This is a genomic window from uncultured Cellulomonas sp., assembly GCF_947494015.1.
In the GTDB taxonomy this organism is placed as follows: domain Bacteria; phylum Actinomycetota; class Actinomycetes; order Actinomycetales; family Cellulomonadaceae; genus Pengzhenrongella.
This window is the reverse complement of record NZ_CANLTL010000002.1, coordinates 285,293-342,963: the sequence shown is the minus strand read 5'-3', so window position 1 is coordinate 342,963 and position 57,671 is coordinate 285,293. Positions and strand designations below refer to the sequence as shown.

50 protein-coding genes (1 of these 50 cut by a window edge) are annotated in these 57,671 nt (G+C 74.5%); 32 read left to right on the top strand and 18 right to left on the bottom strand.

What is annotated here, in order from left to right; all coding sequences use genetic code 11:
• Window positions 1-21: 21 nt before the first annotated feature.
• Window positions 22-780 carry an alpha/beta fold hydrolase gene (locus Q0840_RS03335; RefSeq protein WP_298456299.1) on the top strand — a complete coding sequence of 253 codons (759 nt, stop codon included), beginning with the start codon at window positions 22-24 and terminating at the stop codon, window positions 778-780.
• A 28-nt stretch (window positions 781-808) separates the two neighbouring features.
• Here Q0840_RS03335 and Q0840_RS03330 read toward each other — a convergent pair whose 3' ends face one another.
• Complete coding sequence (locus tag Q0840_RS03330) at window positions 809-1,579, bottom strand: ROK family protein (protein ID WP_298456296.1); 771 nt, start codon at window positions 1,577-1,579, stop codon at window positions 809-811.
• Window positions 1,580-1,619: 40 nt separating this feature from the next.
• Here Q0840_RS03330 and truA point away from each other — a divergent pair, with 40 nt between their 5' ends.
• Complete coding sequence (gene truA, locus Q0840_RS03325) at window positions 1,620-2,477, top strand: tRNA pseudouridine(38-40) synthase TruA (protein ID WP_298456293.1); 858 nt, start codon at window positions 1,620-1,622, stop codon at window positions 2,475-2,477.
• 88 nt (window positions 2,478-2,565) lie between these two features.
• On the opposite strand, the gene Q0840_RS03320 is transcribed toward truA, so the two are convergent.
• The gene (locus Q0840_RS03320; RefSeq protein WP_367183062.1) at window positions 2,566-2,979 is read right to left on the bottom strand and encodes a DUF5709 domain-containing protein; all 414 of its coding nucleotides are present in this window, start codon (window positions 2,977-2,979) and stop codon (window positions 2,566-2,568) included.
• Between the two features lie 109 nt (window positions 2,980-3,088).
• Here Q0840_RS03320 and Q0840_RS03315 point away from each other — a divergent pair, with 109 nt between their 5' ends.
• From Q0840_RS03315 to Q0840_RS03290, 6 genes are all read left to right on the top strand, one after another.
• Window positions 3,089-4,771 carry an ATP-binding cassette domain-containing protein gene (locus tag Q0840_RS03315; protein ID WP_298456290.1) on the top strand — a complete coding sequence of 561 codons (1,683 nt, stop codon included), beginning with the start codon at window positions 3,089-3,091 and terminating at the stop codon, window positions 4,769-4,771.
• A 304-nt stretch (window positions 4,772-5,075) separates the two neighbouring features.
• The gene (gene rplM / locus Q0840_RS03310; protein ID WP_298456288.1) at window positions 5,076-5,525 is read left to right on the top strand and encodes a 50S ribosomal protein L13; all 450 of its coding nucleotides are present in this window, start codon (window positions 5,076-5,078) and stop codon (window positions 5,523-5,525) included.
• A gap of 43 nt (window positions 5,526-5,568) precedes the next feature.
• On the top strand, window positions 5,569-6,057 hold the full coding sequence (gene rpsI / locus Q0840_RS03305) for a 30S ribosomal protein S9 (protein WP_298456285.1): 489 nt from the start codon (window positions 5,569-5,571) through the stop codon (window positions 6,055-6,057).
• Between the two features lie 148 nt (window positions 6,058-6,205).
• Entirely contained in the window at window positions 6,206-7,555 is a 1,350-nt protein-coding gene (gene glmM / locus Q0840_RS03300; protein ID WP_298456283.1) for a phosphoglucosamine mutase, read from the top strand.
• A 46-nt stretch (window positions 7,556-7,601) separates the two neighbouring features.
• Window positions 7,602-8,210: a peptide deformylase gene (locus Q0840_RS03295; RefSeq protein WP_298456585.1), complete on the top strand. Its 609-nt coding sequence runs from the start codon at window positions 7,602-7,604 to the stop codon at window positions 8,208-8,210.
• A gap of 251 nt (window positions 8,211-8,461) precedes the next feature.
• Window positions 8,462-9,217: a DedA family protein gene (locus Q0840_RS03290; protein ID WP_298456280.1), complete on the top strand. Its 756-nt coding sequence runs from the start codon at window positions 8,462-8,464 to the stop codon at window positions 9,215-9,217.
• A gap of 35 nt (window positions 9,218-9,252) precedes the next feature.
• Here the strand turns inward: Q0840_RS03290 and coaA are convergent, their stop codons facing one another.
• The gene (coaA, locus tag Q0840_RS03285; protein WP_298456277.1) at window positions 9,253-10,209 is read right to left on the bottom strand and encodes a type I pantothenate kinase; all 957 of its coding nucleotides are present in this window, start codon (window positions 10,207-10,209) and stop codon (window positions 9,253-9,255) included.
• Window positions 10,210-10,291: 82 nt separating this feature from the next.
• Between coaA and glmS the strand changes: the two genes are divergently transcribed.
• From glmS to Q0840_RS03270, 3 genes are all read left to right on the top strand, one after another.
• Window positions 10,292-12,151 carry a glutamine--fructose-6-phosphate transaminase (isomerizing) gene (glmS, locus tag Q0840_RS03280; protein WP_298456274.1) on the top strand — a complete coding sequence of 620 codons (1,860 nt, stop codon included), beginning with the start codon at window positions 10,292-10,294 and terminating at the stop codon, window positions 12,149-12,151.
• A gap of 25 nt (window positions 12,152-12,176) precedes the next feature.
• Window positions 12,177-12,536, top strand: coding sequence for a holo-ACP synthase (locus tag Q0840_RS03275; protein WP_298456271.1), 360 nt, complete (start codon window positions 12,177-12,179; stop codon window positions 12,534-12,536).
• 212 nt (window positions 12,537-12,748) lie between these two features.
• Window positions 12,749-14,284: an alpha/beta hydrolase domain-containing protein gene (locus Q0840_RS03270; protein WP_298456268.1), complete on the top strand. Its 1,536-nt coding sequence runs from the start codon at window positions 12,749-12,751 to the stop codon at window positions 14,282-14,284.
• A 285-nt stretch (window positions 14,285-14,569) separates the two neighbouring features.
• On the opposite strand, the gene Q0840_RS03265 is transcribed toward Q0840_RS03270, so the two are convergent.
• Window positions 14,570-15,562 carry an LLM class F420-dependent oxidoreductase gene (locus tag Q0840_RS03265; RefSeq protein WP_298456265.1) on the bottom strand — a complete coding sequence of 331 codons (993 nt, stop codon included), beginning with the start codon at window positions 15,560-15,562 and terminating at the stop codon, window positions 14,570-14,572.
• Between the two features lie 59 nt (window positions 15,563-15,621).
• Between Q0840_RS03265 and Q0840_RS03260 the strand changes: the two genes are divergently transcribed.
• The 6 genes from Q0840_RS03260 (at window position 15,622) to Q0840_RS03235 (ending at window position 21,318) form a co-directional block, all read left to right on the top strand.
• Window positions 15,622-17,247, top strand: a complete 1,626-nt coding sequence (locus tag Q0840_RS03260) for a bifunctional ADP-dependent NAD(P)H-hydrate dehydratase/NAD(P)H-hydrate epimerase (RefSeq protein ID WP_298456262.1) — start codon at window positions 15,622-15,624, stop codon at window positions 17,245-17,247.
• 5 nt (window positions 17,248-17,252) lie between these two features.
• Window positions 17,253-18,542, top strand: coding sequence for an alanine racemase (gene alr / locus Q0840_RS03255; RefSeq protein WP_298456259.1), 1,290 nt, complete (start codon window positions 17,253-17,255; stop codon window positions 18,540-18,542).
• Window positions 18,539-19,096 (top strand): tRNA (adenosine(37)-N6)-threonylcarbamoyltransferase complex ATPase subunit type 1 TsaE, encoded by a 558-nt coding sequence (tsaE, locus tag Q0840_RS03250; RefSeq protein WP_298456255.1) that lies wholly within the window; start codon window positions 18,539-18,541, stop codon window positions 19,094-19,096. Before alr ends, tsaE begins: the two co-directional genes overlap by 4 nt.
• Before the next feature lie 5 nt (window positions 19,097-19,101).
• On the top strand, window positions 19,102-19,830 hold the full coding sequence (gene tsaB / locus Q0840_RS03245) for a tRNA (adenosine(37)-N6)-threonylcarbamoyltransferase complex dimerization subunit type 1 TsaB (RefSeq protein WP_298456252.1): 729 nt from the start codon (window positions 19,102-19,104) through the stop codon (window positions 19,828-19,830).
• 16 nt (window positions 19,831-19,846) lie between these two features.
• On the top strand, window positions 19,847-20,374 hold the full coding sequence (gene rimI, locus Q0840_RS03240) for a ribosomal protein S18-alanine N-acetyltransferase (RefSeq protein ID WP_298456249.1): 528 nt from the start codon (window positions 19,847-19,849) through the stop codon (window positions 20,372-20,374).
• A gap of 86 nt (window positions 20,375-20,460) precedes the next feature.
• Window positions 20,461-21,318, top strand: coding sequence for a sulfurtransferase (locus Q0840_RS03235; RefSeq protein WP_298456584.1), 858 nt, complete (start codon window positions 20,461-20,463; stop codon window positions 21,316-21,318).
• Window positions 21,319-21,345: 27 nt separating this feature from the next.
• Here Q0840_RS03235 and Q0840_RS03230 read toward each other — a convergent pair whose 3' ends face one another.
• Both Q0840_RS03230 and Q0840_RS03225 read right to left on the bottom strand, forming a co-directional pair.
• Complete coding sequence (locus tag Q0840_RS03230; RefSeq protein WP_298456247.1) at window positions 21,346-22,452, bottom strand: sugar-transfer associated ATP-grasp domain-containing protein; 1,107 nt, start codon at window positions 22,450-22,452, stop codon at window positions 21,346-21,348.
• Between the two features lie 171 nt (window positions 22,453-22,623).
• Window positions 22,624-23,262 (bottom strand): malonic semialdehyde reductase, encoded by a 639-nt coding sequence (locus Q0840_RS03225; RefSeq protein WP_298456244.1) that lies wholly within the window; start codon window positions 23,260-23,262, stop codon window positions 22,624-22,626.
• 99 nt (window positions 23,263-23,361) lie between these two features.
• Between Q0840_RS03225 and tsaD the strand changes: the two genes are divergently transcribed.
• Window positions 23,362-24,405 (top strand): tRNA (adenosine(37)-N6)-threonylcarbamoyltransferase complex transferase subunit TsaD, encoded by a 1,044-nt coding sequence (gene tsaD, locus Q0840_RS03220; RefSeq protein ID WP_298456241.1) that lies wholly within the window; start codon window positions 23,362-23,364, stop codon window positions 24,403-24,405.
• Between the two features lie 48 nt (window positions 24,406-24,453).
• Here tsaD and Q0840_RS03215 read toward each other — a convergent pair whose 3' ends face one another.
• Window positions 24,454-25,590 (bottom strand): glutamate--cysteine ligase, encoded by a 1,137-nt coding sequence (locus tag Q0840_RS03215; protein WP_298456239.1) that lies wholly within the window; start codon window positions 25,588-25,590, stop codon window positions 24,454-24,456.
• 9 nt (window positions 25,591-25,599) lie between these two features.
• Window positions 25,600-26,784, bottom strand: a complete 1,185-nt coding sequence (locus Q0840_RS03210) for a THUMP-like domain-containing protein (protein ID WP_298456236.1) — start codon at window positions 26,782-26,784, stop codon at window positions 25,600-25,602.
• A 247-nt stretch (window positions 26,785-27,031) separates the two neighbouring features.
• On the opposite strand from Q0840_RS03210, the gene groES reads away from it, so the two are divergent.
• Window positions 27,032-27,328, top strand: coding sequence for a co-chaperone GroES (gene groES, locus Q0840_RS03205; protein WP_298456233.1), 297 nt, complete (start codon window positions 27,032-27,034; stop codon window positions 27,326-27,328).
• A 249-nt stretch (window positions 27,329-27,577) separates the two neighbouring features.
• Here the strand turns inward: groES and Q0840_RS03200 are convergent, their stop codons facing one another.
• The gene (locus Q0840_RS03200; protein WP_298456229.1) at window positions 27,578-27,874 is read right to left on the bottom strand and encodes a WhiB family transcriptional regulator; all 297 of its coding nucleotides are present in this window, start codon (window positions 27,872-27,874) and stop codon (window positions 27,578-27,580) included.
• A 267-nt stretch (window positions 27,875-28,141) separates the two neighbouring features.
• Between Q0840_RS03200 and Q0840_RS03195 the strand changes: the two genes are divergently transcribed.
• The 6 genes from Q0840_RS03195 to Q0840_RS03170 all read left to right on the top strand — a co-directional run bounded on the left by Q0840_RS03195 (window position 28,142) and on the right by Q0840_RS03170 (window position 35,896).
• Window positions 28,142-29,119, top strand: coding sequence for a MerR family transcriptional regulator (locus tag Q0840_RS03195; protein ID WP_298456227.1), 978 nt, complete (start codon window positions 28,142-28,144; stop codon window positions 29,117-29,119).
• Window positions 29,120-29,274: 155 nt separating this feature from the next.
• On the top strand, window positions 29,275-29,985 hold the full coding sequence (locus Q0840_RS03190; protein ID WP_298456224.1) for a response regulator transcription factor: 711 nt from the start codon (window positions 29,275-29,277) through the stop codon (window positions 29,983-29,985).
• A gap of 43 nt (window positions 29,986-30,028) precedes the next feature.
• Window positions 30,029-31,561, top strand: a complete 1,533-nt coding sequence (guaB, locus tag Q0840_RS03185) for an IMP dehydrogenase (RefSeq protein ID WP_298456221.1) — start codon at window positions 30,029-30,031, stop codon at window positions 31,559-31,561.
• Window positions 31,562-31,714: 153 nt separating this feature from the next.
• Window positions 31,715-32,266, top strand: coding sequence for a type 1 glutamine amidotransferase domain-containing protein (locus Q0840_RS03180; protein WP_298456218.1), 552 nt, complete (start codon window positions 31,715-31,717; stop codon window positions 32,264-32,266).
• Window positions 32,267-32,346: 80 nt separating this feature from the next.
• Window positions 32,347-33,471 carry a GuaB3 family IMP dehydrogenase-related protein gene (locus Q0840_RS03175; RefSeq protein ID WP_298456213.1) on the top strand — a complete coding sequence of 375 codons (1,125 nt, stop codon included), beginning with the start codon at window positions 32,347-32,349 and terminating at the stop codon, window positions 33,469-33,471.
• Window positions 33,472-33,619: 148 nt separating this feature from the next.
• Window positions 33,620-35,896, top strand: coding sequence for a bifunctional diguanylate cyclase/phosphodiesterase (locus Q0840_RS03170; protein ID WP_298456210.1), 2,277 nt, complete (start codon window positions 33,620-33,622; stop codon window positions 35,894-35,896).
• A 13-nt stretch (window positions 35,897-35,909) separates the two neighbouring features.
• Here the strand turns inward: Q0840_RS03170 and Q0840_RS03165 are convergent, their stop codons facing one another.
• The 3 genes from Q0840_RS03165 to Q0840_RS03155 are packed head-to-tail and all read right to left on the bottom strand — an operon-like array spanning window position 35,910 to window position 41,871.
• Entirely contained in the window at window positions 35,910-37,214 is a 1,305-nt protein-coding gene (locus Q0840_RS03165) for an acetate kinase (RefSeq protein WP_298456207.1), read from the bottom strand.
• Complete coding sequence (gene pta / locus Q0840_RS03160) at window positions 37,211-39,367, bottom strand: phosphate acetyltransferase (RefSeq protein WP_298456204.1); 2,157 nt, start codon at window positions 39,365-39,367, stop codon at window positions 37,211-37,213. The genes Q0840_RS03165 and pta overlap by 4 nt, the downstream gene beginning before the upstream one ends.
• Window positions 39,364-41,871, bottom strand: coding sequence for a phosphoketolase (locus Q0840_RS03155; RefSeq protein ID WP_298456201.1), 2,508 nt, complete (start codon window positions 41,869-41,871; stop codon window positions 39,364-39,366). The genes pta and Q0840_RS03155 overlap by 4 nt, the downstream gene beginning before the upstream one ends.
• Before the next feature lie 214 nt (window positions 41,872-42,085).
• Between Q0840_RS03155 and Q0840_RS03150 the strand changes: the two genes are divergently transcribed.
• On the top strand, window positions 42,086-43,006 hold the full coding sequence (locus Q0840_RS03150; protein ID WP_298456196.1) for an SURF1 family protein: 921 nt from the start codon (window positions 42,086-42,088) through the stop codon (window positions 43,004-43,006).
• Here Q0840_RS03150 and arfB read toward each other — a convergent pair.
• Entirely contained in the window at window positions 42,972-43,403 is a 432-nt protein-coding gene (gene arfB, locus Q0840_RS03145) for an alternative ribosome rescue aminoacyl-tRNA hydrolase ArfB (RefSeq protein ID WP_298456194.1), read from the bottom strand. The two genes, Q0840_RS03150 and arfB, sit on opposite strands and share 35 nt — an antisense overlap.
• A 123-nt stretch (window positions 43,404-43,526) precedes the next feature.
• On the opposite strand from arfB, the gene Q0840_RS03140 reads away from it, so the two are divergent.
• Complete coding sequence (locus Q0840_RS03140; RefSeq protein WP_298456191.1) at window positions 43,527-44,573, top strand: NAD-dependent epimerase/dehydratase family protein; 1,047 nt, start codon at window positions 43,527-43,529, stop codon at window positions 44,571-44,573.
• A 37-nt stretch (window positions 44,574-44,610) separates the two neighbouring features.
• Here the strand turns inward: Q0840_RS03140 and Q0840_RS03135 are convergent, their stop codons facing one another.
• Entirely contained in the window at window positions 44,611-46,344 is a 1,734-nt protein-coding gene (locus tag Q0840_RS03135; RefSeq protein ID WP_298456189.1) for an ABC transporter ATP-binding protein, read from the bottom strand.
• Window positions 46,325-48,097, bottom strand: coding sequence for an ABC transporter ATP-binding protein (locus tag Q0840_RS03130; RefSeq protein ID WP_298456186.1), 1,773 nt, complete (start codon window positions 48,095-48,097; stop codon window positions 46,325-46,327). The genes Q0840_RS03135 and Q0840_RS03130 overlap by 20 nt, the downstream gene beginning before the upstream one ends.
• Before the next feature lie 130 nt (window positions 48,098-48,227).
• Between Q0840_RS03130 and Q0840_RS03125 the strand changes: the two genes are divergently transcribed.
• The gene (locus Q0840_RS03125; protein WP_298456183.1) at window positions 48,228-48,614 is read left to right on the top strand and encodes a DUF3817 domain-containing protein; all 387 of its coding nucleotides are present in this window, start codon (window positions 48,228-48,230) and stop codon (window positions 48,612-48,614) included.
• A gap of 10 nt (window positions 48,615-48,624) precedes the next feature.
• Complete coding sequence (gene guaA / locus Q0840_RS03120) at window positions 48,625-50,226, top strand: glutamine-hydrolyzing GMP synthase (protein ID WP_298456180.1); 1,602 nt, start codon at window positions 48,625-48,627, stop codon at window positions 50,224-50,226.
• Window positions 50,227-50,438: 212 nt separating this feature from the next.
• Here guaA and Q0840_RS03115 read toward each other — a convergent pair whose 3' ends face one another.
• From Q0840_RS03115 to Q0840_RS03105, 3 genes are all read right to left on the bottom strand, one after another.
• On the bottom strand, window positions 50,439-52,526 hold the full coding sequence (locus Q0840_RS03115) for an alpha-glucuronidase (protein WP_298456176.1): 2,088 nt from the start codon (window positions 52,524-52,526) through the stop codon (window positions 50,439-50,441).
• 134 nt (window positions 52,527-52,660) lie between these two features.
• Window positions 52,661-53,674: an acetylxylan esterase gene (locus Q0840_RS03110; protein WP_298456174.1), complete on the bottom strand. Its 1,014-nt coding sequence runs from the start codon at window positions 53,672-53,674 to the stop codon at window positions 52,661-52,663.
• Between the two features lie 16 nt (window positions 53,675-53,690).
• Entirely contained in the window at window positions 53,691-54,722 is a 1,032-nt protein-coding gene (locus tag Q0840_RS03105) for a LacI family DNA-binding transcriptional regulator (RefSeq protein WP_298456172.1), read from the bottom strand.
• 378 nt (window positions 54,723-55,100) lie between these two features.
• On the opposite strand from Q0840_RS03105, the gene Q0840_RS03100 reads away from it, so the two are divergent.
• The 3 genes from Q0840_RS03100 to Q0840_RS03090 all read left to right on the top strand — a co-directional run.
• Window positions 55,101-56,042: a sugar ABC transporter permease gene (locus tag Q0840_RS03100; protein WP_298456582.1), complete on the top strand. Its 942-nt coding sequence runs from the start codon at window positions 55,101-55,103 to the stop codon at window positions 56,040-56,042.
• Between the two features lie 20 nt (window positions 56,043-56,062).
• Complete coding sequence (locus tag Q0840_RS03095; protein ID WP_298456580.1) at window positions 56,063-56,974, top strand: carbohydrate ABC transporter permease; 912 nt, start codon at window positions 56,063-56,065, stop codon at window positions 56,972-56,974.
• 64 nt (window positions 56,975-57,038) lie between these two features.
• Window positions 57,039-57,671: the start of an extracellular solute-binding protein gene (locus tag Q0840_RS03090; protein ID WP_298456169.1), read on the top strand. Its footprint extends 1,038 nt past the window's final position; 633 of the gene's 1,671 nt are visible here — the first part of the coding sequence; it begins with the start codon at window positions 57,039-57,041; the stop codon falls past the right edge of the window.

The following is a 57,671-nucleotide window of genomic DNA, read 5'->3' as shown; positions in this document are numbered from 1 at the left end:
CGGCGTCGTAGGGTCACCGCCATGGGCGCTCCGCCGGTCGTGCTGCTGCACGGCGTCCGCACCTCCGCGACCATGTGGCGGGCCCAGCTGGAGACCCTGCGGCGCGCGGGCCACCGCGCCGTCGCGGTCGACCTGCCCGGGCACGGCACCGACCGCGGGCAGCGGTTCACGCTCGACGGGGCGGTCGACCGGGTCGCCGAGGCCGTCGACGGGCTCGGCGGCCGTGCGCTGGTGGTGGGGCTCTCCCTCGGGGGGTACGTCGCGATCACCCACGCGGCCCGTCACCCGGAGCAGGTGGCCGGCCTGGTCGCCGCGGACTGCTCGACCCGGCCGCTGGGCGCGGTGGTGCGGGGCTGGGCGCTGCTCGCCCGCGGGATCGGCCTGCTGCCCGACGCCGGCGCAAGGCTCAACCAGGTCATGGTCGACCTCACCCTCGCGGCCGACGCCGCCGTCGACGTGGGCGCGGGAGGCTACGCGCTGGACGTCATGGACGACGTGCTGCAGGAGATCGGCCGGTCGCGCCCGGTGACGGACCTCGCCCGGGTGAGCGCGCCGGTGTGGATCGTCAACGGCCGGTGGGACCACTTCCGGTCCGAGGAGCGCCGGTACCTGCGAGCGTGCCGTGACGGGCGCCTGGTCGTGCTGCGCGGCGCGCGGCACCTGTCCAGCCTCGACCGGCCGGTCGCCTTCTCCCGGGTGCTGCTGGAGGCGCTGGACGAGCTGGCCGTCACCGAACCCGGGGACCGGTCCGTGTCCGGCCGGTCCGCGGTGCGCGCCTGAGCCGGGCACCACAGCCGGCGGCCGCTCGTCAGACCCGCAGGCTCCACGCGCGGACCCCACCCACGATGCCCGCCGTGTTGGGGACGACCACGACGTCGTCGCCCAGGCGCGCCAGCACCTGCGGTGTCAGGCGGCGGGAGTTGCCGCCGCCCAGGTAGAGCCGGTCCCAGAGGAAGACGGGTCGCAGGCCGTCCACCACCCGGCGCACACGGCGCGACCACAGCGCGTCGCCGAGGCGGGCGCGCTCGACCTCACCGATGTAGGTGTCGTAGCTCGTGCCCCACCGCACCGGTGCGTGCGACAGCTCCAGGTGCGGGGCGAGCCGGCCTCCGTCGAACAGCGCCGAGCCGAGCCCGGTGCCGACCGTGAGTACCAGCTCGAGCCCGCTGCCGGCCACGACGCCGGCTCCGTGCACCTCGGCGTCGTTGAGCACCAGGGCCGGTACGCCGAGGGTGCGGGCCACGGCGGCTTCCATGTCGAAGTCCGTCCAGGCGTCGACCAGCTCGGGCAGGACCCGGGTGTGCGGGCCGGACCGGGTCACGTAGTGCGGCGTGGCCACCACGACGCCGTGCCGGATCATCCCGGGCATCCCGACGGTCGCCCGGTCGGCCGGGGGCAGGTCGGCGGCGATGCCGGCGATGGTCGACAGCAGCCGTTCGGGGGGCAGCGGGTAGGGGGTGGGCACCCGCACCGCGGGGGCGCGCAGGGTGCCGGCCGCGTCCAGCACGGAGGCCTTGATGCCCCCGCCTCCGCAGTCGACGGCGAGCGTGTGCGCGGCGGGGGAGGGGGGCGTGGGCACCCGCTGACGCTACCGTCGGCGGCTGGCCTAGGTTGTGGCCGTGCCCCGCATCCGCCTGGACCTGTCCTACGACGGCACCGACTTCGCCGGCTGGGCGCGGCAGCCCGGGCTGCGCACCGTCCAGGGGCTGCTCGAGGGGGCGCTGGCGACCGTGCTGCGCACCGGGGCCCCGCTCCGGGTGACCGTCGCCGGCCGCACGGACGCCGGTGTGCACGCACGGGGCCAGGTCGCCCACGTGGATCTCGACGAGGCCGCCTGGGCGGCGGTCCCGGGCCGGTCGGCCCGGGAGCCCGGTGTGGCCCTGGTGGCGCGGCTGACCGGCGTGCTGCCGCGGGACGTCGTCGTGCACCGAGCGCAGGTGGCGCCGGGCGGGTTCGACGCGCGCTTCTCCGCGCTGCGGCGGCACTACGCCTACCGGATCGCCGACGACGCCGCGCGGCGCGACCCGCTGCGCCGCCGGCACGTGCTGTGGCACCCGCGGCCGCTGGACGTCGCCGCGATGCAGGCCGCGACCCGGGCGCTGGTCGGGCACCACGACTTCGCCGCGTTCTGCAAGCCGCGCGAGGGCGCGACCACCATCCGCACGCTGGAGGTGCTCGACTGGGCACGCCCGGGCGACGGACCGGACGCCGGCCTGGTGGTCGCGACGGTCCAGGCGGACGCGTTCTGCCACAGCATGGTCCGGGCCCTGGTGGGCGCGTCCGTCGCGGTGGGTGAGGGACGCCGCCCGGTGGGGTGGCCCGCCGCGGTGCTGGCCGACCGCCGCCGCGATCCCGGTGGCGGCGTCGTGCCGGCGCTCGGGCTCACGCTCGAGGAGGTCGCCTACCCCGGCGACGACGAGCTCGACGCCCGGGCGACCCAGACCCGCGCCGTGCGGGCCGCGCTCCCGCCGCGCTGAACGGACCGAGCGCACCCGGCGACGCCCGGACCGGACCCGCCCGCGGGCGGTCAGGGTCCGGGCGTCGGGGCCGGTCGGTCCGTCCGCGTCAGACGTCGGGGTCGTCCACGATCCGCACGGCCGCCTCCTCGGCGCTCGCGGCGCCGCCGTCGATGCCCTCGTCGACGGCGAACATGTCGGTCCCGCCGGCCTCCACCGCGCCGTCGTCCGCGGCGAGGCGGCCGGCCCGGTCGGGCTGCGTGGCACCCTTCTCGGGGGCCTCCCAGATCTCCGGCTCCTCCTGCGCGACGCGCTGGTCGAGCGTCTCGCCGCGCGACTCCTCCCACGCGGTCTCGCCGAAGTGGACGCTGGTGTCGCGCTCGGGCGGGGAGGTGCCGAGGTCGAGCAGCTCGTCGGAGCTGCCTCCGGACATCGAGTCCTCACCCTGGATCTGGTTGCTGTCGCCCTCCGTCCCCAGGGCCGCGTCGGTGCTGGTGGCTGGTGTGTCGTCCATGGTGCTCATGCCTCCACGGTGGCATCGGCGTCCGCCGCCCGCCACGGGAAGGTGCGCCGCTGCGCTGCGGGCGAAAATGGCGTCGTCCGGGGGTGCGCGCGTCCCGCACACTGGGGCCGTGGGACACGTCGACATCAGCTCCGTCAGCTACTACCTGCCGGACGGTCGTCCCCTGCTCGACGAGGTCGACCTGCGGGTCGGCGACGGCGCCAAGGTCGCGCTGGTCGGCCCCAACGGCGCCGGCAAGACGACCCTGCTGCGCATCGTGGCCGGGGACCTCGACCCGCACGGCGGCACGGTCGCGCGCAGCGGCGGCCTGGCGGTCATGCGGCAGTTCGTCGGCCGGATCGACGACGACCGTTCCATCCGTGACCTGCTGGCGTCCCTCGCGCCGGCGGCCGTGCGCGACGCCGCTCTCGAGCTGGCCGCGGCCGAGCTCGCCATCATGGAGGTCGACGACGAGCCCGCCCAGATGCGGTACGCGACCGCGCTGGTCGACTGGGCCGACGTCGGCGGCTACGAGGCCGAGGCGGGCTGGGACCAGGTCACCGACACGGTGCTGTCCGTCCCGTTCGACCGGGCCCAGTTCCGCGAGGTGCGCACGCTGTCGGGCGGGGAGCAGAAGCGGCTCGTGCTCGAGGCGCTGCTGCGCGGCCCCGAGGAGGTGCTGCTGCTCGACGAGCCGGACAACTACCTGGACGTGCCGACCAAGCGCTGGCTCGAGCGTGAGCTCGCGGCGACCGCCAAGACGGTGCTGTACGTGAGCCACGACCGCGAGCTGCTGTCCCGCACCGCGACCCAGGTCGCCAGCGTGGAGCCGACGCCCGCCGGCTCCACGGTGTGGGTGCACGGCGCGGGGTTCGCGACCTACCACGCCGCCCGGGAGGACCGGCGCAGCCGGCTCGAGGAGCTGCTGCGCCGCTGGGAGGAGGAGCACGCCAAGCTCAAGGAGCTCGTGCTCACGCTGAAGAACAAGGCGGCGTTCAACGACGGGCTCGCGTCTCGGTACTCGGCCGCGCAGACCCGGTTGCGCAAGTTCGAGGAGGCCGGGCCGCCGCAGGTCGTCGCGCGCGAGCAGAACGTGCGGGTGCGGCTGACCGGCGGCCGGACCGCCAAGCGCGCCGTGGTCGCGACCGGTCTGGAGCTGACCGGTCTGATGCGGCCGTTCGACCTGGAGGTGTGGTTCGGCGAGCGGGTCGCGGTGCTGGGGTCCAACGGCTCCGGCAAGTCCCACTTCCTGCGCCTGCTCGCCGCCGGCGGGACCGACCCGGACCGCGAGCACGAGCCGGTGGACGACGTCGTCGTCGCGCCGGTCGCGCACACCGGGCGCGTGGTGCTCGGGTCCCGGGTGCGCCCGGGCTGGTTCGCGCAGAACCACACGCACCCCGAGCTCGCCGGGCGCACGCTGCTGGAGGTCCTGCACCGCGGCGACGCGCGCCGGTCGGGCATCGGCCGGGAGGCGGCGAGCAAGGCGCTGGACCGTTACGAGCTCGTCGCGGCGGCCGAGCAGGCGTACGACACGCTCTCCGGCGGCCAGCAGGCCCGGTTCCAGATCCTGCTGCTCGAGCTGGGCGGCGCGACCCTGCTGCTGTTGGACGAGCCGACCGACAACCTGGACCTGCACTCCGCCGAGGCGCTGGAGGCGGGGCTGGCCGCGTTCGAGGGCACGGTGCTGGCCGTCACCCACGACCGGTGGTTCGCGCGCGGCTTCGACCGGTTCCTGGTCTTCGGGGCGGACGGCGACGTGGTGGAGACCCCGGAGCCCGTGTGGGACGCCGGTCGGGTGCGGCGCGCCCGCTGACGGCGGCGTGCCCGGACCACGACGCCGCGCCGTGCTGCACGACGGTGCGCGACGGTGCCCGGCCGGTGCACGACGATGCCCGGCCGGTGCACGACGATGCTCGGCCGGTGTGACGCAGAGCGTTTTGACCCCCCGCCGGGCGTCCGGCTACTCTGGTGTGTCGTTGTGCGTCCCGTCGTGGGGCCGGTGTGCTCCCACTCGCCGGCTCCCTGCCCCGGGATGCGCAGACAAGACTCATCGGTCGCCCGCCCATGCGGGCGCGCCGGAGACCTCATTCAGCTACACGAAACGAAGGCTTACGACCGTGCGCACGTACACCCCGAAGCCCGGCGACGTCGAGCGGACCTGGCACGTCATCGACGCGACCGACGTCGTCCTGGGCCGTCTCGCCTCGCAGGTGGCCACCCTGCTGCGCGGCAAGCACAAGGCCACCTTTGCCCCGCACGTCGACAACGGTGACTTCGTCATCGTCATCAACGCGGACAAGGTCGCGCTGACCGGCAACAAGCGCGAGACCAAGCTCGCCTACCGGCACTCGGGCTACCCCGGCGGCCTGCGCGCGGTGGCGTACTCCGAGCTGCTGGACAAGCGCCCCGACCGCGCCGTGGAGAAGGCCGTCCGCGGCATGCTCCCGAAGAACTCCCTCGCCGCGCAGCAGCTGAGCAAGCTCAAGGTGTACGCCGGCGCCGAGCACCCGCACGCGGCGCAGCAGCCGCAGCCCTTCGAGATCACCCAGGTCGCTCAGCAGGCCTGAGCCTGCCGAGCACCGCACCAGACAGGACGCGAGGACACCACCAGTGGCCGAGACCACGGTCGACATCGACCTTGAGGGCGACGACACGCCCACCAGCTACACCTCCGAGAGCGCCGCGCCGACCGGCCGCGGCCAGAGCATCACGGCCCCGGGCAACGCGCTCGGCCGCCGCAAGGAGGCCGTCGCCCGCGTCCGCCTGGTGCCCGGCACCGGCACGTGGAAGATCAACGGCCGCACCCTGGAGGACTACTTCCCGAACAAGGTGCACCAGCAGCTGGTCAACTCCCCGCTGAAGCTGGTCGACGTCGAGGGTCGGTTCGACGTCATCGCCCGCATCACCGGTGGCGGCGTGTCCGGCCAGGCCGGTGCGCTGCGCCTGGGGGTGGCCCGTGCCCTCAACCTCATCGACGAGGAGCACAACCGCCCGGCGCTGAAGAAGGCCGGCTTCCTCACCCGCGACCCGCGCGTGGTCGAGCGCAAGAAGGCCGGGCTCAAGAAGGCCCGCAAGGCCCCGCAGTACTCCAAGCGCTGATCCGTCCGCGCTGACCGACGGCCCCGATGGCACACCATCGGGGCCGTCGGTGTTCCCCGACGGCGCGCGGACCCGGCCCCGGGGGATCCACGCGGAGCAGGACCCGGCACCGACCGGTCGGGTCGGTACACGACAGGAGCACACACCCATGGGACGTCTCTTCGGGACGGACGGCGTTCGTGGCGTCGCCAACCGCGACCTCACCGCCGAGCTGGCGCTCGACCTGTCGGTCGCGGCCGCGCACGTGCTGGCCACGCTCGGCGCCTTCGAGGACCACCGGCCCCGGGCCGTGATCGGTCGCGACCCGCGCGCGTCGGGGGAGTTCCTGTCCGCGGCCACCATCGCCGGCCTGGCCAGCGCCGGGGTCGACGTGATCAACGTCGGCGTGCTACCCACGCCCGCGGTCGCCTACCTGACCGGCAAGCTCGACGCCGACCTGGGCGTCGTCCTGTCGGCGTCGCACAACGCGATGCCGGACAACGGCATCAAGTTCTTCACGCGCGGCGGGGTCAAGCTCGACGACGCCGTCGAGGACGCGATCGAGGCGCGGCTGCGCGAGCCGTGGGACCGGCCCACCGGGGCGGCGGTCGGCCGGGTCAAGATGGACACCGGTCGGGCCGGGGACGAGTACGTCGAGCACCTCGTGGCGTCGATCTCCACGCCGCTGGACGGGCTGCGGATCGCGGTCGACTGCGCCAACGGCGCCGCCAGCGAGGTCGGCCCGCAGGCGCTGCGGGAGGCCGGGGCCGACGTCGTCGTCATCAACGGCTCGCCGGACGGCCGCAACATCAACGAGCAGTGCGGCTCCACCCACCCCGAGCAGCTGCAGGCCGTCACCGTCGCGTCCGGCGCCGACCTCGGGGTCGCCTTCGACGGCGACGCGGACCGCTGCCTGGCGGTCGACCACACCGGCGCACTGGTCGACGGCGACCAGATCATGGGCGTGCTGGCGGTCGCGATGCGCGACGCCGGCACCCTCGCGCAGGACACCCTGGTCGCCACGGTGATGAGCAACCTCGGCCTGAAGCTCGCGATGACCGCGCACGGGATCCGGATGCTCGAGACGGGCGTGGGGGACCGCTACGTGCTCGAGGCGATGCGCGCCGGTGGCTACGGCCTGGGCGGGGAGCAGTCCGGCCACGTCATCATGGCCGCGCACGCGACCACGGGCGACGGCGTCCTGACCGCCCTCCAGCTGGCCTCGCGGGTCGCGGCGACGGGGCAGAAGCTGTCCGAGCTCGCCGGCATCGTGCAGAGGCTGCCCCAGGTGCTCGTCAACGTCCCCGGCGTCGACAAGTCGCGGTCGGCGTCCGACGACGCGCTGCTCGCGGCCGTCGCGGACGCGGAGGCCGCCCTGGGCAGCACCGGACGCGTGCTGCTGCGTCCGTCCGGGACCGAGCCGCTCGTGCGGGTCATGGTCGAGGCGGCGAGCGAGGACGACGCGCAGCGGATCGCCGGCGAGCTCGCCGGCGTCGTGCGTGACCGCCTCGCCCTCTGACGGGGCGTCGCCGACCGTGCCCGACGTCCCGACCGTCACCGAGCTCGTGGACCGGCTGCTGGCCGGTCCCGACCCCGCCGACATCGTGCAGGCCGGTCACCCGGTGCTGCGCCGGCCCGCGCTGCGCTACGACGGGCAGCTCGACGACGCGGTGCTCGCCGACCTGCTCGCGCTGATGCGCCGCACGATGCACGCCGCCCCCGGCGTGGGCCTGGCCGCACCGCAGATCGGGATCCCGCTGGCGATCGCCGTCCTGGAGGACCCGGGTGCGCGTGACAGCGAGGTGGCCGACCTGCGGGAGCGTCCCGCGCTGCCCTACCGGGTGCTGGTCAACCCGCGCTACGCGCCGGTCGACGACGAGCGCGCCACCTTCTACGAGGGCTGCCTGTCCGTGCGCGGCTGGCAGGCCGTCGTGGCCCGGCACCGCCGGGTGCACCTGACCGGCCAGGACGAGACGGGACGCGAGCTCGACGAGGTGGTCAGCGGCTGGCCCGCCCGCATCGTCCAGCACGAGACCGACCACCTCCTGGGCACCCTCTACGTGGACCGCGCCGAGATGCGGTCACTGGTCACCGACGACGGCATCGGGGCCGCCCTCGCCTCCGAGCCGACGCCCGCCACGGCGGCGCGCGTGCTGGGCTTCGACGCCGGCTGAGGCCGGTCCGCATCCCCCTGGGGGGTCACGCAGGATCCACCCGACGACGGATGCCCACCGTCCGGCCCCGCGACGATGATGGTCACGCCCGGGCAGCCCGCCGCCCGGGGTGAACATCGGCCCAACCGGGGACCAACCAGGGGAAACCCTGATGACTCCGCGGGACCGGCCTCCCTAGGGTGGGTCCGCGTGCAGGGTCCCTGCGCACCCGGCACACCGCCGGACGCCACATCGGTAGGAGCTGGTGCCCCGTGCTGGAGGAGTGGTCTCTCGCGCTCGCGGCATCGCCCCTGGTCTACCTGGTGACGTACCTGGCGACCACGATCGACGGGTTCTTCCCGCCGATCCCCAGCGAGTCGGTCGTCATCGCGCTCGCCGCGCTGGCGACCACGACGGGCGCACCGAGCCTCGGCCTGCTGATGGCGGTCGCCGCCGCCGGTGCCTTCACCGGGGACCAGCTGGCGTACTGGCTGGGCGGCCGGGTCCAGGTGCGCAGCGCGCGCCTGCTGCGGGGCAAGCGCGCGCAGCGGACGCTGGACCGGGCCGAGTACGCCCTGGCGACCCGGGGGGCGTCGTTCATCATCGGCGCGAGGTACATCCCGGTCGGCCGCGTCGCGGTCAACATGACCGCCGGTGCGGTCCGGTACCCGCGGGCCCGGTTCGTCGGCCTGAGCGCGTTCGCCGCCGTCTCCTGGGCGCTGTACTCCACCGCCATCGGCGTCGGGGCCGGCGCATGGCTGGACGACCAGCCCCTGGTCGCGGTCGTGGTCGGGGTCGTGGGCGGCGCCGTCATCGGCCTCGTGGTCGACGCCGTGCTGAGCCGGGTCCAGAGCCGGTGGCGGCTGCGGGCGGTCCGGCAGGCTGCCGCGACGGTCGCGGAGGCCGCCGCGCCGGGGGAAGGCTCGGCCGTCCGCTGGGACGGCGCGGGCGCCGGCGGGGGATCGCCGCGCCCGAGCGGCGCACGCCGTGAGCCGGCGGCGATGGTCCTGCCCCGCGCCGACCGCTGACACCGGCACGTCGGGGGCCGGCCCGCCTCGGCCCGTCAGACCTTGCGCAGCCGGGCCCGCTGCACCGAGTGGTCGGCGCCCTTGGTCAGCACCAGGGTCGCCCGGCTGCGGGTCGGCAGGACGTTCAGCAGCAGGTTCGGGGCGTTGATCGAGTCCCAGATGCTCTCCGCCTTGGCCACCGCCTCGTCGTCGGTCAGGTCGGCGTAGCGACGGAAGTAGGACTCCGGCCGCGCGAACGCCGTCCGCCGCAGCGACAGGAAGCGGTCCACGTACCACTGCCGCACGTCGGAGGTGCGTGCGTCGACGTAGATGGAGAAGTCGAAGAAGTCGCTGACCGTCAGGGTGGACGCGCCGTCGACGGTGGGTCGCGACGGCTGGAGCACGTTCAGGCCCTCCACGATGAGCACGTCCGGACGCCGCACCACCACCTCCCCGCCGGGCACGATGTCGTAGCGCAGGTGGTCGTAGACGGGCGCGGCCACCTCGGGACGGCCCGCCTTGACCTTGGCCAGGAACCGCACGAGCGCCCGCCGGTCGTACGACTCGGGGAACCCCTTGCGGCCCATCAGGCCGCGCCGCTCCAGCTCGGCGTTCGGGTACAGGAAGCCGTCGGTGGTGACCAGCTCGACCCGGGGGGTCTGCGGCCAGCGGGTCATGAGCTCGCGCAGCAGCCGGGCGGTGGTCGACTTGCCGACCGCCACGGACCCGGCGATCCCGATCACGAACGGGGTGCCGCCGGAGTCCTCGCCGAGGAAGGTGCTGGACGCCTGGTGCAGGTGCCGGGTCGCCTCGACGTACAGGGTCAGCAGCCGGGACAGCGGCCGGTACACCGCGTCGACCTCCGCGAGGTCGATGGGGTCACCCAGGCCCCGCAGGTGCGCGACGTCGGCGTCGGTCAGCGGCAGCGGCGTCGAGCCGGACAACCGGGTCCACGCCTCCCGGTCGAGCTCCACGTAGGGCGTGGACGGGGTCAGGTCGACGGGGACGGGCACGGGGCAATCCTGCCCGATCGGTCCCGGTGGTGCGCTCGGCGGCCCCGTCGTGGCCGACCGTCGCGACGGTAGGCTGCGGCCCATGTGTGGAATCGTCGGGTACGTCGGTACCCAGCAGGCCAGCACGCGTCCGCTCGAGGTCGTGCTGGAGGGGCTGCGTCGGCTGGAGTACCGCGGGTACGACTCGGCCGGGGTCGCGCTCGTGGCCCCCGACGGTGGGGGACTGAGCACCGCCAAGAAGGCGGGCAAGCTCGCCAACCTGGTCGGTGAGCTCCAGGCGCACCCGCTGCCCGTGGCCAGCGCGGCCATCGGCCACACCCGCTGGGCGACCCACGGCGCCCCGAACGACGTCAACGCCCACCCGCACGTGGCCGGTCCGATCGCCCTCATCCACAACGGCATCGTGGAGAACTTCGCGGTCCTCAAGGCCGAGCTGCTCGCCGACGGCGTCCAGTTCCGGTCCGAGACGGACACCGAGGTCGCCGCGCACCTGCTGGCGCGCGCCTACGCCGAGACCGGTGACCTGTCGGCGGCCATGTGCGGCGTCGCCCGTCGTCTGGAGGGCACCTTCACGCTGCTCGCCGTGCACGCCGACCTGCCGGACGTCGTCGTCGGGGCCCGGCACGACTCCCCGCTGGTCGTCGGGCTCGGCGAGGGCGAGAACTTCCTCGGCAGCGACGTGGCCGCGTTCATCGCGCACACGCGCGACGCTCTCGAGCTCGGTCAGGACCAGGTCGTGACCCTCAGCCCGGACGGCGTCGAGGTCACCGACTTCTTCGGCGTCCCCGCGCAGGGCCGGCGGTACCGGGTCGACTGGGACGCGGCCGCCGCGGAGAAGGGCGGGTTCGCGTCCTTCATGGACAAGGAGATCCACGACCAGCCGCAGGCCGTGGGGGACACGCTGCTCGGGCGCACCGACCTGGCCGGCAACCTCGTGCTGGACGACCTGCGCATCGACGAGTCGGTGCTGCGGTCGATCGACAAGATCGTCGTGATCGCGTGCGGCACCGCCGCGTACGCCGGGCACGTCGCGAAGTACGCCATCGAGCACTGGTGCCGCATCCCGGTGGAGGTCGAGCTCGCGCACGAGTTCCGGTACCGCGACCCCGTCGTCGGTCCGCGCACCCTCGTCGTGGCGATCTCCCAGTCGGGGGAGACGATGGACACCCTGATGGCGGTCCGGCACGCCCGCGAGCAGGGCGCCAAGGTGCTGGCCATCTGCAACACCCACGGCTCGACCATCCCGCGCGAGTCCGACGCGGTGCTCTACACCCACGCCGGGCCGGAGATCGCGGTCGCGTCGACCAAGGCGTTCCTGTCCCAGATCACCGCGGCGTACCTGCTCGGGCTGTACCTGGCCCAGCTGCGCGGCAACAAGTTCCCGGACGAGATCGCCGAGACCTTCGACCAGCTGCGCGCGATGCCCGAGCGGATCCAGACGGTGCTCGACCGCGCCGATGCCGTGCGCAAGGCGGCCCGTGAGCTCGCCGACGTGCCGTCGGTGCTGTTCCTGGGCCGTCACGTCGGGTTCCCCGTCGCGCTCGAGGGCGCCCTGAAGCTCAAGGAGCTCGCCTACATCCACGCCGAGGGGTTCGCGGCCGGCGAGCTCAAGCACGGGCCGATCGCCCTGATCGACGAGGGGCAGCCGGTGTTCGTCGTCGTGCCGTCGCCCCGGGGCCGGGACTCCCTGCACTCCAAGGTGATCTCCAACATCCAGGAGATCCGCGCCCGCGGCGCCCGCACCCTGGTCATCGCGGAGGACGGGGACGACGCCGTCGAGGCCTACGCCGACGACGTGTTCTACGTCCCGCAGTGCCCGACGCTGCTGTCCCCGCTGCTGGCGACCGTGCCCCTGCAGGTGTTCGCGTGCGAGCTCGCGACCGCCCGCGGGCTCGACGTCGACCAGCCGCGCAACCTCGCGAAGTCGGTCACGGTCGAGTGACCGCGGCCGGCGGCCCGGGCGCGGCGTGATCATCGGCGTCGGGATCGACGTCGTCGACGTCGCGCGGTTCATGGCGACCATCGAGCGGGTGCCCGCGCTGCGGGCCCGGTTGTTCACACCCGCTGAGCGGGACCTGCCCCCGGCCTCGCTCGCGGCCCGGTTCGCCGCGAAGGAGGCGATCGCCAAGGCGCTGGGAGCGCCGGCCGGTATGAGCTGGCAGGACGCGACCGTCCGCCGCACGGTCGGCGCGCAGCCGGTGGTCGAGGTCACCGGCACGGTCGCCGCCCGGGCGGACGAGCTCGGCGTAGCCCGGTTCCACCTGTCCATCTCGCACGACGCGGGCATCGCGTCCGCGGTCGCCATCGCCGAGGCCGACCCGGCGTAGGGCCGGCTGCACATCGGTGCAGCAGCCTTGCGGACCTCCGGCGCGCGGGGAGAGCATCGCCGGTGGCGAGCGCGACGGCAGAGCAGCCGCACGCGCGCTCGACCCGCCCCGACCCGGGGCCGGTCGACCACCGGGGGACGCAGCGACGACGAGGTCGGGGCGGGTCGATCCGCCCCGGCGGCGTCGCGGGCGGCGTCGATCGAGGAGGACCCATGAGAACAGCCGCACGCCCGTGGGGTGCACTGGCCGCGATGTCGTTCGCACTGGCCGGGCTGGTCCCGGCCGCGCTACCCGCCGCGGCAGCCGCCGACGGCGGGACACCGGTGCCGCAGGTGTCCGGTCCGTTGCCGGTCACCGCGCAGTCGTACCCGTTCGGGGCGGCCGAGCACCAGCTGGTGCCCCAGGACCTGTCCCGTGAGCACTACGTCGAGGAGGAGTTCGTCGTCAGCGGCACGTCCAACGTGTACACCTGGCCGGCCGAGGGCCCGGCGCAGGTCGTCACGCCGGACGCGCCGTACACGACCCGCGTCCTGGTCCGCCGGCCGGAGAAGGGCGCCCGGTTCAGCGGCAACGTCGTGGTGGAGATGCTCAACCCGTCGAACCTGTTCGACCTGAACATCGGCTGGGCGGTCGCGCACCGCCAGATCATCGAGAACGGCGACGCCTGGGTGGGGATCACCGCCAAGCCGGTGGCGGTCGACGCGCTGCAGAGCTTCGACCCGGAGCGCTACGGGGCGCTGTCGTTCGCCAACCCGCTCGGGCTGGACGACCCGGCGAACTGCACCGTCAACGCCCCGGACACCCGGGACACCGAGCGCGGCCTGGTCTGGGACATCTACAGCCAGGTCGGCAAGTGGCTCAAGAGCGACGACCCGACGAACCCGCTGCGGTACCGGTCCACCGAGAGCCAGGTCGAGCACGCGTACGGGTTCGGGTACTCCCAGACCGGCGGCTACCTCGTCAACTACATCAACGCGGTGCACCCGCTCGTCGTGGAGTCCGACGGCGAGCCGGTCTACGACGCGTACCTCGTCGCGGTCGCGGGCGGGGCGTTCGCGGGCGCGTACCCCATGAACCAGTGCGAGCCCGCTCCGCCGGCGGGTGACCCGCGCCGGCAGATCTCCGACGTCGGGGTCCCGGTGATGCGGATGATGTCGCAGTCCGACTACCTGCCGGGCATCGGCTCCCGACGGCCTGACAGCGACGTCCCCGGTGACCTGTACCGCCACTACGAGATGGCCGGCGCCGGGCACGCCACCCCGGACGAGCTGTACTTCTCCGCGAAGCCGGAGGACATCCTGCAGGCCGAGCGGTCCGTCCCGCCGATGAGCTGCAACGAGGGCCCGCGCAGCAGGTTCCCGAGCGCGATCTTCTTCGACGCGGCGCTGCGCAACCTGGACCTGTGGGTCCGTGAGGGCATCGCGCCGCCGCGCGCGGAGCCGATCCTGGTGCAGGACGGCGCACCGGTGCTCGACCGGTTCGGCAACGTCCAGGGGGGTCTGCGCTCGCCGTACCTGGACGTGCCGACCAGCACCTGGTTCGGCACCGCGACCGGCGCGTCGTTCTGCTTCATCGCCGGGTACGAACGGCCGTTCGACGCGGCCACGCTCGCCGACCTCTACGGCAACGAGGGCGTCTACATCCGCGCCGTCCGGGCCAGCATCAACGAGCTCGTCGACCAGCGGTGGCTGACGAAGGACGACGCCCGGTGGCTGTTCCGCGAGGCGACGCGGGTCGAGATCCGCTGACCCCGCACCGGCCGGTCGGCCGAGCCCGTGCCCGCCCCCCGTCACCGACGGGCGGCGGGCACGGGCACGTCCCGGCACGTCGGGTCACGTCGAGGGCGGGGCGACCGGCCACCCGTCGTCGGGTGCGTCCGCGGGGCCTAGCGGCGTCGGGCACCCTCGATCCCGCAGCGGGCGCACCGGAAGGTGTAGCCGCCCTCGTCCTCACGGGGGACCTTGGTGGGGCGGTGGCCCAGCACCCGGCACAGCAGTCGGCTCCACATCGGCGGCGGCCCGTCGTCGGCGCGGTCAGCCGCGCAGCGCCGGGACGACCTGCGACTCGAACAGCTCGATCCCGGACCGGTCGTACGCCGCCTCGGCCCAGTACGTGATCGCGTACGTCATGCCCAGGCCCTGCAGCTCGGTGAGCGTCTCCACGATCTGCTCGGGGGTGCCGACCAGCGGTCCGGACCGCCACTGCTGCATGGCCTCGTCGACCTTGGCCGGGGAGAGGGTCCGGCGCAGGTGGTCGTTGATCCAGGCCAGCCGGTCGTCCACCTCGGCCTGGTTCTCGCCGATGACCACGTTGTAGTTGGCCGACCGGACGATCTCGCCGAAGTCGCGGCCCAGGGCCTCGCAGTGGCCTCGCAGGACCTCGGACTTGTGCGTGAACCCCTCGGGGGTGCCGTCGAAGTTGGTGTACGCGGCCCGCTCGGCAGCGATCCGCAGCGTCTTCTTCTCCCCGCCACCGGCGATCCACAGCGGCGGGCCGCCGGCCTGCAGCGGCAGCGGCGACAGCTGGGCGCCGTCGACCTGGTAGTGGCGGCCGTCCAGGGTCGCCGTCCCGGTGGTCCAGAGCTGCTGGAAGATCTGCACGCCCTCGTCCAGCGCCGCGATCCGCTCACCCGCGGTCGGGAAGCCGTAGCCGTACGCGCGCCACTCGTGCTCGTACCAGCCCGCGCCGATGCCCATCTCCACCCGGCCGCCGCTGATCACGTCGGCGGTCGCGGCGACCTTGGCCAGGTAGGCCGGGTTGCGGTAGCTCATGCAGGTGCACATCTGCCCCAGGCGGACCCGACGGGTGCTGGCGGCGTAGGCGGAGATGAGGCTCCACGCCTCGTGGGTCGCCTCGCCGTTCGGCTCCGGGACGGCGTGGAAGTGGTCGTAGACCCAGATCGACTCCCACGCGTCGCCGTCGTCGGCGTGCTGGGCGAGCCCGTTCATCACCGCCCAGTGCTCGCTCGCGTCGATGCCGGTGAGGTCCTGCCGCCAGCCCTGCGGGATGAACAGTCCGAATCGCATGTCGCCGAACCTACCGGTGGGCGGTGGCCGGTGCTCGCGGGGGCGCCCATGATGAGGGCGTGATCGTGGGACACACCGCCGACCAGGTCAGGGACGCCGAGAGGCCGCTGCTCGCGGCGGGGCCGCCGGGGGCGCTGATGGCCCAGGCGTCGTTCGCGCTCGCGGTCCGGGTCTGCGGTCTGCTGCGCGAGCGCCGGGGTGCGGTGCGGGGGGCGTCGGTGGTCGCGCTGGTCGGTCCGGGATCCAACGGCGGGGACGCTCTGCACGCCGGGGCGGAGCTGGCGCGCCGCGGCGTCGCGGTGCTCGCGGTGGCCACGTCGCCGGCCGTGCACGGCCCCGGGCTCGCGGCCCTGCGCGACGCCGGCGGGCAGGTGGTGACCGTGGTCGACGACGGTCCGGGGCGCCGGGTGTGGACCGGGGACGCGCTCGCCGACGCCGTGGCGGCGGACGTCGTCCTCGACGGGCTGCTCGGCATCGGTGCCCGCGGCGCGCTGCGGGGCGCGGCCGCCGAGCTCGTCACCCTGCTCACCGAGCTGCTGGCCGACGACGCCGCCCCCGGCGCCCCCGACGTGGTCGCCGTCGACCTGCCCAGCGGCATCGGCGTGGACGACGGCGCCCGCCCCGGCCCGGTGCTGCCGGCCGACCTCACAGTCACCTTCGGCGCGGTGAAGGCCGGACTGCTGCTGCCCCCGGCGTCCGGCGTGGCCGGCGACGTCGAGCTCGTCGACCTCGGCCTGGACCTGGTCGGTGCGGCGCCGGCGGCGGCGCGGCTCGAGGCCGGCGACGTCCCCGACCTGTGGCCGGTGCCGGGCCGGGGAGCGCACAAGTACACCCGCGGCGTGGTCGGGGTGGTCGCGGGGACGTCGGCGTACCCCGGTGCGGCCGTGCTCTCGGTCACCGCGACGGTGCTCGCCGGGACCGGGATGGTGCGGTACCTGGGACCGTCCCGGGTGACCGACGCGGTGCTCGCGGCGCGCCCCGAGGTCGTCGCCGGCCAGGGCCGCGTGCAGGCGTGGGTGCTGGGGCCGGGGGTCGACCCGGCGGACACCGAGCAGGCGGTCCGGGTCCAGGACGCGCTCGGCGCGGCGTTGCACGACGGCCTGCCCGCGGTGGTCGACGCCGGCGCGCTCCAGCTGCTGCCGGACCACCTGCGGCCCTGGATCGTGCTGACACCGCACGCCGGCGAGCTGGCGACCCTGCTCGCCGCGCGCGGCGAGACCGTGGACCGCGCCGGCGTCGAGGCGCAGCCGCTGCGCTGGGCCCGCCGGGCGCACGAGCTCACCGGCGCGACGGTGCTGCTCAAGGGGTCGACGACGCTCGTCGTCGGTGCCGGCGGGGGCGGTGCGGGCGCGGGCGGTGCTGGTGGCAGTGCTGCCGGCGGGGGCGGTGCGGGCGGCTCGGTCTGGAGCCAGGCGGACGCGCCGGCGTGGCTGGCCACCGCGGGGGCCGGTGACGTGCTGGCCGGGGTCCTCGGGGCCCTGCTGGCCGGGCGGTCGGCGGACGTGCTCGCCGACCCGCCGCTCGCCGCGGCGCTCGCGGCCACCGCCGCCCTCGTGCACGGCCGCGCCGCGCACCGGTCCAACCCGGCCGGGCCGGTGCACGCGCTGGCGGTCGCCCACGCGCTGCCCGGCACGCTCGCGGAGCTGCTGCGCGAGCCGACCGGCAGGCCCCCGGTGGGACACTGACGCGCGTGAGCCACTACCCCGCACGCGCCGTGGTCGACCTCGACGCGATCCGGTCCAACGTCCGCGCACTGGCCGCGCACGCGCCGACCGCCGCCGTGATGGCGGTCGTCAAGGCCGACGGGTACGGCCACGGGCTGCTGCCCACGGCCCGCGCCGCGGTCGACGGCGGCGCGACCTGGCTGGGCGCCGCCCAGGCCGACGAGGCGCTGGCGCTGCGCGCCGGCGGCCTCGGCGTGCGGGTGCTGACCTGGTTGTACTCCACCGGCGTGCCCATGGAGAGCCTGCTCACCGCCGACGTCGACGTGTCCGTCGCCGCACCGTGGGCGCTGGACCGGGTCGCGGCCGCCGCCCGCGCCACCGGTCGCACCGCCCGGGTCCACCTCAAGGTCGACACCGGCCTGGGCCGCAACGGACTGACCCCGGCGGACCTGCCGGACGTCCTGCACGCCGCGCTGCGCGCGCAGGCGGAGGGAGCGCTGCAGGTCACCGGCGTGTGGTCGCACTTCGCCTTCGCCGACGAGCCGGACCACCCCACGGTGCACCGGCAGGCCGAGGTCTTCGACGCCGCCGTCCGGCTCGTCGAGGGGGCGGGGGCGACGCTCGAGGTGCGCCACCTGGCCAACTCCGCCGCGACCCTGACGAACCCGTCGGTGCACCACGACCTGGTCCGGCCCGGGCTCGCGGTCTACGGCCTGTCCCCGGTGCCGTCGCTCGGGGGCCCGGCCGCGTACGGGCTGACCCCCGCGATGACGCTGGAGTCGCAGCTCGCCACCGTCAAGACGGTGCCGGCTGGCCACGGCGTCTCCTACGCGCACGCATACGTCACGCCGACCGAGACGGTGCTGGGTGTCGTCCCGATCGGGTACGCCGACGGGGTGCCGCGGCACGCGTCCGGGTCGCTGCCGGACCACCCGGGTGGTCCGGTGCAGGTCGGCGGCCGGCGGGCCGCGGTGGCGGGACGGGTCTGCATGGACCAGTTCGTGCTCGACCTCGGCCCTGGCGCCGCCGACGCCGCCGGGGACCGTGTGGAGCTATTCGGCACCGGCGCGCACGGCGGCCCGACGGCGGAGGACTGGGCCCGCGCCGCGGGCACGATCTCCTACGAGATCGTCACCCGGGTCGGTGCCCGGATCCCGCGCGAGTACGTCGGCGCCGGGGCCGGTGACCCGGGCCATGGCGGTGCGGTGGTGGATGCGGACGGTGCCGACGGTGCTGCGGGGGCGGACGGTGAGGCGGCCCCGGCCGGCTCGGTGGCGGGTGCGTCGTCGTCCGGCGCCGAGGGGCGGCGGTCGTGAGCGGGCCGCAGGAGGCCGTCCTGCGGGGCGAGCTGCCCGACGCCGACGCGACCCGCGGGCTGGGCCGGGCGCTGGCAGCGGTGCTGCGCCCCGGTGACCTCGTCGTCCTCACCGGTGACCTCGGGGCCGGCAAGACGACGCTCACGCAGGGCATCGGCGCGGGGTTGGGCGTGCGGGGTCAGGTCGCGTCGCCGACCTTCATCATCGCCCGGGTGCACCCGTCGCTGACCGGGGGTCCGGCGCTCGTGCACGTCGACGCCTACCGGCTGGGCTCGCTCGAGGAGGTGGACGCGCTCGATCTCGACGCGAGCCTGGAGGAGTCGGTCACGGTCGTGGAGTGGGGCGAGGGGCTCGTGGAGTCCCTGGCCGACGACCGGCTGGAGGTGTCGCTGCGGCGGCCGCGCGGCGACGTCGGAACCGGTGCCCGGGCGGGCGACGGCCCGGCCGACGACCCGGACGGTGACCTCACCGACGCGGCGGCCGGCACCCGGGTGGTCGAGCTGCGCGGGGTCGGGCCGCGCTGGGCCGGGGTCCGGCTGCCGGTCGTAGGCTGACCGCCGTGCCCGTCCTCGCCCTCGACACCTCGGCCGCCGTCGCGGTCGCGCTGACCACCGACGACGGCGCACCGCTCGCCGCTCGCCGCGTCACCGAGCAGCGGCGGCACGCCGAGCTGCTCGCCCCGATGGTGGCCGACGTCCTGCGGGACGCCGGCGTCGACCGTCGGGCCGTCACGGCCGTCGTCGTCGGCACCGGTCCGGCACCGTTCACCGGCCTGCGCGTGGGGCTGGTCACCGCCCGCACGCTCGCCGTCGCGCTCGGGGTGCCGGTGCTCGGCGTCCCGAGCCTGGACGCGCTCGCGGCCCAGGCCGCCGACGACCTCGGGCTCGGGTCCGGGACCGAGGTGCTCGTGGCGACCGACGCCCGGCGGCGGGAGGTCTACTGGGCGCGCTACCGGGTCGGTGCGGTACCGCCCCCCGGTACGAGGACAGGCACAGGTGCCGGCACGGCGCGGGAGGTCGACGTCGTGACCCCTCCCGCGGTGGCCCGTCCCGGGCAGCTCGCCGACGACGGTGCGGCCGACGGCGCGGTCGTCGTCGGGCGCGGTGCGACGCTCTACCCGGACAGCCTGCCGCCGGCCGCCGGTGCTCCCCTCGACCCGGACCCGGCGGTGCTCGCCGGGCTCGCCCTGGCTCGCCGGGCCCGCGGCCTGCCGCTGCCCGGCGAGCCGCTGTACCTGCGCCGCCCCGACGTCATGGAGCCCGCCGCGCGCAAGCGGGCGCTGGGGTGAGCGCGGGGTGCCGGTGGTGAGCGACGCCGTCGTCGGGACGTCCCTGCGGCCGCTGGGCCCGGGCGATCTGCCGGTGCTCGAGCGGCTCGAGCGCGACCTGTTCGGTCCCGGTGCGTGGTCGGCCGCGATGCTGGCCGAGGAGCTCGCGGGCCCGGGCCGCTGGTACGTCGGCGCGGTGCTCGCCGACGGGGTCCCGCACCCGGGGGAGCCCGGGTCCCTGGTCGGGTACGCCGGGCTGTGGTTCGACGGCCACGACGCCCAGGTGATGACGATCGGGGTCGACGCGGCGTGCCAGGGCCGAGGCGTGGGTCGGCTGCTGCTCGACGCCCTGGTCGACCGGGCCCGCGGGCTGGGCGCCGGGTCGGTCCTGCTCGAGGTGCGGGTGGACAACGCGCCGGCGCTGGCGCTGTACCGCCGGGTGGGCTTCACCGAGCTGGGGCGCCGTCGCGGGTACTACCAGCCCGAGAACGTCGACGCGTTCACGATGCGGCTGGACCTGGCCCCGTCCGGGTCGACGCCCGACGCCGCCGGGGTCATCCCGTGACCGGCGACCGCGCCGGCACCGGCGCCGGCACCGCCGCCGGCACGGGTACCGGCATCCCGGGCGCGCCCGACGACGCACGCTCCCGCGTGCTGGTCGACGCGGCGCAGCTCGCCGCGATGGTCGGTGGTGGGCACCCGGTCGTCGTGCTGGACGTGCGCTGGGCGCTGGGACGCAGCGACGGCCGCGAGCAGCACGCGGCCGGGCACGTGCCCGGTGCGGTCTACGTGGACCTCGACACCGAGCTCGCCGCGCCGCCGTCGGCCGCGCACGGCAGGCACCCGCTGCCGCCAGAGGCGGACCTGCAGGCGGCCGCACGGCGGTGGGGCGTGCGCGCCGGGGTGCCGGTGGTCGCGTACGACGCGGTCGGCGGGATGTCCGCCGCCCGGGCCTGGTGGCTGCTGCGCTGGGCCGGGGTCGCGGACGTCCGGCTGCTCGACGGCGGACTGGACGCCTGGGTCGCCGCGGGCGGCGCGCTGGAGCAGGGAGCCGTCACCCCCGAGCCGGGCGACGTCGTGCTCCGCCCCGGTGCGCTGCGGACCCTCGACGCGGACGCCGCGGCCGCGCTCGCGGCGGGCCGGGACACCGGCCGGCCCGGCGGGGTGCTGCTGGACGCCCGTGCCGGCGAGCGTTACCGCGGGGAGGTCGAGCCGGTGGACCCCCGCGCCGGGCACGTGCCCGGCGCGGTCAGCGTGCCGACGTCCGGCAACCTCACCGCGGACGGTCGCTTCGCCCCCGACGACGCCCTGCGCACGCGGTTCGCCGCGGCGGGCGCCCTGGACGGGCGACCGGTGGGCGTGTACTGCGGGTCGGGCGTCACCGCGGCGCACGAGGTCGCCGCGCTGGCCACCCTCGGGATCGACGCCGCGCTGTACCCCGGCTCGTGGTCCCAGTGGTCGGCGGACCCGGACCGGCCGGCAGCGCTTGGTCCCGAGCCGGGCGCGTAGCGAGCGACCGGCGCCGGGACGCCCGCCTCAGCGCGGCAGCAGGCGTCGCACCGACCGGACCCGGCGCATCGTCCGCCCGACGGCGTTGCCGAGCCGCGGGCCGGTCGGCATCGGTGCGCCCGCTGCCACGAACTGGGCGCGGATCGTCTCGTCCGCCACGAAGCCGCGCCCGTGCACCTGCACCAGGACCGGGTCCCATCCCGAGTTGCCCTCCAGGACGACCGGTCCCGTCGGCGTGGCCACGACGTCCCAGCCGATCGAGCGGATGCCGGGCAGCAGCACGGCCGCGCTCCGGCACACCTGCAGGATGCGGTCCCAGTCGGGGACGACGGTCCCGCCGAACGGCTCCCCCGTGTCGGGGTGCTCGGTCAGCCAGCGGGACTCACCGAACAGGTTGCCCCGCCCCATGACCCCGGTCGTGATGTCGACCCCGACGTTCACGCCGCCTGCGTGCCAGTTGTTGGCCATGGTGCCCCGGCGGCCGAGGATCGTGACGGCCGCCTGGACCTGGACCTCACCCGCAAGATCGGCCAGGGTGACGACGCGGATGGTGTTGGTCGTCCACGGGGCGAGGCGCTGGTACTCGGGGTGGGACGGCACGGGGACCTGGACGATGTAGCCGGGGGCGTCGCCCATCCCGGCGACGTCCACCTCGGCGACCGCCGCGGCGAGCGTGGTCACCCGGCCGGTCCGGGTCGTGGCCCGCCCGGATGCGTGGTCGATCTGGTCGAGGATCAGCAGACCCTTGCCCTGCTGGCCGCCGGCGGGCTTGAGGACGAGACCGTCCGGTCGCACCCGGTCCACCTCGGCGAGGACGTCGTCGGCGGTCCGCAGGCGCCGCCGGCCGTCCCAGCTCAGGCCGTGCACCGGGTCGTACAGGCCGAGCGTGTGCGGGATCGGCACGCCGGAGGCGGCCATCAGGCGGTAGAACACCCACTTGTTGCCGGTCAGCACCTGCGCCGGTCGGGCGTTGAGTGCGGGGTGGACCTGCTCGGCCAGCCACGTGTGGCTCAGCAGACCCTCCGCGTCCCGGGGCGTCCGGGTGCCGTCGGTCACCCCGTAGGTCCGCAGGTCCTTGGGCCGGTGACCCCAGCCGAGGACCAGCCGTGCCTGCTCCGTCGCGCTGAGCGCCATACGACCCCCTCGTCGCTCCCACCACTGGGCGGTTCGCCGCCACCCTAGTGCGGTCCCGCCGGACCGGCCGGTCGGGCGGGGCGCACACGCGGTGGCGCGGCGGCGTCGCCCGGTGGGTGACGCGGCCGCTCCGCCGGTGGGTGACGCGGCCGCGTCGGGGTCGGACCGCGGTCAGACCTGCGCGGACACCTGCTCGTAGGACAGGCGCGGCGCGCGCGGGCGGACCGACTCCGCGCCGGCGGGCGTGCCCAGGTTGAGCACCATGAGCGAGCGCCACCCGCTGCCGTGGAAGAACTCGGCGTCGATCCCGGCGGCGTCCATCCCGCCCATGGGGCCGACGTGCAGCCCGGCGGCGCGCAGCCCGACGATGAGGTACCCGATCTGCAGCATGGCCGAGGACCGGGCCACGGCCTCGCGGCCGTCCGGGTCGGCGAACATCGCGCGCGCGTTCGGGTTGTGCGGGACCAGCACGTCGAGGTGCTCGTGGAAGCTCGGGTCGGCGGCGGCGACCACCGTGAGCGGCGCGGCCAGCACCCGGTCCCGGTTGCCCTCGGCCATGTGCGCGGCGAGGCGCTCGCGGGCGGAGCGGCTGCGCACCACCAGCAGGCGCAGCGGCACGGTGTTCATCAGGGTCGGTCCCCAGCGGACCAGGTCGTAGACGGTCTCCAGCTGGGCGTCGGTCACCTCGCCGTCGGCGAAGGTGTTGACCGTCCGCGCCTCGCGGAACAGCAGGTCGGCGACGTCGTCACCCACGGCCAGTCCGGTCGGGGAGAAGTCGAGGTCGCTCAGGGAGTCGGTGTCAGACGTCATGTCGCGTGCAACCGCCGCAGCGGTCCGCGCGCTTCCTGGCCGCGGTGTGGCCCGCGTCACGGGCGTCGCAGCGGTCCGCGCCGCCGATAGCCTGAGCCCATGGCGCTCCCCCTCGTCCTGGGCATCGAGACCTCGTGCGACGAGACGGGGGTGGCCCTGGTGCGGGGCGACGAGCTGCTCGTGGACTCGGTCGCGAGCTCGATGGACGAGCACGCCCGGTACGGCGGGATCATCCCCGAGGTCGCCTCCCGTGCCCACCTCGAGGCGATGGTCCCGACGCTGCAGCGGGCCCTGGACACGGCCGAGGTCGAGCTGGCTGACGTCGACGCGATCGCCGTCACCGCGGGACCCGGGCTGGTCGGCCCGCTGACCGTCGGCGCCGCGGCCGCCAAGGCGCTCGCGCTGGGGCTGGACGTACCGCTGTACGGCGTCAACCACGTGATCGGGCACGCCGCGGTCGACGAGCTCGTGCACGGGCCGTTCCCGGAACGGGTGATGGCGCTCGTGGTCTCGGGCGGGCACTCCTCGCTGCTGCTGGTCGACGACATCGCCACCGCGGTCACCGAGCTGGGCTCGACCTTGGACGACGCCGCGGGGGAGGCGTTCGACAAGGTCGGCCGACTGCTGGGGCTGCCGTACCCCGGTGGCCCGCACATCGACCGGCTCGCCCGCGAGGGGGACCCGACGGCGATCCGGTTCCCGCGCGGGCTGACGGCGGCCAAGGACCAGGAGCGGCACGCGGACGACTTCTCGTTCTCCGGGCTGAAGACCGCGGTCGCCCGATGGGTCGAGGCCCGCCAGGACGCCGGCCAGGACATCCCGCTGGCCGACGTCGCCGCCTCGTTCGCCGACGCGGTCGCCGACGTCCTGACCGCCAAGACGATCGCCGCGTGCCGGCGCCACGACGTCGGCACGCTCGTCGTCGGCGGCGGGTTCTCCGCGAACTCCCAGCTGCGCGACCTCATGGCGACCCGCTGCGAGCAGGCCGGGATCGAGCTGCGCATCCCGCCGATCCGCTACTGCACCGACAACGGCGCGATGATCGCCGCGCTGGGCGCGGCGGCCGTGCGCCGCGGGCTGGCGCCCTCGGACCTCGACCTGCCGGTCGACTCCTCGATGCCGCTGACCCGGGTGACCGTCTGACCCGACGCCGCCGTCCCCGGCACCGGGCCGGCCGCCTGCCGACCTCGGCTACAGCGGGCGCCCCGCCCGCATCTCCGCGACGAGGGACGCCACCACGGCGTCGAGCTCGCCGCCGTGGCGCCGGGCCACCGCGCGCTGGCGCTGGTAGGAGGCGCCTCGGTCGAGGATCGTGTGCACCCCGGCGAGCTCGTCGGCGCACCCCAGCCGTGCCGCGGTGGGCTCGAGGTCCGCGACGAGCCGGCGGACGGCGTCGGTCACCAGCTCCTCGTCACCCTCCTTGTTCAGGATGACGATCGCGTCCATCCCGTAGCGCGCGGACCGCCACTTGTTCTCCTGGACGAACCACGGCGGCATCACGGGGAGCTCGCGCCCCTGGTCGAGCATGGTCGAGAAGTGCTCCACCAGGCAGTGCATCAGCGCGGACAGCGCCATGAGCTCGGTCTGGTTCGTCGCGCCGTCGCAGACCCGCATCTCGAGCGTGCCGAACCGGGGGGAGGGGCGCACGTCCCACCGGATCTCGTCGAACTGGTCGATGACGCCGGTGTGCATCATGTCCGCGACGTAGCCCTCGAGCTGCTCCCACCGCTCGAACTGGAACGGCACGCCCGCGGTGGGCAGCTGCTGGAACATCAGCGCCCGGTTGGACGCGTAGCCGGTGTCCTTGCCGCCCCAGAACGGGCTCGAGGCGGACAGCGACTGCAGGTACGGCAGCGCGGTGAGCAGCGCCCGGGAGATCGGCAGCACCTTGGCGCGGTCCTCGATGCCCACGTGCACGTGCACCCCGTAGATGAGCATCTGCCGGCCCCACCACTGGGTCCGGTCGATCAGCGTCGCGTAGCGCTCCTTGTCGGTGACCTTCTGGTTGCTCCACCGGGCGAACGGGTGCGTGCCGGCGCACATGAGCTCCACGCGCAGCGGGTCGGTGACCGCCCGGACCTCCTCGATCGCCCGCTGCAGGTCCGCGCCCGCCTCGCCGACGGTGCGGCTGACCTTGGAGACGATCTCGACGGTGTTGAGCAGCAGCTCCTGGCGGATGTTGGGGTGCTCGCCTCCGTCGGCGGGCCGGACGGCGTCCAGCACGGTCGCGGCGACCTGGCGCAGGTCGCCGGAGTCGGTGTCGACGAGCGCGAGCTCCCACTCGATGCCGACGCTGGAGCGCTCGGAGTGGGCGAAGGGGATCTGCACGGGTCCTCCTCAGGTGACGGGGTCGACGACGAGCACCTGCTGCGAGCCGCCGACGCGGGTCAGCACGATGGTCGCCTCGGCCGCACCGCGCAGGTCGAGCTGCTTGCGCAGCTGCTCGGGGACGACGGCGGTGCCGCGCTTCTTGATGGTCAGCCGACCCACGCCCCGCTCGCGCAGGTACGTGCGCAGCCGCTTGAGCCCGAAGGGCAGCGTGTCCAGGACGCGGTACCCGGTGGCCAGCGGGGTGTCGTGCAGGTTGGTGGACGTCACGTAGGCGATGGTGCTGTCGACGAGGTGGCCGTCGACCTCGCGGGCGACCTGGGCGACCAGCCCGGCGCGGATGACGGCGCCGTCGGGCTCGTACAGGTAGGCCCCGACCGGGCCGACGTCGGCCGGCTGCGCACCCTCGTCGCGGACGGCGTGCGCGGACCGGCCACGCAGCACCAGCGCGGTGCGGCCCGGCCCGTCGGTGCGCAGCGGTCCGAACCACAGCCCGGCCTCGACGACGTCACCGTCGACGGACACCCACTGGGTCTCCGCGTCGGCGGGCAGCGCCGAGTGCGGGATGCCCGGCCCGACCTTGACACCCAGCGCGGGCACCTGCGCGGTCAGCGCCTGGACGGCGTCGAGCGGGGGTGAGTAGGCGGCCGGGTCGAAGACGCGACGGCCGGAGGTAACCCGGCGGGCCGGGTCGGCGTAGACGCCGTCGACGCCCTCGGCGCGCAGGTCGAGGGTCAGGCCGTCGGTGTGCCGGACGACCGCCTCGGGGAAGTGGCGCAGGTTGACGGTCGCGAGAGCCGCGGTGAGCTCGTCCTGCTCGGCAGCCAGCACGCCGAGCCCCACCCCGGCGAACGCCAGCGAGTCGGCGCCGATGCCGCAGGTGATGTCGGCGACCCGGGTCACGCCCGCGTCGACGTAGCGGCGGGCGTGGTGCGCCGCGACGGTCAGCCGCGTCGCCTGCTCGAGCCCCGCGGGCGTGAACAGCATCCCGTCGGCGAAGGTGTCGAACTTGGCCTGCGCCCGGGCACGCAGCCGTGACTGGGTGAGCGCTGCCGCGACGAGCTCGGGGTCGGTGCCGTCCCGGCGCAGCTGCTCGGACAGCGCCATGGTGCGGACCTCGTCGTACGGCGGCAGCGCCGAGAGCAGCGCCCACCCCTGCGGGCTGAGCAGCTTGGTGAGCCCGGCGGCGTCCATGCGCCGATCCTCGCACGGCCCTGCGCGTCGCCACCCGATCTGGTCGACCGGCCCGCCGGGGCGCCGCCGGGCAGCGCCGTTAGCACTCGCCTTGACCGAGTGCTAACCCCTTCCTAGAGTGACCGGTGGCGCTCCCGACGGGCGCGCCACCCGCAACGGCAGAGCTCGACCGACCCCCGCGACGGCGGCCGGCTCTGGCGGTGCTCCATCGGACATCAGCAACTCACACGCGAAGGGGAGGTCCGCAGTGTCGGTCTCCATCAAGCCGCTCGAGGACCGCATCGTCGTCAAGACGCTCGAGGCAGAGCAGACCACGGCGTCCGGTCTGGTCATCCCGGACAGCGCCAAGGAGAAGCCCCAGGAGGGCGAGGTCCTGGCCGTGGGCCCGGGTCGCATCGACGACAACGGCAACCGCGTCCCGCTGGACGTGGCCGTGGGTGACAAGGTCATCTACAGCAAGTACGGCGGCACCGAGGTCAAGTACTCCGGCGAGGAGTTCCTCATCCTCTCGGCGCGGGACATCCTCGCGATCGTCGAGAAGTGACGACTGCCTGATCTCGCAGCCAGGGCCCCGCGCCCGGCAGCACCACGGCGCCCCTCGTCGGCCTCGGCCGACGGGGGGCGCCGTCGCGCCCGGTGCGTGCGGGGCGTGCGGCGGCCGGGCCGCGACGGCCAGGGCGTCACGCCCGGCGCTCACGACGCCCGGCCCGGACGACGACGCCCGGACCGCACGACGACGCCCCCGCACCCGGCGGCTGCCGGGTGCGGGGGCGTCGTCGTACGGTGGTGGCGCTCAGACCGCTTCGCGGGAGGCGGCCGGCTTGGCGAGGATGGCGGCACGCTCGTCCTCGGACAGCCCGCCCCACACGCCGTAGGGCTCGCGGACCTTGAGCGACTGCTCACGGCACTCCTGGATCACCGGGCAGGTGGCGCAGATCGCCTTCGCGGCCTCGGCGCGGCGGCGGCGGGCCGACCCGCGCTCGCCCTCCGGGTGGAAGAAGAGGGTGTCGTCCGCATCGCGGCACGCGCCCTCGAACTGCCACTCCCACAGGTCCATCACGGGTCCGGGCAGACGCGAGATCTCGGTCACGAGGTCCTCCTTGACGATGCGCGGCCCGCCCCGGCAGGGGAAGAGTCCGGCGGTGGTGCGATGTAGGTCGTGGTCCAGCCTGTGCTGCACTGGTGACCGGAACGCTACAACCGAGTCAGAAGTTGTTCAAGCCCCTTGGTGCACCGATTCATGAACCGGTTCGGCTGCAACGGTCCACGTGGTGCGTTCGCCCGTCCGGGCGACCGGCTGGCGCGGTTGCGCGCAGGCCCGGTGGTCATCGTTGCCCCGGGTCGGCAGAATCGAGCCATGACTCTCGCTCGAGACCGTGGCGGCGATGCCGACCGGCCTCGACCACAACGCGCCACGACCGCGCCGGAGGCCCCCGCCCTGACCGTCGCGGCGGTGGCCCGCCGGCTCGGGGTCGCCCCCGCGACGCTGCGGACCTGGGACCGCCGGTACGGCCTCGGGCCGTCCGAGCACTCGGCCGGGTCCCACCGCCGCTACACCGCCGACGACGTCGCGCGGCTGCTCGTGATGCGCCGCCTGACCCTCGAGGGCGTCGCCCCCGTCGAGGCCGCGCGTGCGGCCCGTGACGCCGACCCCGCGCTGGCCGGCGAGCCCGGCGGCCGGATGCTGCCGCAGACGCCTGCCGGCGAGGCGCCCGGCGAGGCCGTCACCCCGGCCTCGCTGGTCGAGGCGGCGCTGGCCCAGGACGAGGAGGGGTGCCGCGTCCAGCTCGCGGTCGACGCGGGGGACGTCCCGACCTGGTGGACGGGGCTGGTGGAGCCCGCCCGTGCCGGGCTGGCGACCCGCACCGTGCTCGCCCGGCCGGGGGAGGACCCCGAGGCCGTGCTCGAGGCGGCGGTCCTCGGGGTGCTGCGCGGTCGTCCGGTGCCCGCCGAGGTGCTGGCCGCCATCGGGCAGCGCGTCGTGCTGCTGCTGGCTCCACCCGGTCACGCCCGACCGCTGGCCCTGCACGCGCTGGCGGCCGCGCTGACCGACCACGGGGTCGACGCGCGCGTGCTGGCCGGCCCGGTGGACCGGCACCGGGTCCTCGAGCTGGCCGTGATGGTGCGGCCGGTCGCGGTCGCGCTGATCGGTGAGCAGGCGGCGCCGGACCTCAGCATCGTCGGCGACCTGCATGCGGCCCAGCCCGACCTGCCGCTCTTCGTGGGGCTGGTCGACGACGCCGCCGCGGCGACCCTGCCGCTGGACCGCTCGGTGCACCGGGCGCGCAGCTTCACCGGCCTCGTCCACGAGGTGCTCGCGGTCTCCCACGGCTGACCGCACTCGTCCGGGTGACCACGCGCGTCGTTTCACCCCTGGACCGCACTCATCTGGAGCATCCCGGCGTCGATATTGGTCCCTGAACGAGTTGGCGCCACAGGGCGCCAGCCCCTGCGCCATGGATGGTGCGGGCCTGACGGGAGGAAACGTCGATGACAGGGGTCGTGGTCTGCCACGGCTCACCGGCCGTGCGCGAGCGGCTGGTGGCAGCCGCCCAAGCAGTACCCGCGCTGACGCCGGTTCGAGCCGCTGCCTCCGGCGAAGAGCTCCTGCTCCTCGCCCGCCGTCAGTCACCGAGCGTCGTCCTGCTGGACGCGCACCTCCCGGGCACCGGTCCGGTCGAGGCCATGCGCCGTCTGCGCCTGATGAACATCGGGGCCGCCGTGGTGATGCTCGCCCAGCCGGGTGACGAGATCGCGCTGGACCGGGCGATCGCGCTCGGCGCCCGCGGGTTCGTCTCCCCGGACGTGGGCCGGTCCGAGCTCGCCGCCGTGGCCGCGCACGTGCTGGCCGCCCCCATCGGCCCGCGAGCCGGCCTGCCCACCCGTCTGCCCGCCGTCCCGGCGCCGACCACCGGGGCCGCCCGCCGGCCCGTCACCGCCCTGCGCACCGCGGTCCCGGCGGCGCGTGAGCGCGAGGTCGAGTCGGCGACGGTCCAGGTGCCCAAGCCGGAGCTGACCAAGCGTGAGATCGAGGTGCTCACCGGGATGAGCAACGGGCGCTCCAACGCCCAGATCGGTGCGGACCTGTTCCTCTCGGAGGACACCGTCAAGACCCACGCCCGCCGGCTGTTCCGCAAGCTCGGGGCCTCCGACCGGGCGCAGGCCGTGGCCATCGGTCTGCGGCGGGGGATCATCCGCTGACCGGGCCGGTCCTGGCCCGCGGGCAGCGACGTAGGATCGGTGGATGACCGAGTACGGCACCCCCGGACCCGACGCGTCCCACGACCCCTTCGGCCTGGTCGGCCTCACCTACGACGACGTCCTCCTGCTGCCCGGGGAGAGCGACGTCGTGCCGTCCGAGGTGGACACCACCGCGCGGCTCACCCGCAACATCACGGTTGCCGTGCCGCTGCTCTCGGCGGCGATGGACACCGTGACCGAGGCGCGGATGGCGATCGCCATGGCCCGCCAGGGCGGCATCGGCGTGCTGCACCGGAACCTGTCGATCGAGGACCAGGCCCACCAGGTCGACCTCGTCAAGCGCTCCGAGTCCGGCATGGTCACCGACCCGGTGACCGTCGGCCCGCACGCGACGCTCGCCGAGCTCGACGCGCTGTGCGGCAAGTACCGCGTCTCGGGGCTGCCGGTGGTGGACGCCGACGGCCGCCTGCTCGGCATCATCACCAACCGCGACCTGCGCTTCGTCGCGCCCGGCGACTTCGCCGTCCGCCGGGTGCACGAGGTGATGACGCCCATGCCCCTGGTCACCGCGCCGGTCGGGATCTCCCGCGAGGACGCCGCCGCGCTGCTGGCCAAGCACAAGATCGAGAAGCTGCCCATCGTCGACGGGGACGGCCGGCTGTCCGGGCTCATCACCGTGAAGGACTTCGTCAAGACCGAGCAGTACCCCCGCGCCACCAAGGACGACGAGGGCCGGCTGCGGGTCGCCGCCGGGGTCGGCTTCTTCGGCGACGCGTGGGAGCGTGCCATGGCCCTGGTGGACGCCGGCGTCGACGTCGTCGTCGTGGACACCGCGCACGGGCACGCCCAGGCGATGCTCGCGATGATCCACCGGCTCAAGACCGACCCCGCCGCGCGCGGCGTCGAGGTGATCGGCGGCAACGTCGCCACCCGGGCCGGTGCGCAGGCGCTGGTCGACGCGGGTGCGGACGCGGTCAAGGTCGGGGTCGGGCCGGGCTCGATCTGCACCACGCGCGTCGTCGCCGGGGTCGGGGTGCCGCAGATCACCGCGATCCACGAGGCAGCCAAGGCGACGCGGCCGTCCGGCGTCCCGGTGATCGGGGACGGCGGCCTGCAGTACTCCGGGGACATCGCCAAGGCTCTGGTCGCCGGTGCCGACACCGTCATGCTCGGGTCGCTGCTCGCCGGCTGCGAGGAGAGCCCGGGCGACCTGGTCTTCGTGGCCGGCAAGCAGTACAAGAACTACCGCGGCATGGGGTCGATGGGCGCGATGGCCTCCCGCGGGCGGGTGTCGTACTCCAAGGACCGCTACTTCCAGGCCGACGTCGCCTCCGACGAGAACATCGTCCCCGAGGGCATCGAGGGGCAGGTGCCGTACCGCGGCCCGCTGCGCGCGGTGGCCCACCAGCTGGTCGGGGGGCTGCACCAGTCGATGTTCTACGTCGGTGCGCGCACCATCCCCGAGCTGCAGGCGCGCGGGCAGTTCGTGCGGATCACCGCGGCCGGGCTCAAGGAGTCCCACCCGCACGACATCCGGATGACCGTCGAGGCGCCCAACTACGGCGGGGGGCGCTGAGCCGCTCGGTGCGGCCCCGGCGGACCCGCTCGCCGGCCGAGTCCGGCCGGCGCCGCACGCGCTGCGGATGCGGACCCGTCCGCCCGGGGTGAGGCTGGGCGCGCGTCCCCGGCGGCCCTCCCGGCCGCCACGCACCCGAGCCGAAGGAGCACCATGGCGAAGCTGTCCGGCAAGACCGTCGCCTTCCTGACCAGCAACGCGGGCGTCGAGCAGCCCGAGCTGACCGAGCCCTGGCAGGCCGTGCTGGACGCCGGCGGGTCGCCGGTGCTGATCGCGCCCGAGACCGGCGACGTGCAGGCCGTCGTCGGCGACCTCAACCCGGCGAGCACGTTCCCGGTGGACCGGCCGCTGTCCGGCGTCGTCGCGGACGAGTTCGCAGCCCTCGTGCTGCCCGGCGGCACGGTGAACGCCGACACGCTGCGCACCAACGTGCAGGCGCAGAACCTGGTCCGGGCGTTCGTCGAGCAGCGCAAGCCGATCGCGGCGATCTGCCACGCGCCGTGGACGCTGATCGAGGCCGACGTCATCGCCCACAAGACGACGACGTCCTACCCGAGCCTGGCCACGGACCTGCGCAACGCGCGGGCGACCTGGGTCGACGAGGAGGTCGTCGTCGACGACTCCCAGGACTGGACCCTCATCACGTCCCGCGACCCCGACGACCTGCCGGCCTTCACCAAGGCGCTGGTCGACGCGCTGTCCTGACCGCACGTCCGTGCCGCCCGCGCACCCGGTGCTGCCGGTGCGTGGGCGGCGGCGGACGACGGCGCCGGTAGCCTGGGCCGGTGAGCAACGAGATCGAGATCGGTCGTGGCAAGCGCGGACGGCGCGCCTTCTCCTTCGACGACGTCGCCGTCGTCCCCTCGCGCCGCACGCGTGACCCCGAGGAGGTCTCGGTCGGCTGGCAGATCGACGCCTACCACTTCGACCTGCCGATCCTGGCCGCCCCGATGGACTCGGTGGTCAGCCCGGAGGTCGCGGTCGCGCTCGGCCGGATGGGCGGCGTCGGCGTGCTGGACCTCGAGGGCCTGTGGACCCGCTACGACGACCCGACCGCCCTGCTCGCGGAGATCGCCGGGCTGGACGGCGCCGTCGCCACCGCCCGCATGCAGGAGCTGTACGCCGCCCCCATCCGGCCCGACCTGATCACCCAGCGCCTGAAGGAGGTGCGCGCCGCCGGGGTGACCGTGGCCGGCGCGCTCTCCCCGCAGCGCACCCAGGAGTTCTCCCAGGTCGTCGTGGACGCCGGCGTGGACCTGTTCGTGATCCGCGGCACCACGGTCTCCGCCGAGCACGTCTCCGGCCGGGCGGAGCCGCTCAACCTCAAGCGGTTCATCTACGAGCTCGACGTCCCCGTCGTCGTCGGCGGCGCGTCGACCTACAGCGCCGCGCTGCACCTCATGCGCACCGGCGCGGCGGGGGTGCTGGTCGGCTTCGGTGGCGGCGCGGCGCACACCACCCGGGTCTCGCTCGGCATCCACGCGCCGATGGCCACCGCGGTGGCGGACGTCGCCGCCGCGCGCCGGGACTACCTCGACGAGTCCGGCGGTCGGTACGTCCACGTCATCGCCGACGGCGGCGTCGGGCGCTCCGGGGACCTGGTCAAGGCCATCGCGTGCGGCGCGGACGCCGTCATGGTCGGCGCGGCGCTCGCCCGCGCCACCGAGGCGCCCGGCCGGGGCTGGCACTGGGGCCCGGAGGCGCACCACCCGCAGCTGCCGCGCGGCGAGCGGGTCAGCGTGGGCACCGCCGGGACGCTCGAGGAGATCCTGTTCGGGCCGGGGCGTCGCGCCGACGGCACGCTGAACCTCATCGGCGCCCTCAAGCGCGCCATGGCGACCACCGGGTACTCCGACCTCAAGGAGTTCCAGCGCGTCGAGGTCGTCGTCTCGCCGTACCAGCCGCACTGAGCCCCGCTCGCCCGCGGGGCGTCGCCCCGTGAGGTGACCGCGCGGTGCCCGCCGGCGTCGTCGGATCCGCCGACGGCGGCCTCGGCGGTCTTGGCGTGCCCGCGCGGGGCCGCCTCAGCCGCACGGCGGGGCGGCCGATAGGCCGACCGTGACAGTCACGCGCGCAGCCCGCACCCCCCGCACGTCGTGGTCCGCGCTCGCCCTGGTCGTGGGCCTCGTCGCCGCGGTGGCGGCCCTCCCCGGCCTGCGCGCCGCCGGTGCGGTGCTCGCCGCCGTCGGGTCGGTGTCGCTGGTGCTGGTCGGCGTGCGCCTGCACCGTCCCACCTCGCGGGTGTGGCTGCTGGTCGCGCTCACCCTCGCGACGTGGGGCGCCGCCACCGTCCTGTCGCAGCTGGGCGGGGACGCCGCCGCCGGCCGCACCGGGGACGCGCTGATCGCCGCCGGGCAGGCGATCGCGGCGCTCGTCGTCGTGCACGTGGCACGCATGGGCACGCCGGAGGCTGCAGCGCAGCGCGGCAGCCGGGTGGACCTCGTCATCATGGCGACCGTGCTCGGCCTCGTCGTGGCGCAGCTCGTGGCTGCCGCCACGGCGGACGCGTCGTCGCTCGCGGCGCTCGTGATCCCGACCGTCGACGTCACGATCATCGGCCTGCTGCTGCGATTCGTGGTGACCCGGCCGCGCCTGCCGGTGAGCTCCTACCTCGCCCTCGCCGGCGCTGTGACCACGACCGTCTACGACCTCGCCTGCGCCGTCCAGGGCCGGCGGCTGCCCCCGCCCGGCGACCCGGTGCAGATCCTCGGCGTGCTGTGCGTGCTGCTGTTCGGCGTGGCCGCGCTGCACCCGTCGATGGTGCAGGTGTTCGACGCCTCGCGGTTCTCGCGTCGCCGTCCGGCCTCGGTGGCGCTGCTGGGCCTGCTGCCCCTGGTCGCCGTGCCCGCCGGGTTGTGGTGGGTGTCCTGGATGACCGAGGTGCCCGGCCTGCCCAACGGGGTCCTGGTGGTGAGCGGGTCGTTCGTCGCCGGCCTGTGCCTGGTGCGCGCGGCGCGTGCGTTGCGGGACAGCGAGCACCTGGCGTCGCACGACCCGCTCACCGACCTGGCCAACCGGCGCGGCCTGGCGCGGGCCTTCGCCGACGAGCCGCCGGCCGGCGGACGCAGCATGCTGCTCATCGACATCGACGAGTTCAAGCAGGTCAACGACACGCACGGTCATGACGTCGGCGATGCCCTGCTGCTGGGGGTGCGCGACCGGCTGCTGACGGCCACATCGGCCGGTCGGGAGGTCGTCGCCCGGCTCGGCGGCGACGAGTTCGTCGTGCTGACCGCCACCGACACGGCCGACGCGACCGCGGACCGCGTGCTGCGGGCGCTGCGCGCGCCGGTCGAGGTCCACGGGCTCGACCTGCGCGTCAGCGCGAGCATCGGCGTCGCCCACGCCGAACCGGGCACGTCGTTGGTCGAGCTGCTGACCCGCTCCGACGTGGCGATGTACGCCGCGAAGGCGGCCGGCCGGGACACCGCGGTGGAGTTCCACCCGGACATGCGCACCGAGGTGTCCCGCCGGTTCGCGCTGACCAGCGAGGTCCGCCAGCTGCTGGCGGCCCGCTCGCCCGACGTCGGCCGGCTGGAGGTGCACTACCAGCCCCTGGTCGAGCTGCGCTCGGGGCAGGTCGTCGGCGCGGAGGCGCTGGTGCGGTGGCGCCATCCGGAGCACGGTCTGCTGCCGCCGGGGGACTTCCTGGGGATCGTCAGCCGGAGCGGCCTCGACGCCCGGCTGGACCGGGTGGTGCTGCTGGACGTGCTGAGCCAACTGCGGCAGTGGCGCGACCGCGGCCTGCGGCCCCTGCCGGTGAGCGTCAACCTCACCGGCGACAGCCTCGGCGACCCGGAGCTGGCCGAGCAGGTGCTCACCGCCCTGGCCGACGCCGGCGTGCCCGCCTCGCAGGTGCACGTGGAGATCACCGAGCACCAGCAGCTCCCGGAGGACAGCCCTGCGGCGCGGTCGCTGCGACGGCTGCACGAGGCCGGGGTCGCGACCCACCTGGACGACTACGGGGTCGGGTACACCTCGCTGGACTACCTGCACAGGTTCCCGGTCGAGGTGCTCAAGCTCGACCGGTCGGTCGTGGCGTCCATGAGCGACGGCCCGGCGAACCTGGTGGCCGGGGTGGTCGCGATGGCGTCCGCCTGGGACCTGGCCCTCCTCGCGGAGGGGGTGGAGACCGCGGAGCAGCGCGAGCAGCTGGTGGCGGCCGGCGTGCGGTACGGGCAGGGCTACCTGTTCTCCCGTCCGCTGCCGGCGGCCCGGTACGAGGTGCTGCTGGGCCGGGTCGGGTCTGCGGGGGCGGCCGTCCTGCCGGCGGCCACCGAGCGGCCGCGGCCCGCGCCCCTGGTGGGGGCGTCCGCCGCGACGCGCTCGACCTGACGGCGTCCGGCGGTCAGCGGGCCGGGCCGCCGTACTCGTCGTCGGCGTCGCCGGCAGCCTGACCGCCGTCCCCGCCGCCGATCGCGGCGACCGCCTGCCGAGCGATCGCCAGCTCCTCGTCGGTCGGCACGACCATGACCAGCGTCGAGGTCCACGCGGGGGAGATGATCGTCGGCTCGGTCTTGCGGCCCTGGTTGCGCTCGGGGTCGATCGCGATGCCCAGGCCCTCCAGGCCGGCGACGGCGAGCTCGCGGACCCGGGCGTCGTTCTCGCCGACGCCCGCGGTGAAGCTGATCACGTCCACCCGGCCGAGCACCGCGAGGTAGGCGCCGATGTACTTGCGCAGGCGGTGGACGTAGACGTCCAGCGCGCGCTGCGCGTCACGGTCCCCCTCGCCGATCAGGCGGTGCAGCTCGCGGAAGTCGTTCTCCCCGGACAGGCCCTTGAGGCCCGACCGCCGGTTGAGCAGCTCGTCGATCTCGTCGACCGACATGCCGGCGTTGCGGTGCAGGTGGAACACCACGGCCGGGTCGATGTCGCCCGTGCGGGTCCCCATCACCAGCCCCTCGAGCGGGGTCAGCCCCATCGACGTCTCGACCGCGACACCGCCGCGCACGGCCGACGCCGACGCGCCGTTGCCCAGGTGCAGCACGATCTGGTTGAGGTCGTCCAGGCGGCGGCCCAGCGCGCGCGCGACCTTGCCGGACACGTACTGGTGGGACGTGCCGTGGAAGCCGTACCGGCGGATCGCGTGCTCCTCGGCGACCGCACGGTCCAGCGCGTACGTCGCGGCGGCGTCGGGCAGGGTTTGGAAGAACGCGGTGTCGAAGACCACGACGTGCGGGACGTCCGGCAGCAGGGTGCGGGCCACCTCGATGCCGCGCAGGTTCGCCGGGTTGTGCAGCGGCGCGAGCGGGGACAGGTCCGCGATGGCGCGCAGCACGTCGTCGTCGACGACGGCGGGCGCGGAGAACAGCGACCCACCGTGCACCACCCGGTGCCCGACGGCGACCACCTGGGCCTCGGCGAGGTCCGGGCCGACCTCGGCGAACAGGTCCAGGGCCGTGCGCAGCGCGTCGCCGTGGTCCCCGATGGGGCCGGTGCGGCGGGTGGTGTTGCCGGCGAAGGTGTGCCGGACGACGCCGTCGGACTCCCCGATCCGCTCGATCAGGCCCGACGCGATGGCCTCACCGCCGACCGGGTTGACCAGCTGGTACTTCAGCGACGACGAGCCCGAGTTGATGACCAGGACGCTGCCGTGCGCGCCGAGCGCGCTGTGCGGGCTGGGTCGGGTGCCGACTCCGGGGACGGGGGTCATGCGGTGGCCTCCTCGGTGGCGGCGGGGGTGTCGGCGGTGCGTGCCGCCGACTGGGCGAGGGCCTGCGCCTGGATGGCGGTGATGGCCACGGTGTTGACGATGTCGCCGACGAGCGCCCCGCGGGACAGGTCGTTGACCGGCTTGTTCAGGCCCTGCAGCACCGGTCCGACGGCGACCGCACCCGCCGACCGCTGCACGGCCTTGTAGGTGTTGTTGCCGGTGTTGAGGTCCGGGAACACGAACACCGTCGCGCGGCCGGCCACCTGGGAGTCCGGCAGCTTGGTGCGCGCCACCGAGGCGTCCACCGCGGCGTCGTACTGGATGGGGCCCTCGACGCTGAGCTCGGGCCGGCGCTGCCGGACGAGCTCGGTGGCGGTGCGGACCTTCTCCACGTCCGCCCCCGACCCCGACTCCCCGGTGGAGTACGACAGCATCGCGATCCGCGGCTCGATGCCGAACTGCGCCGCCGTCGCCGCCGACGAGATCGCGATGTCGGCGAGCTGCTCCGCGGTGGGCTCGGGGTTGACCGCGCAGTCGCCGTAGACGAGCACCCGGTCGGCCAGGCACATGAGGAACACGCTCGACACGATCGAGACGCCGGGGACGGTCTTGATGATCTCGAACGACGGCTTGATGGTGTGCGCGGTGGTGTGCATCGCGCCGGAGACCATCCCGTCCGCCAGGCCGAGGTGGACCATCATCGTGCCGAAGTACGACACCGACGACACGATCTCCCGCGCCCGCTCCACGGTCATGCCCTTGTGCGCCCGCAGCCGGGTGTACTCCTCGGCGAACCGCTCGTGCAGCTCGCCCGTGTGCGGGTCGACGATGTGCGCCTCGTCCAGCGCGAGGCCGAGCTCGGTGGCCCGGGTCCGGATCGACGCCTCGTCGCCGAGGATGGTCAGCTCGGCGACCCCACGCTGCAGCAGCGTGCTCGCCGCGCGCAGCACGCGGTCGTCGGCGCCCTCGGGCAGCACGATGTGCTTGCGGTCGGCACGCGCCCGGTCGAGCAGGTCGTACTCGAACATCAGCGGCGTGACCACCTCGGGTGCGGGCAGCTCGAGCCGGGCGAACAGCGCACCCGAGTCCACGTGCTGCTCGAACAGCGCCAGCGCCGTGTCGATCTTGCGCTGGGAGTCGGCGGACAACCGGCCGCGGGTGCGGGCGGCGGCGCTCGCGCTGCGGAACGTCCCCAGGTCGGTCCGGATCACCGGCACCCGCTGGCCCAGGCTCTCCACGAGCCGGGCCATCGAGCCCTCCGGGTAGAAGCCGCCGTTGAGGATGATCCCGGCCAGGGACGGGAACCCCGCGGCCGCGTGCGCCATCAGCAGCCCGAGCAGCACGTCGGTGCGGTCCCCGGGGGTGATGACGACGGCGCCGTCGGACAGCCGGTCCAGCAGGTGCTCGAACGACATCGCCCCGACCACGACGTCCAGCGCCTCACGGCTGAGCAGCTCCTCGTCGCCCACCACGAGCCGCCCGCCGACCGCCTCCATCAGCGCCCCCACCGTGGGGGCCACCAGGAACGGCTCCTCGGGCAGCGACCAGGCGGGCACGTCACCGTCCAGGGCGGTGCGCACCGCGTCGAGGTCACCGGTGCACCGGTTGGCGACCACCCCGATGACCTGGGCGTGGTTGGTGCGCAGCTCGCCGATCGACACCTCGGCGACCTGCCGGACCTCCGCCGGGGACCGTCCGTTCCCGCTGACCACGAGCAGGGCCGGGGCGCCCAGGTTCGCCGCGATCCGGGCGTTGAAGGACAGCTCGGTCGACCCGGCGACGTCGGTGTAGTCGCTGCCGACGATGACCACGACGTCGCAGCGCCGGGCCACCTCGTGGTAGCGCGCCACGATGTCCGCCAGCGCCCGCTCGGGGTCGGCGTGCACCTGGTCGTAGGTGACGCCCAGGCACAGGTCGTAGGGAAGGTCGACGGCGTCGTGCGCGAGCAGCAGCTCGAGCACGTAGTCCGTCTGGTTCGTCGACCGGGCGACCGGACGGAACACCCCCACCCGCTCGGCGCGCCGGGTGAGCAGGTCCAGCACCCCCAGCGCGACCGTCGACTTGCCGGTGTCGCCCTCCGGGGACGTGACGTAGACGCTGCGAGGGGCGTGCTCCGCCGTCGACGGCGCTGCGGGCGCGTCGGGGGCCGTCACTCGTTGTCCCCGCCGGTGGCCGTCGTGCCGGCGCCCTGCCCGGTGTAGGTCGGCCCGGCGCCCTCGGTCGCCGTCTCCCCGGCGTCCGGCCACACCCACGCGGCGACCTCGGGGATGTCCTCCCCGTGCACGCGGGTGTACTCCCGGGCGCGGATGCGCGAGTCCACCATCCGCTGGCGCAGGCCGGCGGCCTTGGAACGCAGGTGGGGGACCTGGTCGATCACGTCGATGACGAGGTGGTACCGGTCGAGGTCGTTGAGCATGACCATGTCGAACGGCGTCGTCGTCGTGCCCTCCTCCTTGTAGCCGCGCACGTGGATGTTGCTGTGCCCCGCGCGGCGGTAGGTCAGGCGGTGGATGAGCCACGGGTAGCCGTGGTAGGCGAACACCACCGGCTTGTCCGTGGTGAACAGGGTGTCGAAGTCCCGGTCGGACAGCCCGTGCGGGTGCTCCTTGGCGTCCTGCAGGCGCATGAGGTCGACCACGTTGACGAAGCGCACCTTGAGGTCGGGCAGCTCTCGGCGCAGGATGTCCGACGCCGCCAGCGCCTCCAGGGTGGGCACGTCACCGGCGCAGCCCAGGACGACGTCCGGGTCCTGCCCCGGGGTCTCCGATCCGGCCCACTCCCAGATCCCCAGCCCGCGGGTGCAGTGCGCCACGGCCTGCTCCATGGTCAGGAAGTTCGGCGCCGGCTGCTTGCCGGAGACGACGACGTTGACGTAGTCGCGGCTGCGCAGGCAGTGGTCGTAGGTCGACAGCAGCGTGTTGGCGTCCGGCGGCAGGTACACCCGGACGATCTCGGCCTTCTTGTTGACCACGTGGTCGATGAAACCGGGGTCCTGGTGGCTGAAGCCGTTGTGGTCCTGGCGCCACACGTGGCTGGACAGCAGGTAGTTCAGCGACGCGACGGGGCGCCGCCACGGGATGTCCTGGGTGACCTTGAGCCACTTGGCGTGCTGGTTGAACATCGAGTCGATGATGTGGATGAACGCCTCGTAGCAGTTGAACAGGCCGTGCCGGCCGGTCAGCAGGTACCCCTCGAGCCAGCCCTGGCACTGGTGCTCGGACAGCATCTCCATGACACGTCCCGCGCGCGCGAGGTGCTCGTCGACGTGGTCGCCGGTGAGCTCGGCGTTCCACTGCTTGTCGGTCGCGTCGAAGACCGCCTGCAGCCGGTTCGACGCCGTCTCGTCCGGGCCGAAGATGCGGAAGTTGTCGGGGTTGAGCCGGATCACCTCGGTCAGCCACTGCCCGAGCACGCGGGTGGCCTCGCTGATCGACCCGGCGGGCGTCGGGACGTCGACGGCGAAGTCGCGGAAGTCCGGCAGCCGCAGGTCCTTGAGCAGCAGCCCGCCGTTGGCGACCGGGTTGTCGCTCATGCGCAGCGGACCGACCGGGGCGAGCCGGGCGATGTCCTCGCGCAGCGTGCCGGCGTCGTCGAAGAGCTCCTCGGCGCGGTAGGACCGCAGCCAGCCCTCCAGCACCTGCAGGTGCTCGTCGGTGTCCCGGGCGCTGGCCAGCGGCACCTGGTGCGAGCGCCAGGAGTCCTCCACCTGCTTGCCGTCGATGACGGGCGGGCAGGTCCAGCCCTTGGGGGTGCGCAGCACGATCATCGGCCACCGCGGGCGGCTGTCGTCACCGGCCGCGGCGCGCGCCTTGATGTCCGCGATCTCGTCGAGCACGGTGTCGAGCAGCTCGGCGAAGCGGCGGTGCACCGCGGCGTGGTCCTCGCCGTCGAAGCCGCCCGTGAACAGGTACGGGTGGTGCCCGTAGCCGCGCATGAGGTCGAGCAGCTCCTCCTCCGGGATCCGGGCGAGCACCGTGGGGTTGGCGATCTTGTAGCCGTTGAGGTGCAGGATCGGCAGCACGACGCCGTCCTTGGTGGGGTTGACGAACTTGTTCGAGTGCCAGCTCGTGGCCAGCGGGCCGGTCTCGGCCTCCCCGTCGCCGACCACGGCCGCGACCAGCAGGTCCGGGTTGTCGAACACGGCGCCGTAGGCGTGCGACAACGCGTACCCGAGCTCGCCGCCCTCGTGGATGGACCCCGGGGTCTCCGGGGCGACGTGGCTCGGGATGCCGCCGGGGAAGGAGAACTGGCGGAACAGCCGGCGCATGCCCTCGGCGTCGGGCGTGATGTCGGAGTACGTCTCGGAGTAGGTGCCGTCCAGGTAGGCGTTGGCCACCAGGCCCGGGCCGCCGTGGCCGGGGCCGGTCACGTAGACCGTGGACTGCCCGCGCTCGGAGATCGCCCGGTTGAGGTGCGCGTAGAGGAAGTTCAGACCCGGCGTGGTGCCCCAGTGACCCAGCAGCCGCGGCTTGACGTGGTCACGGGTCAGCGGCTCGCGCAGCAGCGGGTTGTCCAGCAGGTAGATCTGGCCGACCGACAGGTAGTTCGACGCCCGCCACCACGCGTCGACGCGAGCGAGGGTCTCGTCGGTCAGCGGTTCGTCCGGGCGGTGCGCCCAGGCCGTCGGTGTGATGGCTGCGGTCGTCTGCACGGTCATCGCGGTTCCCCTCGTCCCTCGCCGGCGTCGCGGTCACGCCGTCGGCTCGTGCGTGCGGTGGTGTGCTGCTGCGGTGCGACGGGCGTCCCGCGCACCGCGAGGCGGGTGGTCGCCACCCGCCTGCCGTCATTCTCATCACAGTCCGGCCGGGCGCGCACAGGCCCTAGGTCATGGACGCACGGGCACCGACGTGCCTGCGGGTAGCGTGCGAGGCGTGCCCGAGCGCGAACCGACCACGTTGCTGCGTGCGGCCACGCGACCGCGCATGCTCGTGCTGCTGCTCGTGCTGCTCGCGGCGGCCGCGGCCTGCGCCCAGCTGGGCGTGTGGCAGCTGGACCGGGCGCAGGCGCGCGGTGAGCTCGCGGCGCAGCGCGAGGCGGCGACCGCGCAGGGCGTGCCGGCGGTGCCGCTCGACTCGGTCCTCGCGCCGCAGACGTCGTTCGACGGCGACCTGCTCGGTCGCGAGGTCGTGGTCACCGGCACCTACGAGCCGGACGGCCAGCTGCTGGTGACGGACCGGAGCCTGGACGGCCGCGACGGGTACCTCGTGCTGACCCCGCTGCGGGTCGCCACCGCCGACGGCGCCCGTCCGGTGCTGCCCGTGGTGCGCGGCTGGGTCGCGTCGCCCGACGACGCCGGTGACGCGGGCGACGTGCCCGGCGGCACGGTGATGCTGACCGGGTACCTGCAGGCGTCCGAGGCGGCCGGGGTGCTGGACGCCGCGGCCGGACGGACGCAGGGGATCAGCAGCGCGCAGCTCGTCAACGAGTGGGGCGGGCCCACCTACTCGGGGTACCTGGTGCTGGCGACGTCGTCCCCGGCCCAGGACCGCGCGCTGCGGGCGCTGGACCGCCCCGAGCCCCCGGACGAGGGCGGGCTCGACCTGCGCAACCTCGGGTACGCGCTCCAGTGGTGGATCTTCGGGGCGTTCGCCGTCGCGCTGTGGCTGCGGCTCGTGCGGGACGAGGCACGCGGTGAGCCGCCGCTCGGCGAGGACCCGGTGGGGGAGCCGCCGCTCGGCGAGGACCCGGTGGGGGAGCCGCCGCTCGGCGGAGACCCGGCGGGGGCGCCGCCGGCGCCGCCCGACCGGCGGCCGGCCGTCACGGGGCAGGCGGGCGCCGACGCATCGACTTGACCGACCGCCGCCGCCGCTCGGACTCCACGCGCCGGGTGCGCGAGGCCCGGCTCGGACGGGCTGGACGCCGCGACGGGGCCGGTGGGGCCAGGGCGTCGTCGAGCAGCGCGACGAATCGCTGCCGCGCGGCCTGCCGGTTGCGCAGCTGTGAGCGGTGCTCGGAGGCGGCGACCACCAGGACGCCACGGGTCAGCCGGCCCGCCAGGCGCTCCAGCACCCGGCTGCGCTGCTCGTCGGTCAGCGCCCCGGTGGCCGCCACGTCCCAGACCAGCTCGACCCGGGAGTCGGCGGTGTTCACCGACTGACCACCGGGCCCGCCCGAGCGCGAGAAGCGCCACACCAGCTCGTCGTCGGGCACGACGACGGCGCCCGCACGCAGGATGACCGGACCGAACACGGGTCCAGCCTGGCGGGTCGCGGCGGCAGGTGGCCACCCGGCAGCCCACCGCGGTGCCGCGGTCGTGGTCCGCCGTGGGCAGCAGGGGTCGACACCGGCACGTCCGCCGGGCAGCCTCGCGCCATGAGGATCCTCGCGGTGGGTGGCACGGGCTGGCTCGGTGGGCGGGTCGTGGCGGCGGCGCTCGAGCGGGGCCACCCGGTGAGCACCCTGGCCCGCGGTCGCCGCGGCCACCCGCCGGCCGGGGTCCGCGAGCTCGTCGCCGACCGTGACGACGCGGACGAGGTCGGACGCGCGCTCGCCGGCGTCGAGGTCGACGCCGTGGTCGACACGTCCGGGTACTCCGTCGCCGGGGCCAGGTCGGCGGCCGCCCACCTGGCCGGTGTGGGCGCGTACGCGTACGTGAGCAGCATCAGCGCGTACCGGGACTGGCCGTCCCGGCCGGTCCGCGGCACCGACGACCCGACGTTCACCGACGACTCCGACGACTACGGACCGATGAAGGCCGCGAGCGAGCGGGTCCTCGGCGAGGCGCTGGGCGACCGGCTGCTCGTCGCGCGCGCCGGGCTCATCATCGGTCCCGGCGACCGGTCGGGGCGGCTCGCCTGGTGGCTGCGGCGCCTGGCTCTCGGCGGCCCGGTGGTCGTGCCCGCCGGCTCCCTCGACCAGCCCGTCGCCTTCGTCGACGTCCGCGACCTGGCGGGCTGGCTGGTCGACAGCGTGGTGGGCGGCCGGTCCGGTGCGGTGAACGCGACCGGCGACGCGGGCATGACGACGTACGGCGGGCTGCTGGAGGTGTGCCGGGACACCGTCGGCGACGACGCGCGCGAGCCCGTCACCTGGGTGCCGCGGGACGACGACGCCCTGCTGGCCGCGGGTGTCGAGCCGTGGACGCACCTGCCGTTCTGGTTGCCGGCGGCGGATGCGGGGGCGGCGTGGGGCGTGGACACGTCGAGCGCGCGCACGTCCGGACTGCCGAGCCGACCCGTCGAGGAGACGGTGCGTGACCTGTGGGCGTGGTTGCGCGCCGACCCCACGGCGCCGCCGGCCGTGCCCGGAGCGGCCGCGTCGCCCGGGGCGCCGGCGCGCTCCGCGCCCGAACGGCCCGCCGACCCGCAGCGGCCGGTGTTCGGGCTGCCGCCGGCGGTCGAGGCGACGCTGCTGCGCTGACCGGGGCGAGGTCGCGGTCGCGGTCGTCCGGTGACCCTCAGTCGCTCTGCCAGGAGTGCCACAGCGCCGCGTAGTCGCCGCCGGCCGCGACCAGCGCGTCGTGCGGGCCGATCTCGGTGATCCGGCCCGCGTCGACCACGGCGACCCGGTCGGCGTCGTGCGCGGTGTGCAGGCGGTGGGCGATGGCCACCACCGTGCGGCCCTGGAGCACCGCGGACAACGACCGCTCCAGGTGCCGGGCCGCGCGCGGGTCCAGCAGCGACGTGGCCTCGTCCAGCACGAGCGTGTGCGGGTCGAGCAGCACCAGCCGGGCCAGGGCGAGCTGCTGGGCCTGGGCGGGGCTGAGCACCGTGCCGCCGGACCCGACCGCGGTCACCAGCCCGTCCGGCAGCGCCCTCACCCATCCCCAGGCGTCCACCGCTCGCAGCGCCCCGACGAGCTCGTCGTCGCTCGCACCGGTGCGGGCCAGCCGCAGGTTGTCCGCGACCGTGCCCACGAAGACGTGGTGCTCCTGCGTCACGAGCGCGACGTGGCCGCGCAGCTCGTCCAGCGGGAGGTCGACCAGCGGCACGCCGCCGACGTCGACCCGGCCGCCGGTGGGTGGGTGCACCCCGGCCAGCATCCGGCCCAGGGTGGACTTGCCCGCCCCGGACGGCCCCACCACCGCGAGGCGCTCGCCGACCCGCAGGGTCAGGTCGATCCCGTGCAGCACGTCGTGGCCCGGCCGGTAGGCGTACCGCACACCGCGGCCGACCACCTGCTCGTCGGCGGGCCGCGCGGTGCCCGCGGACCGGTCCGGCGGCACCCCCTGCACGCCGACGATCCGGGCCAGCGAGGTGCCGCCCACCTGGATCTCGTCGAGCCAGAAGATCAGCTCGCCGATGATCGGGATGACCTGGACGGCGTAGAGCGTGATCGTGGTGACCTCGCCGACCGTCGCGCTGCCGGTGGAGACCAGGTGCGCCCCCCAGATCAGCACCGCGACGACCGGCAGCAGGAACGCGATGTCCACCCCGGGGAACAGGATGGTGCGCAGCCGCAGCGTGGCCCGCTCGGCGTCGAAGGCCTCGCGCAGGTCGTCGTCCACCCGCGACCGCCGCCGGGCGCCCAGGCCGAGGGCGTCGACGGTGCGGGCGCCCTCGACCGACTCGGTGATCGTCCCGTTGAGCCGGGAGTACGCCGCGGACTCGCGCAGGTACGCCGGGGCCGCGCGGCGCAGGTACCAGCGGGTGATCGTCACCAGCAGCGGCACCCCCGCCAGCAGGCCCAGCGCCACCAGCGCGTCGGTCAGGGCGGCGGCGACCAGGGTGAGCACCACGGTCGCCGCGGTGACGAGCAGGCGCGGCACGCCGAACCGGACGGTGTACTGCACCCGGTCGATGTCGTTGGTCATCCGCGCCACCAGGTCACCGGTGCCGGCGCGCTCGACGGTGGACAACGGCAGGCGCGTCACGGTCGAGACGAACCTCTCGCGCAGCTCTGCGAACACCGTCTCGCCGAGCACCATCGCGGTCCGGCGGGCGAACCGGGTCAGCACGGCCTGGGCCAGCACCGCTCCGACCAGCAGCAGCACCGCGCGGTCGATCGCGTCGACGGTCGTGCCCCGGGTGACGCCGTCCACCAGCGTGCCGAGCAGCCACGGCCCGGCGAGGCCGGCCAGCGCGGCCAGGCCGTGCAGGACGACGGCGGACGTCAGGCCCGCGCGGTGCTGGCGGAGCAGGGCGACGGTGTGGCGCCGCAGCTCGGCGGGCTCAGCGACGGGCAGCTGCATGGCGGTCCTCCTTCGGGGTCTCGGTGTCGGCGGCAGCCCGGGAGACGACCGCCCGGTAGGCCCGGGCGTCCGCGCCGTCACCGTCCATCAGGGCGCGGTGGGTGCCCACCGCACGCACGCGCCCGTCCTGGACCAGCGCCACCTCGTCGACGACGTCGAGCACGAGCGGGCTGGCGGTCACCACGACGGTCGTGCGACCCCGGCGGGCCCCCGCGAGCCGGGCAGCGATCCTGGCCTCGGTGTGCGCGTCGACCGCGCTCGTCGGCTCGATCAGCACGAGCACCTCGGCCCCGGTCAGCAGGGCCCGCGCGAGCGCCACCCGCTGGCGCTGCCCGCCGGACAGTGAGCGACCCTTCTCGGCGAGCTCGCCGTCCAGGCCGCCGGGCACCGACTCCAGGACGTCCCCGGCGTCGGCCGCGTGCAGCGCGCGCTCGACCGACTCGCGGTCGCCCCGCCCCCGCACGTCGAGCTCGTCGAGCAGCCGTCCGGTGAACAGGTGCGGGGTCGACTCGGCGACGACGATGCGCTCGCGGACGTCGGCCAGCCGCAGCTCGGCCAGCAGCGTGCGTCCCCAGCGGACCCCCGGCGTCACGGGGTCGCCGCCGAACCGGCCGAGCCGGGCGGCGACCCGCGCGCTGTCGTCCGGGTCCGCGCTGACCAGTGCGAGCAGGGCGCCGGGCCGCACCACGAGCCCGCTGGCGTCGTCGACCAGCGGGGCGCCGGTGGGCGGCTCGGCGGGCGTGGCCGGGTCGGCCGCGGCGCTGGTCGGCACGCGCAGCACGGCGAGGATCTTGCGTGCCCCGACCACGGCGCGGGTGGTGACCCGCAGCGCCTCGGTCGCCGTCCACAGCGGCTCGGTGAGGAACGCGGCGAACCCGTAGAAGGCGACGAGCTGACCGGGGGTGATCTCGCCGGCCAGCGCGAGCCGGGCGCCGTACCAGACCACCGCGGCCAGGAACAGGCCGGGCAGGAGCGTCTGCAGCGCGTCCAGCAGCGACTGGGTCTGGGCGACCCGCACACCGGTGCGCCGCACGGTCTGGGACTGCTCGGCGTACCGCCCCGCGAACACGTCCTCCCCGCCGATGCCACGCAGGATGCGCAGGCCGGACACCGTGTCCGCGCCGAGCGTGGTCAGCCGCCCGGCCGCTTCCCGCTGCGCCGCCTGCCGGCCTTGCAGCGGCTTGACCAGCAGCGACAGGATCGCCACCACGACCGGCAGGCCCACCAGGACGAGCGCACCGAGCACGACGGACGTGCGCATGAGGACGACCGCGATGGTCGCGTACGCCGCGATCCCCCCGACGAAGCGGGCCGCGATCGCGAACACCTCACCCATCCGCAGCGCGTCGCTGGCGACCGTGGCCACGACCTCCCCGGTCGGCAGCTCGGCGGTGACGGCGTCGCCGGTGCGGGTGACGTGGCGACCGATGAGCTGGGACGACGTGAACGCGGCCCGCAGCCAGTTCTCGACCTCGAGCCGGTGACCGACCACGTTAGCCCCCGCCTGCACCAGCCCGACGCCGAGCAGGGCGGCGCAGCCGGCCAGCAGGGCCGGGCTGACGCCGTCGGCCAGGCCGTCGTCGACCACGCGGCCGAGCATGTACGGCAGCAGGGCGCCCGCGACGCTGCCCACGATCCCGACGGCGACCGCCGCGGCGAGCACCCCGGACTGCCGGCGCGCGTGCCACCACAGCAGCGCCCGCGGTGAGGTGAGCGGGGGGCTGCCGGGATCGGCCAGGGGGAGGGGACGCACAGCGGGTCACGCTAGGCGTGACCACCGACACCTCGGTACGCATTTTCTCCGGTCTGCGCCGTGGGAGATGATCGACGCATCGCCACCGGGCCGCCGACCGGTCCCCGCCCGTCGTCCGAAGGACACACCCGTGACCACCCCGCAGCCCGCCACGTCCGCCCCCCGGTCCGCCGCGCCCACCGCCGTCCGGGAGCCGGCCAAGGCCCGTGCCGCGCTCGGCCGCTACCGGGTGATGGCGTACATCACCGGCGTGATGCTGCTGGTCCTGGTGGTGGAGATGGTGCTGAAGTACGTGGTCGGCGCCCCCGACGACGTCGTGCGGTGGATCGAGTGGGTGCCGTACGCGCACGGCTGGATCTACGTCGTCTACCTCGTCACCGTGCTGGACCTGTGGTCAAAGATGCGGTGGGGCTTCGGGCGGCTCGCGGTCATGGTGCTCGGTGGTGTGGTGCCGGTGATGTCGTTCGTCGTCGAGCGGCGGGTGCACGCCGACGCCGAGGCGCGGCTGCCTCACTAGACTCGCGCAGGTGACCGATCCCGCCGCCCCCCGTCCCGCCTCGGCCCAGCCGCCGCACCGGCCGGTGCTCGTCGTCGACTTCGGCGCCCAGTACGCCCAGCTGATCGCGCGCCGGGTCCGCGAGGCGAACGTCTACTCCGAGATCGTCCCGCACACCGCGAGCGTCGACGACCTGCTCGCGAAGCAGCCGGCGGCGATCATCCTGTCCGGCGGGCCGGCGAGCGTGTACGCCGAGGACGCCCCCGGGGTCGACCCCGCCCTGTTCGAGGCGGGCGTGCCGGTGCTTGGCATCTGCTACGGGTTCCAGGCCATGGCGCAGGCGCTCGGCGGCACCGTCGCGCGCACCGGCCGCAGCGAGTACGGCGGGACCCCGGTGGACGTGGCGCACTCCGGCGACCTGCTCCAGGGGTCACCCGCGCAGCAGGCGGTGTGGATGAGCCACGGCGACGCGGTGCACAGCGCGCCGGAGGGCTTCAGGGTGCTCGCGACCTCGCCCGGCTCGCCCGTCGCGGCCTTCGAGGACCGCGAGCGGCGGCTGTACGGGCTGCAGTGGCACCCGGAGGTCAAGCACTCGCCGCTGGGGCAGCGCGCCCTGGAGAACTTCCTGTACGACGGCGCCCGGCTGGCCCCGGACTGGAACCCGGGCAACGTCGTCGCCGAGCAGGTGGCCGCGATCCGCGCGCAGGTGGGCGACGCCCGCGTGATCTGCGGCCTGTCCGGCGGGGTGGACTCCTCGGTCGCCGCCGCGCTCGTCCAGCAAGCGGTCGGAGACCAGCTGACCTGCGTGTTCGTCGACCACGGGCTGCTGCGCGCCGGTGAGGCCGAGCAGGTCGAGACCGACTTCGTCGCCGCCACCGGGGTGCAGCTGAAGGTGGTCGACGCCCGCGACCGGTTCCTGTCGGCCCTGGCCGGCGTCACCGACCCCGAGACCAAGCGCAAGATCATCGGCCGGGAGTTCATCCGCGTCTTCGAGGACGCCGCGCGCGAGGTGGTCGCCGACGCCGGCGCGCACGGTGACGAGGTCAAGTTCCTGGTGCAGGGCACGCTGTACCCCGACGTCGTGGAGTCCGGCGGCGGCGAGGGTGCCGCGAGCATCAAGAGCCACCACAACGTCGGCGGCCTGCCCGACGACCTGCAGTTCAGCCTGGTCGAGCCGCTGCGCACGCTGTTCAAGGACGAGGTCCGCGCGGTCGGTCTCGAGCTGGGCGTGCCGGAGGCGATCGTGTGGCGCCAGCCGTTCCCCGGGCCGGGGCTCGGCATCCGCATCATCGGCGAGGTGACCGCCGAGCGGCTCGACGTGCTGCGCGCCGCCGACGCGATCGCGCGCGAGGAGCTCACCCGCGCCGGTCTGGACCGGGAGATCTGGCAGTGCCCGGTCGTGCTGCTGGCCGACGTGCGCTCCGTCGGGGTGCAGGGCGACGGGCGGACGTACGGCCACCCCGTGGTGCTGCGCCCGGTGTCGTCGGAGGACGCGATGACCGCGGACTGGACCCGTCTGCCGTACGAGGTGCTGGCGACCATCTCGACCCGGATCACCAACGAGGTGCCCGAGGTCAACCGGGTCGTGCTGGACGTGACCAGCAAGCCGCCGGGCACCATCGAGTGGGAGTGACCCCCGCCCCCGCCCTCCTTCCTTCGGCGCGAGTGCGACGTTTCGGACCGTTCGCGCGGCGTCATGGGTCTAGTACGTCGCACTCGGCGGGATGGGGCCGGCGCGCTGAGCCGAGTGTGACGCTGTGGACCGTTCGCGGGGCGTCAACGGTCCGAAAGGTCGCACTCGGCGGATGGGGAACGGGGCGCGGCGGGGCGGGGCGGCGGCCGGGGTCAGTAGATGGTGCGGCCGTGGGCGTCGGGGACGCCGGACTTGCGCAGGAAGTACGTGTTGAGCTGGTCGCGCCACTCGACGGCGCCGGCCAGCTGCTCGACCAGGCGCTCGGTGACGCGCGCGGCGACGTCGTCGGGCACCCGGCCCTCCAGCGCGGCCCACTCGGCCGCCATGGCCCGGACCCGCTCGACACCCTCGAAGTGGGTGTCGTAGATGTGCTGGACCACCGTGGTGCCCGAGTGCAGCCGGTGGCCGTACGGCACGTGGTGGAAGAACAGCACGAGCTCGTCCGGGCACGTCTCGAGGCTCTCGTAGACGTCCCGCCACGGGGCCGGGTACTGGCCGGTGTACCCGGTACCGGTCGCGCGCGTCCGGTCCACGCCGATGCCGTCCCGGTCGGCGAAGTGGTACGTGCCCCACGGGGTGTACTCGTACCCGTCGACGTCGGGCCCGTAGTGGTGGTTCGGGCGGACCATGAAGCCGACCCCGAGCGGGGCGGTGTACAGCTCGTAGGTGCGCCACGAGTCGTCCATCACCCGGTGCAGCGCCGCCCGCACACCCTCGTCCTCGCCGAACGTGAGGCGGATCCACTCGTCGAGGACGGCGTCGGGCGCCAGCGTCGCATCCCAGGCGAGCCGGCCGAAGGCGTAGAGGTTGGCCTGCGCGAGCGGGTGCCCGGTCCAGAACGCGTCGTCGCCGACGTTGGAGACCGCGGTGATGCCGCCGGGCGCGCCGGAGCGGCCGGCCACGACCTGCGCCACCGACCGCTCGTCACCCCACGGGCGGAAGTCCAGGACCTGGCTCCACTGCGGCCCGAGGTAGCACACGTGCTTCTGCTGGCCGGTGTACTCCTGGGTGATCTGCAGCTCGAGCGCGAGCCGCGTGCCCGGCATCGCGGCCAGGACGGGGGAGACCGGCTCGCGGACCTGGAAGTCGATCGGCCCGTTCTTCACCTGCAGGACGACGTTCGCGGCGAACCGCCCGTCGAGCGGCGCGAAGTGGTCGTACGCGGCGCGGGCGCGGTCGGTCGTGCGGTCCCGCCAGTCCTGGCGGTGGTCGTAGACGAACGCCCGCCAGAACACCGTGCCGCCGTACGGCGCGAGCGCCTCGGCGAGCAGGTTGGCGCCGTCGGCGTGGTCGCGGCCGTACGCGAACGGCCCGGGGCGGCCCTCGGAGTCGGCCTTGACGACGAACCCGCCGAAGTCCGGGATGGACGCGTAGACGGCCTCGACGGCCTGCGCCCACCACGACCGCACGTCGGGGTCGAGCGGGTCGGACGTCGCCAGCCCGGCCAGCGTGATCGGGGCCGCGAAGTCCACGCTGAGGAACACGCGGATCCCCTGCGCACGGAAGACGGCGGCGAGCCGGGCCACGTCGGGCAGGCCGGTGGTGAGCAGCTCGGCCTCGCGGCGGTGCACGTTGACGTTGTTGAGGCCGACGGCGTTGATCCCGGTGCTGGCGAGCAGGCGGGCGTACTGCTCGACGCGGCTCAGGTCGTCGCGCACCCGGCCGCCGGCGTAGAAGATCGACGCCCCGGCGTAGCCACGCTCGACGGCGCCCATGGGCGTGTCCGCGGCGAGGTTGTCCCAGTGGTCGAGCATCCGGACGGGCTGCAGCGGCTCGTGCCGCTCGACCGGCGCCTCGGTCCGCGCGAACGCCGCCTCACCGGCCCGCACCAGGTGCCACCAGCCGTGCAGCAGACCAGTCCCGTCGCCCGCCATCACGACCGTGACCCCGTCGCGCCGCACGACGAGGAAGCCCTCGGGCCCGGGGGCGGCGTCGTCGGCGGCGTCGCGGGCCGCGACCAGGGCGCCCGCGACCGGGTCGACCGACTCCGCGTCCCCGGACGGCAGCGCGGCCAGCCCCGCGGCCGTGGCGAGCACGACGTCGGCGGGCTCGCCGAGGGACGCCAGGGCGCCGCCGTGCGCCGCGGTCGCCGCGGTCGCCTCGGCCTGCACCGCGGCCGCGACCGGGACGTCGCCGGGCAGCAGGAGCAGGCGCCGGCGGCCCAGGGGCGCAGTCGCGTGGTACGGCAGCCAGGCGGCGTGCGGAGGGATGGCGGTGGGGTCAGGGGTCGCGGTCGTCACGCGGAGGTCCTCTCGTGAGGGTCGGGCGGGCGGTGCGGGCCGGGCCGGCGGGGCGGTGCGGGGCGGCCGGTGCGGGGCGGCGGCGGGCGGGGCGGTGTGGGCGCGGTGTGGCCGTGCGGTCGCAGGTGGTCCGCTCAGCCGGCCGAGGCGGCGTCGGCCATGCGCGTGCGCAGCCACGGGAGCTGGGCGGCGACGTGCGCGGCCTCGCCGCCCTCGTGGTGGTTGTAGGGGTACACCGCGATGTCCTTGACCGGGGCGGCGCCGTCCGGGGCGAGCGCGCCGTAGTGGTTGAACGTGGCGAACACGGTGGACGGTGGGCAGATCGTGTCGCGCAGGCCGACGGAGAACAGCGTGGCCGCTCGCGCGCGGCGGGCCAGGTGCATGCCGTCGAGGTAGGCCAGCGCGCCGAACACCGCGTCCTGGGCGCCGCGGTGCACGGCGAGGTACCGGGTGATCTCGCCGTACGGGTCGGCGTCGGTGAGGTCCACCGCCCGCCGCACGTGGCACAGGAACGGGGCGCTGGGCAGCGCCGCGACGAGGTCGGGCACGAGGCCCGCGACCGCGACGGCGAGGCCGCCGCCCTGGCTGTTCCCGACCACGGCCACCCGCCCGGAGTCCACGCCCGGCAGCTCCCGGACGGCGTCGACCGCCCGGACCGCATCGGTGATGAGCCGGCCGAAGTAGGCGGTCGACGGGTCGAGGATGCCGCGGGTGACGAACCCCGGCGCGGCCGGTGCGGATCCGGACGGGTCGGGGGTGTGCCCGCCCGAGCCGTACTGCGACCCCTGGCCGCGGCTGTCCATGAGCAGGTGCGCGTAACCGGCCGAGGCCCAGGTCAGCCGCTCCTGCGGGAACCCGCGACCGCGGCCGTAGCCGAGGTACTCCACGACCGCGGGCAGCGTGCGGTCGTCGCTGCCGGCCGGGCGGCTGTACCAGGCGCGGACCGGGTCGCCGTGGGCGCCGGCGAAGGTGACGTCCCAGGTGTCCACGGTCGTCAGTCCGGTGTCGACCCGCTCCACGCCGACGACGGCCGGCTCGGTGCGGGCGGCCGCGAGCGTCGTCGACCAGAAGTCGTCCAGGTCGGCCGGCTCCTGCGGTGCGGGCAGGTAGCGCTCGAGCTCGGTGAGGGGCAGGTCGAACAGGGCCATGGCCGTCGAGGCTCCTTCAGAGGGTGGGCGGCGGGGGAGCGGTGCTCTCGCGGACGACGAGCTCGATGGCGAGGTCGATCCGTTGGTTGTCGGGGACGATCCCGTCGGCGAGGTCCAGCACCATCCGGGCGGCCGTGCCGGCCATCTCGTACAGGGGCTGGCGCACCGTCGTCAGCGGCGGGCCGATCCAGGAGACGATCGGCAGGTCGTCGTAGCCGACGACCGACAGGTCCTGCGGGATGCGCAGGCCGAGCTCGCGCGCGGCGCGCAGCACGCCGAGGGCCTGGAAGTCGCTCCCGGCGAAGATCGCGGTGGGCCGGTCCGGGCGGGACAGCAGGTCGAGCCCGTGCCGGTAGCCGCCCTCGACGAAGAAGTCGCCGTTGCGGACCAGGGCCGGGTCGACCGGGATGCCGGCCTGGTCCAGGGCGCTGCGGTAGCCGTCGATGCGTGCCCGGCTGCACAGGACGTCGGTGGGGCCGGAGATCACCGCGATCCGCCGGTGCCCGAGCTCGACCAGGTGACGGGTCGCGGCCAGGCCGCCGTTCCAGTTCGCGGAGCCGACCGTGGGCACCCCCGGGGGCGGCTCCCCGGCGGTGTCGACGACGACGAACGGGATCGAGCGGGTCTCGAGCTGGCGGCGCTGACCGGCGTCCAGGTCGGACAGCACGAGGATCACCCCGAGGGGGCGGCGGGCCAGGACGTCGTCGAACCACTCCTGCGGCGGGCGGTGCCGACCGCCGAGCTCGGACAGGACCACCCCGAGCCGCGCGGGGCCGGCCACGGCCTCCACGCCGCGGATGATCTCGACCGCCCAGGGCGCGCCGTGGTCGTGGAAGACCAGGTCCAGCAGCCGCGAGCGGGTCTCGGACCGGCTGCCGCCGCGCCGGGCGCGGTAGCCGTGCTTGGCGATCGTCGCCTCGACCCGGGCACGCGTGTCGGGTGCGACGTCGCGGCGGCCGTTGAGCACCTTGGACACGGTGGGGACCGAGACGCCCACCTCCGCGGCGATGGCGGCGATGGTCGTTCGTGGGGATCCGGTGGTCGTCATCGTCCGCCTTCGGTCAGCACATGTCCCGTCGGACGCACCGGCCCCGCCCGACAGCGTGACGGTGGCGCCCTCGCCAAGTTTCGGTCACGCTATCGCACTTTCGAGCCTGAGAACGAGCACTTTCCGGCCGGCGGGAGGCTGTGGGCGGGCCGTGCGCCGTCATGCCAGGGGTTGACCCTTGTCGTGAGGCCCACCTATGCTCGCCGACATTCGGTGCAGGGGCCGACACTTTCGAACCACAACGCGGTGGCGGAGGCACGAGATGACCAGACTGACCAGGCTGTCGGGCGGACGTGCGTGAGCACCCCCCAGAACATCGAGGCGTCGTCGCCCGCCGGCGGCCAGGCCACCGGCACGCTGGCCGAGGGTGCCGCGGCGGTGGCGGTGGCGAACACCACGACCGGCACGCGCGGCAAGCCGCGCAGCTGGAAGAAGGCGCTGCGTCGCGACTGGCAGCTGTACTCGCTGCTCGTCCTGCCGGTGATCTTCCTGCTGATCTTCCGCTACGTGCCCATGGCCGGGAACGTGATCGCGTTCCGCCGGTTCCGTCCCGGCGGCAGCATCTTCGGCGACGAGTGGGTCGGGATGCGGTACGTCGAGCTGTTCATCAACGACGCGAAGTTCTGGGACGTCTTCCAGAACACCGTGATCCTCGGTGCGCTGTCGCTCGTGATCGTCTTCCCGCTGCCCATCATCCTCGCGCTGCTCCTCAACGAGGTGCGGCGGATCTGGTTCAAGCGGCTCGTGCAGACGGTGTCGTACCTGCCGCACTTCATGTCGATCGTCATCGTGGCCGGCATGGTCCTGCAGATCTTCTCGGTGCAGGGGACCGTGAACCAGATCGTCGAGGCGTTCGGCGGGGAGCCGGTCGCGTTCATCCAGCGCGCGGAGTGGTTCCGCGACATCTACATCTCCTCGGAGATCTGGCAGACGGTCGGCTGGGGCACGATCCTCTACCTGGCCGCGCTGACCACGGTCGACGCGAGCCTCTACGAGGCGGCCCGGATCGACGGCGCCAACCGCTGGAAGCAGACCTGGCACATCACGCTGCCCGGCATCCGCCCGACCATGGTCACGCTGCTGATCCTCAACATCGGCACGTTCATGGCGGTGGGCTTCGAGAAGGTCCTGCTGCTCTACAACCCGCTGACGTACCCGACGGCCGACGTGATCTCCACGTACCTGTACCGCATCGGCATCGAGTCGGCGAACTTCAGCTACGCGACGGCCATCGGCCTCTTCGAGGCGATCATCGGCCTGACCCTGATCCTGTCCGCCAACGCGATCTCGCGCCGAGCAGTGGGGACGAGCCTGTGGTGACCACGACCGAAGCGACCGACATGTCCCGGGGCCTGCGTGGCCGGACCCCGGCGGCCCGCACCGTCAAGGACACCCGCGGCTACCGCGTGTTCTCGGTCGTCAACGCGATCGTCCTGGTGCTGGTCATGGTCGTGACCCTGTACCCGTTCGCGAACATCCTCGCCCAGTCCCTGTCCAGCGAGGCGTTCATCACCACCGGCCAGGTGAACCTGGTGCCCCGAGGCTTCAACCTCGACACCTACGGCACCGTGATGAGCGACAGCCTGTTCTGGACGAACTACCGCAACACGGTGGTCTACACGGTCGTCGCGACCGTCATCGCCATGGTGCTGACCACCACGTTCGCCTACGCGATCTCCAAGAAGCACCTGCGCGGCCGCAGCGTCTTCATCGGGCTGGCCGTGTTCACCATGTTCTTCAACGGCGGCCTCATCCCCAACTACGTGCTGATCAACGAGCTCGGCATGACCAACACCATCTGGGCGATCGTCATCCCGAACGCGATCAGCGTGTTCAACCTGCTGGTGATGAAGTCCTTCTTCGAGAACATGCCGGAAGAGCTCGAGGAGGCCGCCGCGATCGACGGCCTGAGCACCTACGGGACGCTGCTGCGCATCGTGCTGCCGCTGTCCAAGGCGGTCATCGCCACGATGGTCCTGTTCTACGCGGTGTCCTTCTGGAACTCGTGGTTCACCGCGTTCCTCTACCTCGACGACGCCGAGCTCTACCCCGTGACCGTGTACCTGCGCAACCTCATCGCCGGCGTCACGACGGCGTCCTCGCTCGGGGCCGGCGGCGAAGGTGCGGGGCAGGTCGCCGCCAACATCCAGTCCGTGACGATGGTGCTCACCGTGCTGCCCATCGTCCTGCTCTACCCCTTCGTCCAGAAGTACTTCGTCTCCGGGATCATGCTCGGCTCCGTCAAGGGCTGACCCCCGGCTCGTCCACCTTGTTCGCCCCCGGAACGACGTCGTTCCCCACGAAAGGCAATCACCGATGAGGATCACCACCAAGCGCGTGGTCGGCGGCCTGACCGTCGGCACCCTCGCGCTCACGCTGACCGCCTGCGGCGGCGGCGACGAGCCCAGCGACGAGGGCACCGTCGACGCGGCCGCGCTCGAGGACAACATGGTCGGCGCGATGGAGGACTACGGCGTGGGCGACACGTTCGTGGCCACCGAGCCGGTCGAGTTCGGCCTGCTGTACCGCGACCACCCGAACTACCCGCTGCAGGAGAGCTGGCCGTTCCTGCAGCACCTGGAGCAGGACCACAACGTCACCTTCGACATCACGACCGCCCCGCTGAGCGACTGGGAGTCGCGGCGCAGCCTGCTCATCGGGGCGGGCGACGCCCCGTGCATCATCCCGGTGACCTACCCCGGGCAGGAGAACCAGTTCGTGGCGTCCGGCGCCATCCTGCCGGTGAGCGACTACGTCGAGTACATGCCCAACTTCCAGGCGAAGGTCGAGGAGTGGGAGCTCGACCCCGAGCTCGACACGCTGCGCCAGGAGGACGGCAAGTACTACCTGCTGCCCGGCATCCTCGAGGAGCTGCGGTACGACTACACCCTCGCGGTCCGCAACGACGTCTTCGACGCCGCCGGAGCCGACACCCAGCCGGAGACGTGG

Coding starts and splice junctions, on each gene's coding strand:
- Q0840_RS03335 (WP_298456299.1), top strand. CDS start 22: ATGGGCGCTCCGCCGGTCGTGCTGCTGCACGGCGTCCGCACCTCCGCG.
- Q0840_RS03320 (WP_367183062.1), bottom strand. CDS start 2,979: ATGAGCACCATGGACGACACACCAGCCACCAGCACCGACGCGGCCCTG.
- glmM (WP_298456283.1), top strand. CDS start 6,206: ATGGGACGTCTCTTCGGGACGGACGGCGTTCGTGGCGTCGCCAACCGC.
- glmS (WP_298456274.1), top strand. CDS start 10,292: ATGTGTGGAATCGTCGGGTACGTCGGTACCCAGCAGGCCAGCACGCGT.
- Q0840_RS03270 (WP_298456268.1), top strand. CDS start 12,749: ATGAGAACAGCCGCACGCCCGTGGGGTGCACTGGCCGCGATGTCGTTC.
- Q0840_RS03265 (WP_298456265.1), bottom strand. CDS start 15,562: ATGCGATTCGGACTGTTCATCCCGCAGGGCTGGCGGCAGGACCTCACC.
- Q0840_RS03230 (WP_298456247.1), bottom strand. CDS start 22,452: ATGGCGCTCAGCGCGACGGAGCAGGCACGGCTGGTCCTCGGCTGGGGT.
- Q0840_RS03225 (WP_298456244.1), bottom strand. CDS start 23,262: ATGACGTCTGACACCGACTCCCTGAGCGACCTCGACTTCTCCCCGACC.
- tsaD (WP_298456241.1), top strand. CDS start 23,362: ATGGCGCTCCCCCTCGTCCTGGGCATCGAGACCTCGTGCGACGAGACG.
- Q0840_RS03210 (WP_298456236.1), bottom strand. CDS start 26,784: ATGGACGCCGCCGGGCTCACCAAGCTGCTCAGCCCGCAGGGGTGGGCG.
- Q0840_RS03195 (WP_298456227.1), top strand. CDS start 28,142: ATGACTCTCGCTCGAGACCGTGGCGGCGATGCCGACCGGCCTCGACCA.
- Q0840_RS03190 (WP_298456224.1), top strand. CDS start 29,275: ATGACAGGGGTCGTGGTCTGCCACGGCTCACCGGCCGTGCGCGAGCGG.
- guaB (WP_298456221.1), top strand. CDS start 30,029: ATGACCGAGTACGGCACCCCCGGACCCGACGCGTCCCACGACCCCTTC.
- Q0840_RS03180 (WP_298456218.1), top strand. CDS start 31,715: ATGGCGAAGCTGTCCGGCAAGACCGTCGCCTTCCTGACCAGCAACGCG.
- Q0840_RS03165 (WP_298456207.1), bottom strand. CDS start 37,214: ATGACCCCCGTCCCCGGAGTCGGCACCCGACCCAGCCCGCACAGCGCG.
- Q0840_RS03155 (WP_298456201.1), bottom strand. CDS start 41,871: ATGACCGTGCAGACGACCGCAGCCATCACACCGACGGCCTGGGCGCAC.
- Q0840_RS03140 (WP_298456191.1), top strand. CDS start 43,527: ATGAGGATCCTCGCGGTGGGTGGCACGGGCTGGCTCGGTGGGCGGGTC.
- Q0840_RS03135 (WP_298456189.1), bottom strand. CDS start 46,344: ATGCAGCTGCCCGTCGCTGAGCCCGCCGAGCTGCGGCGCCACACCGTC.
- Q0840_RS03110 (WP_298456174.1), bottom strand. CDS start 53,674: ATGGCCCTGTTCGACCTGCCCCTCACCGAGCTCGAGCGCTACCTGCCC.
- Q0840_RS03105 (WP_298456172.1), bottom strand. CDS start 54,722: ATGACGACCACCGGATCCCCACGAACGACCATCGCCGCCATCGCCGCG.
- Q0840_RS03095 (WP_298456580.1), top strand. CDS start 56,063: ATGTCCCGGGGCCTGCGTGGCCGGACCCCGGCGGCCCGCACCGTCAAG.